Source organism: Chryseobacterium soldanellicola (assembly GCF_900100115.1).
In the GTDB taxonomy this organism is placed as follows: Bacteria; Bacteroidota; Bacteroidia; order Flavobacteriales; family Weeksellaceae; genus Chryseobacterium; species Chryseobacterium soldanellicola.
This window is the reverse complement of record NZ_FNKL01000003.1, coordinates 865,073-922,743: the sequence shown is the minus strand read 5'-3', so window position 1 is coordinate 922,743 and position 57,671 is coordinate 865,073. Positions and strand designations below refer to the sequence as shown.

Below are 57,671 nucleotides of genomic sequence, written 5' to 3'. Positions count from 1 at the left end.
ACAGAAAATTGAGGTAGATACTTATATTGAAGAAACTTCCAAGAAAACCGAGAGAGACAGAATGGCTGATGTGAAAAACGTTTCAGGTGCTTTTACGGGAAGTTATGCGATCAATCCTTTCAGCAATGAAAAGATGCCAATCTATATTTCAGATTACGTATTGATGGGGTACGGAACGGGAGCTGTCATGGCTGTTCCTGCACATGACGAGCGTGATCACAGATTTGCAAAGAAATTTAATTTAGAAATTAAAAAAGTTGTTGAAACTGACGAAGATGTTCAGGAAAAATCTTTTGATTCTAAGACCAGCGTTTGTGTCAACTCAGATTTCTTAAACGGATTAAATTACGACGAAGCAAAAGCATTAATAATTGATGCTATTGAAAAGAAAGGAATCGGCCACGGAACGACGAACTACAGACAGCGTGATGCGATTTTCTCAAGACAGCGATATTGGGGCGAGCCGGTTCCTATCTATTATAAGGAAGGAATGCCTTACACGTTGCCGACTTCTGCTTTGCCTTTGGAACTTCCTGAAGTTGAGAAATATTTACCGACAGAAGACGGAGATCCGCCATTAGGAAATTCAAAAACTTTTGCCTGGGATGAAGCGAACCAAAAAGTGGTTGCAACAGATTTAATTGATGATAAAACGGTATTTCCGTTAGAATTATCTACAATGCCGGGTTGGGCGGGAAGTTCGTGGTACTTCCTTAGATATATGGATCCAAATAATGGTGAGGTTTTTGCTAATAAAGAATTGTCGGATTATTGGGGGCAGGTAGATTTATACATTGGAGGTAGCGAGCACGCAACCGGTCACTTATTATATTCCCGTTTTTGGAATATGTTCTTAAAAGACAGAGAATATATTACTCATGATGAGCCTTTCCAAAAATTGATCAATCAAGGGATGATTTTGGGGATGAGTGCGTTTGTATATAGGTTATTTGGAAACTATAATCAAGAGCAAATTAACAATAAACCTGATTTTGAAAGTATTGTTTATCCGCAAAATATTTTTATTTCCTTACAGTATAAAAGAATGTTACAAAGCTATTTATCAGATATTTACGAATGTAAATTAAAGAATAAATCTACTTTAAATATTATTAAACCAACAGAAGTAGAATTTTTAGAGCGAGAATATTTAAAAAAACTTAAAGAATTAAATCCTCAATCTCAACAATTAGACTTAGGAACTTTAAATTTAGAAATTGGTTATCAGCAAATTCATATTGATGTATCTTTATTAAAAGGAACATCTGACGAATTGGATACGGAAGCTTTCAAAGCCTGGAGACCAGACTACGCTGATGCAGAATTTATTTTGGAAGACGGAAGATACATCACAGGTCGTGAAGTAGAAAAAATGTCCAAGTCAAAATACAATGTTGTAAATCCTGATGACATCTGCGAAGAATACGGAGCGGATGGGTTGAGATTGTATGAAATGTTCTTAGGACCGTTAGAACAATCCAAGCCTTGGAACACACAAGGTCTAAGTGGAGTATATGGCTTCCTGAAAAAATTCTGGAATTTATATTTTAACGAAGATCAATTTGAAGTTTCTGACGAAGAACCTACAAAAGCAGAATATAAAGTATTGCATACATTAATAAAGAAGGTCGTTTACGATATTGAGAACTTCTCTTTTAATACATCTGTATCATCATTTATGATCGCAGTAAACGAATTACAGAAAATAAAATGCAACAAACGCAATATTTTAGAACCTTTAGCCGTTATCATCTCTCCGTATGCCCCGCACATCTGTGAAGAGCTTTGGAGCCTGCTTGGTCACGATACTTCTATCGAGTTTGAGAAATTCCCTGTGCTGAACGAGGATTACTTAATAGAAGACGAGATTGAATATCCGGTAAGTGTAAACGGTAAAATGAAGTTCAAAATTTCACTTTCTGCACAGCTTTCTGCCAAAGAAGTTGAAGATTTAGTGATAAAGGACGATAGAATGCAGCAAATTTTGGAAGGTAAAACCCCGAAAAAAATCATTGTTGTGCATCACAGAATTGTGAATATAGTAATTTAAAAAAAAGTTAACATTGGCAAATTAAAAAAAATGAAGGCTTAATTTTTTTAATTTTTTAACGTATTTTTAAAAATTGAGGATTATTGCCAAAAAAAGAGAAAATAATTGTAATATCGAAATCGTATTAAAATTTCGTTGTCGAAAAAAACTGAAATGTTTATTTGAGACTATTGCATTTTAATTAATTTTGCCTTTAATTTACACCCTGTAAAATTTTTAAAACAATATAATTTAGTTAAATATGGAAATGAATGTTTCAAAAAATGATGAGCAAGTAGTTGCTAGAAAGAAAGGAGGGTTAAACCCGGGAGTTATCATCCCTATTTTATTCGTAATTGGTGTTGCGATCTATTTATTTGTTCTTGGTAACCCAGGAAACTTTAAACCAGATCCAAGAGTTTCAGGTGCTTCAGTTGCATTAGCTGACATCGAGGCTAAGGAACTTCACCCGGAATCTTTCATGGGAATCGTTTACATGGGAGGTCCTATCGTGCCAATTTTGATTACTTTCATGATTACTGTAATCGTTTTCTCTTTCGAGCGTTATTTCGTTCTTAAAAGAGCAGCTGGTTCAGGAAATCTTGATAACTTCGTAGTGAAAGTTAGAAGCCTTCTAAACCAAAACAGAGTTGATGAAGCTTTAGAGGAGTGCGACAGACAGCAAGGTTCTGTAGGTAATGTAGTGAAAGAAGGTCTTACAACTTACAAAGCATTAGCCAATGACACTACTTTAAATAAAGAGCAGAAAATGGTAGCTCTTAACAAAGCAATTGAAGAGGCTACGACTCTTGAAATGCCAATGTTGGAGAAAAACATGATGATCCTTTCTACTTTAGGTACTGTTGCAACGTTAGTAGCACTTTTAGGTACAGTAATCGGGATGATCAAGGCATTCTTCGCATTAGGTTCAGGTGGTGGTACTCCGGATGCTGCTGCACTTTCTACAGGTATCTCTGAAGCATTGATTAATACAGCTTTAGGTATTGGTACTTCAGCAATCGCGATCATCCTTTACAACTTCTTTACTTCTAAAATTGACGGATTAACTTACAAGATCGACGAGATCGCAATGAGTATCCAGCAATCTTTCGCAGAATTCAACTAAGAATTATTTTTAGCAAGAAATTTGCAGTAGTAAAAACGAAGTTTAATTAAAAGTAAATAATAATATGGCGAGAGTCAAACCTAAAAGACATGGAGTAGTTACGGATATGACGGCAATGTGTGACGTTGCATTCCTACTGCTTACATTCTTTATCTTGACCACTCAGTTTAAAAAACCTGACGTGGAACAAATAAAACCGCCATCTTCAATATCAGAAAAATTGCTTCCTGATGCAAGCTTAATGTCTGTAAATGTAACTCCTGGAGGAAAATTTTATTTCCAGCCTGTTGAAAACGGTACTGAAAGAATTCAGCTACTGGATAATATGGGACAAAAATATGGGGTAAGTTTTACAAATGCAGAAAAAGTGGCATTCACAAAAGTTCAGGCAATTGGTGTTCCGATGACTCAGTTAAAGAGTTATTTAGATCTACCTGAAGATGAGCAGAAAGCGTTTAAAGGAGCTCCTGGAATTCCTATGGACAGTACAAATAGACAATTAGTTGACTGGATTCAACAGAGTTTAGCAATAAACCCTCAGTATAAATTAGCCATCAAAGGCGATGTTAATACTGAATATCCTAAAGTTAAAAGTTTATTTGAAGGTTTAAGAGATATTGATTTTCTTAAATTTTGGTTGATTACATCACAAGAAGGTAACCCTAATAAATAATTAGAAGAAATGGCAGAAGTACAAGTACAGGAAAAGGGTGCCAAGGGCGGTAAGGTCCGCTCCAAGAAACAGAGCACCCGAGTAGATATGACTCCGATGGTGGACTTAGGGTTTCTTTTGATTACCTTCTTTATGTTCACAACTACGTTTAGTAAACCAAACGTTATGGATTTGGGTCTTCCTGCAAAACCAAAGGAAAACCAGAAACCACCAGATACAGAAATTAAACTTTCTAATTCTATTTCTTTATTATTAGGTAGAGACAATAAGATTTTTTGGCACCAACAAGATAATACATCTCTGACGGATCAGAATCTTAACGAAACTACTTTCGACAGAGAAGGAATAAGAAAAGTAATTGAGCAGGCAAAAGCCAGAGCAGCTGACAGATCTAAGTTTACTGTGATCATCAAGCCTACTGACGATGCTGTATATAAAAACTTTGTTGATATTCTTGACGAGATGGCAATTACCAAAAGTGAGCAGTACGGTGTTACCGATGTAAAGCCTTGGGAAAAAGCTATTTATGAAAAGAAAGTTGGTCCGGCTCCTGCCAAACCTGCTACAAAGTAATTAACCATAAATTTATAAAGATATGGCAGATGAAAATTCATACAATGATAATCTAACTTTAGATGAAATTGTATTTCAGAATAGAAATAAGGAGTACGGAGCATATGATTTAAGAAGTAACTATCCAAGATTACTGACAAGATCATTTCTTATCGGAACAGCATTTTTTGTTCTTGCAGTTGCTACGCCATTCATCGTGATGAAAATCAAACAGATGAATGCAAAAGAGGAAGTTAAGGTTGAGGCCAACCTTGTTGACGTATTGCAGGAAGATAAAATTATTGAGCAACCGGAAGATGCACCGCCTCCACCACCACCTCCACCAAAAGAAGAGGAGAAAATTGAAGTAATTCAAAACGTGGTACCGGAGCCTAAAAAAGCCCCGAAAATTGAAACTCCGCCGCCGCCAATTTCTAAGCAATTAGATACGCAAACGGGTCTTCAGAATCAGGAAGGAGTAAAAGCTCCGGCTTATACGCCACCGCCGCCGCCACCTTCTACAGGTACCAGAACTTCAACTGCTGAGGTTAAGCCTCAGGTAAGTGATACTCAGGTATATACGGAAGTAGAGCAAACGGCAGAATTCCCTGGAGGTATTAATGCTTTCAGAAATAAAGTTTCTAGTAACTTTGACGGTTCTGCGATGAACGGTGATGAAGGTACGGTAAAAGCTGAAGTTACTTTCGTAGTAGAAAGAGATGGAAGTATTACTGACGTTAAGGCTAGTGGTGGAAACGCAGATTTCAACTCTGAAGCTGTGAGAACGATCAAGTCAATTAAAAATAAATGGACTCCTGCTAAAATTAATGGACAATCTGTACGTTACAGATTCAGACTTCCATTAACAATGAATTTTGAAGGATAATTTATCTTTAAATAATAATTAAAAAAGAGAAGCTTATGCTTCTCTTTTTATTTTTTTTGGTATTTTTGTTATATGATGTTCAATTGGTTATCACTAGTCACAGGTTTGTTTTACATTGTTTTAGGAATTGTAATCATTACCTATAAATTCTTTTTTGTTATCCTCGAGCCTACAATTGCCTATCCTTTAGGTATTGTAATGATTATTTATGGCGCTTTCAGGATTTTCAGGGCAATTTCCAGACTCAAAAAAACAGACGATGAAAATTAAATTCTTACTCCTTTCGTTTATTTTTATCATCTTAGGATGTCATAAAGAGGATAAAAATGTTCCTACCTATAATAAAGGAAATCTTACAATTCTTACCGATGAATCTTTTAAAAGCGTTACAGAAGCTCTTTCTGAAGGGTATATGATTAATTATCCCGAGACCCATTTTAAAGTTCAAACCAAAAAGGAAGACTTGGGCTTCTTAGACTTATTAAACAATAAAGCGAGAATCGTTGTAATGTCAAGATCTCTTTCTAAAGGTGAAATAAAAGCTTATGAAGAGAAAGTAAATTTAAAATATTTACCGGCAAGATTTGCGGCAGATGCTGTAGTTTTTGTAGTTCCTAAAAGTTCTGCCAAAACTAAAATAACGATGGAGGAAATTACCAACGGATTAAATTCTGATGATAAAAACTTTATATTTGACGGTACAAACTCAAGTAATTTAAATTTTGTAGCTGAAAAATTAAAGAAACAACCCCGGGATCTTAAATTTTCAATTATTTCCGGAAATCAGAATATCATTGAACAATTAAATAAATATCCTGATAAAATTGGAGTTATCGGATTAAATACATTAAGCCGACCTTATGATAAAACTTCAGAAAAATTAAGAGAAATTGTTAAAATTCTTCCTGTTGAAAATAAAGGGAAAGCTTATTTTCCTGATTCTGAAGGCTTGAGAGAAATGAATTATCCGTTTACAAGAGTGTTGTATTTTTTAACAAGCGAAGGAAATTTCAGCATTGCCAACGGATTTATAAGGTTTTCTTGTACCCAATTAGGACAAATGATTGTTCAGAAGGAAGGTTTACAACCATACAATTTGTATAGAAGAGAAGTACAAATGCGTTAAAAAATATTAAATTAAGCTTTTACCCAAAATAAATACACTATTTTGGTCCAAAAATTGTGTAATACTTAAATCAATATAGAAAAATATAAAATGAAAGATATAATGAATATGAATGTAAAGAAGATTGCTTTTGGAGCTGCAGTGGTGTTTTTCACCCAATTTGCCTTCGCACAAACGGTACAGGATGGTATCAACAGTATGGATAGCGATAAATTTGCCCAAGCAAAAACTAATTTTACTAACATGATTGCTACGGCACCTACAGCTGAAAATTATTTCTACTTAGGAAATACATATTTAAAGCAAGGTGAGCCGGATTTTGCAGCTGCTACAGATAGTTTCAATAAAGGTCTTGCTGCTGACAGTAAAAGTTACCTTAACAAAATTGGTCTTGCTGCTGTAAAATTAGGAAAAGGAGATAAAAATGCAGTTGCCGAAATTCAGAAAATTGTAACAGATTCGAGAGAAAAAGACGCTGAAGTATTGTTCAGAGCTGCTGAAGCTTTAACATTATTTGAGAAAAATAACTCACCTGACTTAGCGATCCAGTACCTGAATAAAGCTATTGAAAGGGCTCAGAGAAAAGAGGTTCCTGCTCATTACTATTATACACTGGGAGATGCTTACAGATTAAAGAAAGTGCCTGGTGATGCGATGACAGCATACGATAAAGCGCTTCCTCTTGCTAAAAATAAAGCTTCCGTGTATACAAGAATCGGTACTTTATGGATGGCTGCACAACAATGGCAACAGGCAAAAACAAGTATTGATAAGGCAATTGCTACAGATCCTTCATATGCACCTGCTTACAAGGCATTGGCGGCCTATGATATCAGATATCAGCAAAATGCTAAGGCAACTCAGGATTTGATCAACTATACAAAATATGCTGACGAAGATCCATATACTCAATTAGAAATTGCTAAACTTTATTTTACCAATGAAGATTATGCAAACTCTAAGCAGGTTTTAGACAAGATCTTTGACAAAATTAATGATCCTATTAAGTTCAAATTAAGAGCTTATCAGCTATATGCAGACGGAAAATATGCCGAAGCTAAGCAAAACATGGATTCTTTTGTTTCTCAGGCAGATAAAACAAGAGTACAACCTGCTGACCAAGGTTTACAAGGTCTAATTGCTGCAGGTTTAGCAAAAACAGAAACTGATGCTGCTAAAAAATCTGCATTAATGTCTGAAGCTCAGCAAAAAATTGCTATTGCAAAAGCAGCAAAAGATGAAACGATGAAGTGGGATTTAGAGTTAGCTAATATTGCCGGAGGTGGTGGTGCTTCTCAGTCTGCTGCTGATTCAGGACCTACTAACCCGACTATTGAAGGATTAAAGCAAAAAGTAGCTGCAAACCCTCAGGATTCTGATTCTTTATTCAAATTAGCAACAGCTTATCAGGATGCTAAAAACTGGAACGGAGCAATTCTTACTTGGCAGAAAATGACTGCATTGCTTCCGGATTGGGCGCCTGCCTATTACAGCCAGGGATATTCTTATCAACAGGCTGGAAATAATGAAGCGGCTAAAATCGCTTACGAAAAATTCATCAGTACGGTAAAACCTGCTGATCAGGAAGCTAACAAGCAGACCTTAGCTTATGCTTACTTTGCGGTAGCATATATGGCTAAAGATAATGACTTGGCTAAAGCTAAAGATTATGTAGCAAAATCATTGCAGTTGGATCCAACGTATGAAGATGCTATTAATTTGAATAAGCAGATTAATAAGTAATTTAAAATTTAAATTATACATATATAAAACTTCCCATTCGTAATGTTTGGGGAGTTTTTATTTTTAATGCTATATTTGGAAATTATGAAAACGGCTTTGATTAAAGAATAAAGAATAAATGAAAACAGACATACTTGCTTTTGGAGCTCATCCCGACGATGTGGAATTAGGATGTGGGGGAACAATCGCTAAATTAATTTCTGAGGGAAAAACCTGTGTAATTGTTGATCTTACAAAAGGTGAATTGGGAACCCGCGGAACAGATGAAACGAGAAAAGTTGAAGCCGGAAACTCCATGAAAATCCTGGGAGTTTCTGCCAGGGAAAATTTAGGAATGAAAGATGGCTTTCTTAAGAATTCCGAAGAATATCAAATGAGGATCGTAAAAATGGTCCGTAAATACCGCCCGGAAATCGTTTTAGCGAATGCAATTGATGATAGACATCCAGACCATGCAAAAGGGGCGAAATTAGTATCGGATGCGTGCTTTTTAGCCGGCTTAAGAAAAATTGAAACAGTTTTAGATGGTGAAAATCAGGAAGTATGGAGACCGAAGCAAATTTTCCATTATATTCAATGGAAAAATATTGAGCCGGAATTTGTAATTGATATTTCGGAACATCTTGAAAAAAAAATCGAAGCCTGTATGGCATTTAAAACGCAGTTTTATGATCCGACTTCAAAAGAACCGGAAACTCCAATTACATCAAAAGATTTTTATGAAAGTCTGACGTACCGGGCCCAGGATTTGGGAAGATTATCGGGAGTTACTTATGCTGAGGGATTTACGTCTGAGAAGTTATTAGCGTTGAAAAATTTTGACGGAATTATTTTGTAATTAAAAAATCTTTCTTATATTTGCACCACCAAAACGGTGATTGTAGCTCAGTTGGTTAGAGCGCCGGATTGTGGTTCCGGAGGTCGGGGGTTCGAGACCCCTCATTCACCCACAGATAAACACATTTTCATATTGAGAATGTGTTTTTTATTATTATTTAATATGCTTTTAATTTTAAAAATTCATTAAAAATATAAGCATAAAAAAAGCATCCTTTTTCAGATGCTTGTGTTTTTAGATATTTTTGGCTTAAACTTCGTCGTCAGAATCGATCGTGAAAGATCTGCTTTTGAAGTCTTTGTCATGTTTTTCTGATATTACATCCTCACCTTTTTCGTTAATGATGAAATCTGTGGATTCATTAAACATCTCCTGAAAACTTTTAAAATCTTCTTTGTAAAGATAAATTTTGTGCTTTTCGAATGTAGCCTCTCCATTCTCTCCGAAGTTCTTTTTGCTTTCGGTAATCGTAAGATAATAATCTCCTGCTTTCGTCTCGCGCACATCAAAGAAATAAGTTCTTCTCCCTGCTTTTAACACCTTCGTGAAAATTTCATTTTCATGGCGTTCCTTGTATTCACTCATTGTTAGATATTTTTTAATCTTGTTAAGAACAAATATAAAAGTTTTCTTTTAATCACAAAATTTTTTTTATGATTTATTTAACATTTGTGAACAAATGCGCTATGCGGTTACAGAATTGGTAATTTCGGTAAGATTAATTATTTTATCAGCTCTTTGCGCGCTAGACTCTCTGTGAGTGATGATTATGGATGTTGCGTTATGAATTTTAGCATCAATATTTTCGAGGATATTTTGCTCAGTTTCGGTGTCTAAAGCCGATAAAGAATCATCAAAAATAATGATATTAGGGTCTTTAATTAAGGCTCTGGCAATACAAATCCTTTGTTTCTGACCTCCCGAAAGCATCACGCCGCGTTCACCCACCATTGTTTTATACTGATCTTTAAACTCAATGATATTTTTGTCGACATCGGCAATTTTTGCATATTCAACGACTTTTTCGTGAGACGGGCTGTCGATTGCAAAACCGATATTACGCTCAATAGAATCCGAAAAAAGATAACTTTCCTGGGGAATATAGCCGATGTAATTTCTATAATTATCAAGATTGTGATCTTTGAGATTTTTACCGTCAATTAAGATTTCACCTTCTGTAGGATCGATCAGGCGACAAAGAAGAAGAGCAATGGTAGATTTTCCGCTTCCGGTTTTTCCCATGATCGCTAAAGATTCTCCCGCATTTATTTTGAAGCTTAAATTATCTAATGCCTTAATTCCTGTATTTGGATAGACATAAGAAACATTTTTGAATTCAATATCACCTTTAATAGGATAAATGTCAAAGTTTTTGTTGATAACTTCAGATTTTTTATCCATAAACTCATTGATTCTCTGCATAGAAGCTTCTGCTCTCTGATTCACGGAAGTTACCCAGCCAACCATTGAGAAAGGAAAAATTAAGGTGTTGATATACATGAAAAAGTCGGCGATTTTACCGATGCTTAATTGTCCGTCGATATATTTTTGGCCACCAATTAAAATAATCGCCACATTCAGCAAACCGATTACGAATAAAATAATGGTAAAGAAATATGCTTCAGTTTTAGCTAAATCGAGCGCTTTGTTTTGATAATCGGTAACTTTTACGCCATAGTTTTTTTTAATATAACTTTCTCTTGCGAAAAATTTTACCACTCTGATCCCTGAAAAGCTGTCTTGAACAAAAGTTGAGATCGCAGACTGGCTTTTCTGCATGATCTTCGACTTTTTATTAATAACAGAACTTACCTTATATATTAAATAGGATAAAACAGGAAGAGGCAGCAATGTCCAAAGTGTCATCGAAGCATCGGTTTTCACCATATAAATAGCCGTGATAATGACAAGAACCAATAAATTGGCAACATACATGACGCCCGGGCCCAAATACATTCTTACGGCAACGACATCTTCACTCAATCGGTTCATTAAATCTCCGATGGTGGTTTGTTTATAATCTGTAAGAGATAATTCCTGATAATGTCTGTAAATTTTATTTTTCAGCTCGTATTCGATTCTTCTTGAGGCAACAATAATGGTCTGTCGCATCATAAAAGTGAAAAAACCAGTCAGTAACGAGCAGCCTACAATAATTCCGACATAAAAAAGAACCTGCTGATTAAAGCCCAAATGACCGCCTTTGGTGAGCTCATCTACTGATTTTCCTACAAACTGTACTTTATATGTATTGAAAAAATTACTGGCAATGATAAATAATAACCCCCAAAATAATAATATTTTGTGCTTCCAGAAGTAAGGGTTCAGAGTTTTTAAAGCTTTCATAAAGTTTTACAAAATTACAAAAAATACCATCAGACTACGAATTTCATAAATTTTAAATTTTGTATCTTTGCACCCATAAAAAGCTCTTTGAATGTTAGGAAGACGACAAATCCGTGAAAAAGTAGTAGAAAGTGTGTATTCTTACTACCAAAATCCAATAAAATTTGATGTTTTAGAGAAAAATATGTTCTCTGGAATAGAAAAAATCTATCATCTGTATATCTATGAACTGAATTTTTTGGTTGCATTAAAAGATCTTGCAGAGCATCAGATCGAAATTGGTAAGAATAAATACATTAAAACTGATGCTAATACCAATCCTAACCAGAAATTTATCAACAATCAAGTTCTTATTAAGCTGGAAGAAAATCCCGAAAGGCTGTTTTTTACCGGTCAGCATAAACAGCTGAAATGGGATCTGCATGATGATTTATTGGTTAAAACTTTTCAAAGGATTACCGCAGGAAAACGTTATCAAGATTTCATGAAAGAAGATGGATATTCTTTTGAGGAAGATCAGAAATTTATCGGTAAATTATTCTTGAGATATATTGCTGAAAACGAAGATTTCCATGATTATCTTGGTGATAAGGAACTGACTTGGTACGATGATATTCATATTGCCAATTCGATGGTTCAGAAAACAATCGGTTTCCTGAGAGAAAATGAAGAAAGCAGAACTTTAATTAAAATGATTAAAGATGAAGATGATGAGGCTTTTGCGGGGAAACTCTTGAGAGATACCCTTAATAATTGGGAAACCAACGAAAAAAAGATCGGAGAAAGGCTCGACAACTGGGACATGGAAAGAGTGGGATTAATGGATAAGGTGATTTTAACAACTGCTGTTTCTGAATTGGATAATTTTCCTTTCACGCCTTCAAGAGTAATTATTAATGAATATATTGAGATCGCAAAAGTGTTTGCAACAGACCGTTCAAATATTTTTATTAATGGAATTTTAGATAAATATTGTAAAGATTTAAATAGAATATAAAATATTTTAATATGAAAAAGACGTTATCAATTATCGCTTTGTCTATTATAGGCTTTGGTTTGGTTTCTTGTAAAAAAGAAAATAAAGAAGCCCAGAGTACAGCAACTGTAGCTGCAGATTCTTCTGCAACAGCAACACCTACAGCATCAACTGATTCTGCCTCTGCTACTGCAACGCCTGTTACAACTGCAGAAGCTGGAACACCGGCTCCGTCAAATCAGCCGTCAACGACAGTCGCTTTGTCTGAAAGTAATTTCGATTTCGGAAACGTTAAAAAAGGGGATAAAGTACAGCACATTTATGAGGTTACCAACACAGGAAAAAATCCTTTAGTGATTTCAGAGGTTAAGCCAGGATGCGGATGTACAGTGCCTGATTTCACAAAAGAGCCTATCATGCCGGGTAAAAAAGGAAAAATTACCTTACATTTCGATTCTTCAAACTTTGACGGAAATGTGAATAAATATGCGGATGTTTTTGCTAATGTAGAAAAAGCGCCAATTAAATTAACATTCACTGCGAATATTCAACCATAATATAATGAATTTATTATCAATATTTTTACAGGCACCCGCATCAGGAGGAAATTCTCCAATGATGCTTATCATGATGGGGGTGATGTTTGTAGGTTTTTATTTTTTAATGATAAGACCTCAGCAAAAAAAGGCAAAACAAGAGAAAAATTTTCAGGAAAATCTAAAAGTAGGAACTAGAGTAGTGCTTACTTCAGGTCTTCACGGAAGAATTGCCCAGGTTCAGGATGATGGATTTGTTATTGAAACCTTATCAGGAAAATTGAAGTTCGAAAAAGCAGCTATTTCCAGAGAATTTACAGAAAACCGTTTTGGAGATAAAGCCAAAACTGCTGAAAAAACTGTGGAAAAAGCAGACAAAAAAGAAATCGAAACTGAAAAGAATTAATTTTTAGTTTTAAAAATTTCGTTTCGGCGCGGTGAGCTTTGCTCACCGCGCCGAAACTTTTTATAATAATTAATTGTGTTATTCGTGAAAACAGTTGTGAAATTTGTGTTTAAATTTTAAAATAAAATATCTTTGCCCCATGAATCAAAACACAAACAAAACCGTTCTCATTCTAGGCGCGAATTCTGATGTTGCCAAGCAATGCATTAAACAATACATTCAGAAAGGATTTTCTGTAATTGCTGCTTCCAGAAATATAAAATCGTTGGAAGAATTTGTTCAGCAAAATAAATTCAGTTCGGAAGTCACGATTTTAAGTTTTGATTCGGCAGATTTTGATTCTCACAAAAAATTTTACAATGAACTATCTCTAAAACCTCATATTGTAGTATATGCAGCAGGTTTTTTAGTGGATAATGAAAAGGCTCTGAGAGATTTCAAAGGAACCAAACAAATGATGATGGTGAATTACATGGGAGCAGTTTCCATACTGAATATTATTGCAATGGATGAAAGCAATAAAAATTTAGAAAGAATCATTGGTTTATCTTCACTTTCGGGCGTTCGGGGAAGAAAAAGCAATTTCGTTTACGGAAGTACAAAAGCCGCTTTTACAACGTATTTAGCTGGCTTGAGACAGGAATTAGCTTCAAAAAATATTAAAGTCAATGCTTTAGTAATTGGTTATATCAGAACAAAAATTAATGAAGGTTTACAATTAAATGAATCTTTAATTATGGAGCCGAATTATGTCGCAAGATATATCGTTAATGCCGGAAATTCCTTCATTATTGTTCCAAATTTAAAATGGAAGATTATTTATTTGATTTTGAAAGTGTTGCCGGAGAGCTTGGTGGCGAAACTTCCTTAATTATATATTTTTAGTTAATCGATAGCCAGTTTTGTCATCCCCATAAGGGTCTAAGCATAGCATTAGAGAATTAATATGTAATAATTCGTGCTTAGATTCTTTCAGAATGACAAACATAGCGTAAAAACAAATGATATAATTTAAGAATATCAATTTATTCCTCCAACAATTCCAGCGCCTTCATCATATCAATTCCCTTTCCCAGAACAGGCTTAAACAGATCTCCTTTTGCTTTAATTCTTTCCAATGCATTATGAATGTTAAAATCGGTTGGTTTCAAACCTGGTTTCAATTCTTCCCACTCCAAAGGCATCGAAACGGAAGCGCCTTCTTTTGGTCTTAAGCTGTAGGCACTTGCTAATGTTTGTCCGGTTCTGTTTTGTAAATAATCGAGATATATTTTCTTGTCATCTCTTTTCTGCAAGCTTCTTTCTAAAGTAGTGATTTTGGGCAATTTTTCATTAACCTGTTTCATTAAAATATGAGCAAAATCTTTCACCTGGTCAAAATCATATTTTCCGCCCATCGGAATATAAACATGAATTCCCGTGCTTCCCGAAGTTTTACAATATCCTTTAACTTTAACTGAATTTAAAACTTCATTCACCTGTAAAGCTGTCTCAATCACATCATCATAAGTATTTTTCTTTGAAGGATCAAGGTCTAAAACCAGAAAATCAGGGTGTTCCAAATCCGGTAATGAAGAGTTCCAGGGATTAAGATCAATACAGCCTAAATTATTCAGATAAGCCAATGTAGCCTTGTCATTACAGTAAATATAATCGATGTATTTGTCATTTGATTCCGAATAAACCTGCGTCGTTTTTATCCAGTCGGGAATATTGTCACTCGCATCTTTCTGATAAAAGCTTTGCTCTTCAATTCCATTGGGGAATCGGTTTAAAGATAACGGGCGGTTTTTCAAATGGGGCAGAATGTATTCCGCAACAGACTGATAATATTCAATCACATCACCTTTTGTAATATCATCTTTCGGAAAATAGATTTTATCCTGATTGGTCAGTTTTACTTTATGCTTATTCAGGCTAATTTCCTTTTCTTTTTCAGAAGCTGCGGTTTTTTTTGATGGTGTTTTGGCTTTCATTTCTTTAGGTTTTTCATTAATATCTTCGGGATTTTTATCTTCACGTATTGCTACAAAAACAGGATGCCGGAAAATTCCGTCTTCTGTAATTTCAGAGAATTTTATCTCGCAGACAAGCTCAGGCTTCGTCCATGTTACAGGCATATTCGTTTTAGGAATCTTTTCAAACGGAGACGTTTTTATAATTAATTTTTTTAGCCGCTCATGCATTATGTTTAGCGATTCCTGGTTAAAGCCGGTGCCCGTATGCCCGGAATAAACCAGTTTTCCGTCAATATATTTTCCTAAAATTAATGCTCCGAAACCTTTTCTGGAACCTCTTGGCTCCGTAAATCCACAAATAATGACTTCTTCTGTATTGGTGAATTTTATTTTGAGCCAATCGCTGCTTCTGCTATTTTCAATATATAGGCTGCCTGCTTTTTTGGCAATCATTCCTTCCAACTGCATTTTTTTCATTTGATTAAAAAAATCGATGCCTTTTTCCGGAATATGGTCACAATATTTGATAACGTCTGTTTCAATTAATGCTTCTTTTAAAAGCTCTTTCCGTTGAATTAAAGGAATTTCCTCCGTAGAATGGCCATTAAGCCAAAGAATGTCAAAAACCTGATATGTTAAAGCCAGATTAGGATTATCTCCGATTTGCTGTAATAATTGGAAGTTGGGTTTTCCATTTTCGTCATAAGCTACAATTTCACCATCGAGGATCATTTTATGTTTTTGATTTTCGAAATCCTGTGAAACTTTATCAAATTTTGATAAAAAAGAAATGCCGTTTCTGGAATAGAAAAGAGGTTTTTCCTTGCTAAGATCGGCAACAGCACGATAACCATCCCATTTTATTTCGAAAATCCAATCTTCATCATCAAATGCTTTTTCAAAAGATTTGGCAAGCATCGGTTTAATAAAATTCTCTAGTTTTTTTTCATCAACTAAAGAATTAAATCGTTGAAATCTAGGCTTCGTTTCAGAAGTTATGACTTTTTTTTGCTGCTTTTTAGGCTTTTTTTTTCCTCTAAAAATTGGGTAACCTGAGAATTTTTCGCGGTATTTTCTTCAGCATCATAATGTTCTTCAGCAAATTCGTCTTTATGTTTAATCAAAAGCCAGGAATTATTTTCGGCATTTTTCATTTTAACTAAAGCAAATTCGCCTTTCAGTTTTTTGCCATGTAAAATGAATTTTAATGAACCCGCTTTTAATTCTTTCAACAATTCTTTTTCATTCGAAAGTTTGCTGGTTTGATCCAAAGGCTCATACGTTCCGCTGTCCCAAACTTCTACTTGTCCGGCTCCGTAATTTCCTTCAGGAATATTTCCTTCAAAATCTTTGTAATCATAAGGATGATCTTCCACCATCATGGCAAGACGTTTGTCTTTCGGATCCAATGACGGACCTTTCGGAACGGCCCAGCTTTTCAGAACGCCTTCCATTTCCAACCTGAAATCATAATGAAGACGTGACGCGGCATGCCTTTGAATCACAAAAATCAGCTTGTCTTTACTTTTTTTTGCTTTTCCTTTGGGTTCGGTTGTCTCGTCGAACTTCCGTTTTTCGTTATAATCTTTGAGAGCCATTACGATGCGTTTTTAGATTTTGGACTTTGTAAACTGGCTTTTAGCTGTGCCATCAAATCAATCACTTTACCTTCTTTTGCAGGCTCAGCTTTTTTAGCTTTTACATTCTTACCTTTCGCTTTTTGCTTGATAATTTTCATTAAAGATTCAGAATAAGTGTCTTTATACATTTCAGGATCAAATTTCTGCGAAAGTTGTTCGATAAGGCTTACCGCCATTTTAAGCTCGGCAGGTTTCGGAGCTTTTTTGGCAGGGATTTTTAAGTCTTTGTAATCTCTGATCTCCTGCGCAAATCTTAATCGGTTCAGAACCAGAACCTCATCATTATAAGGTCGAATCATTCCGATGGCTTCACTTTCACGGAGAACGAAAGTTCCAACGCCTACCATTTCTGTTTCAGCTAAAGCTTTTAATAAAAGCCTATAAGCGTTTTCCCCGTTTTTCTGTGGTTCAAGAAAATAAGGGTTTTCAAAATAAACGGAATCGACCTCAATTTCTTTTACAAACTGATCGATAGAAAGTATTTTGCTTTTTTCGGGGCTTGCGGCTTCGTAATCTTCATCTTCGAGAATGATGTATTTATCATCCATGAGATAACCTTTCACAATGTTTTCCCATTTTACTTCTTTGCCTGTATTTTCGTTGACTCTTTTGAATTTAATATTCGAAAAATCAGATTTGTCAAGCATATCCAAATCAAGCTTGCTGGTTTCTACCGCCGAATAAATCTTTACAGGAATATTGACTAATCCAAAGCCAATGGCACCGTTCCAAATTGCTTTCATTGTCTTACGTTTTAAAAGAAACTACAATGATTGTGCCGAGTGAAAAATATTTTATTGAATGTGGTATTTAAGGTAAAATTTTATTTTTAATTCAATTGAGGACTAAAAAAAACTTCATTATAATGAAAACATCTCGATTTGGACCTCTATAGGATGATATGAGTTGTGATGTTGAGAAACAAAAAAGCGGAGAAAAAATCTCCGCTTCTAATTTATGCTTTTAAATTTAATTTCAATTCCAATTCATCGAGTTGTTCATCAGCGATTGCAGCCGGCGCGTCGATCATCACATCACGTCCTGAGTTATTCTTAGGGAAAGCAATATAATCTCTGATCACTTCATTTCCGTCAAGAATTGCCACCAAACGGTCAAACCCAAAGGCTAAACCACCGTGAGGCGGAGCACCATATTTGAAGGCGTTCATTAAGAATCCGAACTGAGCTTCTGCTTCTTCTTTAGAGAATCCTAATAAGTCAAACATTCTTGACTGTAGATCTTTATCAAAAATTCTGATCGAACCACCACCGATTTCATTTCCGTTCAATACCATATCGTAAGCGTTGGCTCTTGCTTTTCCTGGATCAGTTTCTAATAGATGAATATCTTCTGGCTTTGGAGAGGTGAAAGGGTGATGCATGGCGTGGTAACGTCCGCTTTCCTCGTCAAATTCCAATAATGGAAAATCAACCACCCAAAGGGGTGCGAAAACGTCTCCTTTTCTTAATCCTAAACGGTTTCCAAGCTCCATTCTTAATGCTGAAAGCTGAGTTCTTACTTTGTGCTCGTTGCCTGAAAGAATTAACATTAAATCTCCTTCTTTTGCTCCGAATTTATCAATAATTTTCGCTAAATCTTCTTCGTTGTAGAATTTATTCACAGAAGAAGTTTTCACCCCGTCATTCTGGAATTTAGCCCAAACCATTCCTGAAGCTCCAATTTGAGGTCTTTTCACCCAATCCACAAGCTCGTCGATTTGCTTTCTTGTATAATCTGCACAACCTTCAACATTGATTCCGACAACCAATTCGGCGTCATCAAATATTTTGAAATCTTTTCCTTTTACTAATTCATTCAATTCCACGAATTCCATTCCGAAACGGATATCCGGTTTGTCGTTTCCGTATTTCTGCATCGCATCGGCGAACGTCATTCTTGGGAACGCTCCAAATTCCTGACCTGTAATGTCTTTGATCAAAGTTTTCGTCATTCCTTCAAAAACATTCATCACGTCTTCCTGCTCTACAAAAGCCATTTCGCAGTCGATTTGGGTAAATTCCGGCTGTCTGTCGGCTCTCAAATCCTCGTCACGGAAACATTTAACAATCTGGAAATATTTATCCATTCCACCGACCATTAATAATTGTTTGAAAGTCTGTGGAGACTGTGGCAATGCGTAAAACTGTCCCGGATTCATTCTGCTCGGAACAACGAAGTCTCTCGCTCCTTCCGGAGTAGATTTAATTAAAACCGGAGTTTCAACCTCGATAAATCCTTCGTCTGAAAGATAATTTCTGACTTTCTGTGCCATTTTGTGACGGAAAATCAGTTTATCTCTTACCGGAGCTCTTCTGATGTCCAGGTAACGGTATTTCATTCTTAATTCTTCACCACCATCCGTTTCGTCCTCAATCGTGAAAGGCGGAAGCTGAGATTCATTAAGAACGTGTAATTTTTCAACTAAAATTTCAATTTCTCCTGTTGGAATATTGGGGTTTTTGCTTACTCTTTCAATAACTTTTCCTGTAACCTGAATGACAAATTCACGGCCCAGTTTTTTTGCATTTTCCATCAATTCCGCTGTAGAACGGTCCTGATCGAAAACCAGCTGAGTAATTCCGTAACGATCCCGAAGATCTATCCAAATCATAAATCCTTTATCACGAATGGTCTGTACCCATCCTGAAAGTGTAACTTCTTCATTAAGATTTTTGAGAGATAATTCTCCGTTTGTGTGCGATCGAAACATAATTATTTGTTTAAAGTTCAATGTTTAAGGTTCAATATCTTGCCCCTTGAATTTCCGTTTGCAAAGATAAGATTTTTGAGGGTTTTAAAAACAAAAAAACTTCCAATAAGGAAGTTTTGATATATTTAATTTTTCAGGCTGATTAATTCTTTTTAGCTCCTTTTTTCACTAAAATTTTTGCCAGCTCAGGTTTTTTATACGTGTCGGCAGCCATTAATGGCGTCTGATTGGAACATGCTTTATTTACATCTGCGTTATTGCTGAGCAAATAATTAAAGATATTTTTTCTGTCGTGTATCACGCTGAATGTAAGTAAGCTGAATGAAGTTTCTTTAATGTCAAAACATTTATTGTAATCTTCTTTCGGGAAAAACTTTTTAAAAGTTTCAATATTATCTGTCTGAAAAGCTTTTCTCTGGTCTTTTGTCATTTGTTGAGCAAATAACATACTTGTAAATGCAAACATTCCGAAAACCAAGGTAGTAGAGATTATTTTTTTCATGAAAATTTTATTTTTATAAGAATATACAAATCTAAATTATTTTTTTGATACATTTTACAAACTTTCAATAAGATTTGCATTGCTGACTCTAAATCGATAAAGATTTTTTTGAAAATGTATATTTTTGATCAGTTTCATCTTTTATGATTAAATCAATATTTTCGTTTTTTTCATCTTAATTTAAATTTTTTGAAAAACTTTTCATATGCCAATTATTAATCATTTTTGAATCTATACTTTTGGGAAAGATAATTTGATTATGACAAAATATATAAACTTTTTAAAGAAAGCTTTAAGTGGTGAAGAAGTTGATTATACCAAAATCAGCATCAGAAATGCTGTACTTCTTCTGGCAATTCCTATGATGCTGGAAATGGCAATGGAATCTGTTTTTGCGCTTGTTGATCTGTATTTTGTCGGCCATCTTAAGGAAAGTGGTTATGCTATACAAACGGTCGGGCTTACGGAATCTGTACTTTCAATCATGTATTCCATTGCGATTGGGATGAGCATGGCGGCGACGGCTTTGGTAGCCAGAAGAATTGGGGAAAAGAACCAGGAGCAGGCCTCAAAAAGTGCAGCCCAGGTATTGCTCGTTTCCTTTGCCGTGACTTTTATTCTGAGCTTGTTTGGAGTGATTTATGCCCAAGAAATCCTGATTTTAATGGGTTCTAAGCCTGAAGCAGCAGCCTACGGAAAAGATTTTACCCGGATTATGATGGGAAGCAGCGTTATTATTATGCTTTTATTCTTAATTAACGGGATTTTCAGAGGGGCAGGAAATGCTGCAATTGCCATGAAAAGTCTTTGGATCGCGAATATTGCCAACATTATTCTTTGTCCGATTTTGATTAAAGGGTTCGGGCCGATCCCGGCGATGGGTTTAACGGGTGCAGCTTTGGCGACAACAATCGGCAGAAGTATCGGAGTTTTATACCAATTGTATCATTTGTTGATTGCAGATTCTCAGATTCGGATTAAGTCAAGTTTTTTCAAGCCGGATTTCAGAATGATAAAATCAATTGTGAAAATTGCCACACCGGGAATTTTTCAGTTTGTAATTGCTTCGTGCAGCTGGATCTTTTTGGCTCAATTGGTGGCAACAACAGGTGGGGAAAATGCTTCGGCTGGATATCAGACGGCACTTCGGTTAATGATGTTCTTTATGCTTCCGGCTTGGGGATTGAGTAATGCGGCATCAACATTGGTCGGGCAGAACATGGGCGCAAATGAAATGCTCCGGGCCGAGCAATCTGTTATGAAAACTGTGAAATATAATGTGATTTTTATGCTTGCCGTAAGTTTGATTTTTTTCTTTTTGGGAGATTTTCTGGTCAGTTTTTTCACAAAAGAAATTGAAATTAAAGATTTTGCTAAAAATGCACTGCATATTATGAGTATAGGCTTTATTTTCTACGGGATCGGGATGGTAATGATCAACGCCTTCAATGGGGCAGGAGATACCTGGACACCGACCTGGATCAATCTTTTCGGATTCTGGCTGTTTCAGATTCCGTTGGCGTATGTTCTTTCAAAACATTTCGGGTTAGGGCCAAAAGGTGTTTTTATTTCTATTCCGGGGGCCGAGGTTTTAATAACAATCGTATCCTTCATTTTGTTTAAAAAAGGAAAATGGAAAACAATTAAGGTTTAATTTATAATAATTTTAACAGCTTATTCTATTGAAATTCACTGCTTATTCGCTAAATTCGTAGCTATCAACAAATAATTATTACTATGGGAAAAGGAGATAAAAAATCAAAAAGAGGAAAGATTAATAATGGAAGCTATGGTAAAAGAAGACCTAGAAAAGATTCTAAAACAGTTGTAGCTTCAGAAGAAAAAGCTAAGAAATAGCAAAATAAAAAGACCAGAGAATTACTCCCTGGTCTTTTTGTTGATATACAAATTAAATTATTTTTTTATTTTCCACCGAAAAGACCTCCAAGAATATCGCCTAATCCGCCTCCGCTTTGTTGTTTCTGTTGATTTCCACCGCCTAAAACACTTCCTAAAATATCATTCAGAGGATTTCCTGAAGATTGTGATTGTCCGCCGCCAAGAACGCTTCCAAGAATATCATTCAGCGGGCTCGACTGTTGGTTTTGAGCCTGGTTTGAAGCATTTCCTAAAATTCCGCCCAATAAATCTCCCAAACCGCCTGCGCCAACATTATTCTGTTGTTTTTCTTTTCCGATATAGCCCATAATTACAGGCGCCAGCATAGCTAAAACAGGTCCGATTTTATCAATAGAAATCCCTGTATTTTGCGACAGCTGATTTTCTACATTTTGCTTGTCGCCTCCGAAAATGTGGCTGAGAATTGATCCGCCTTCCGCCTGTCTCGCTTCCAGTTGGGAAGAATCATTTAATATGCTTCCGTCGTGATCTTTATCTAAAGCATTATTCAACGCTTCAGCTTCTTTTGAATCCTGGGATTTGTTTCTAAGATACGAAATAACTAATGGCGCTGCTACAGCCAGCAAAGCAATAATCTGGTTTTTACTGATCCCGAATTTGTTCTCTGCCTGTTGGGCAACTTCGTTTCCCGTGTTCCCTGTAAGTAGGTCGATTAGACTCATGTTTGTGTTTGTTTTTTAATTGTTAAGTGAATCAAAGTTATCAAAAAATATTCCCTTACGATCTCTTTTAATCAAAAAATACTGTTAAAGTTTGCTGTTTCTTTAATTAATGTTAATCTTACAATTAAAAGCAGAATGAATCAGTTACACTTTAGCTTTAAATAAAAACTTCCCGTTAAATAAAATTAACGGGAAGTTTATAATAATAGTATTGAAATCTGATATCTGTTGAATTTCATCAATTTTTTAAAATTGGAACATTTGAGCACGCTTCCCCGAACATTAAGGACTTTACGATGGGCTGTAATTGCTCAACCAGCTCAATATAAGCGTTTTCCGGGATCTCTTTGTCTGAACACCCTTTTACCAACACTCTTTTTCCTCTCATTTCTTCGAAGTCATACGTCTGAATGGCATTGTGCATCAAAATAACTTCCAGATCGTCCTGATTTCCGAAAACTATCTTTTTAGTTACCGGTGTAAGTTTTGCCGTAATCAGAAAATAGGCCCAAAGCGGGACAATGGCATCCGCAGAATTGTAAATATATACATAGGTGTTCCGGTATTCTTCAATATCAATAGCTGCTACTTTTTCACGGAAATCTTTCTCTTTTAAAATCATTTCCATAAAAAGAAAATCTTTAAGATCAATCCCTTTTCTGGCTCCTTTTGGAACAAGATCGGTAAGGTCAAAATTGATCAAACCGCTTTCTGTAACTTTATTTCTTATTTCAAATTCTTCTGACATTTTTATCATTATCTTTGAACAAATTTACGAATTAAGATCGTAAATGGTTTAATTTGTTCTCTATTCCTTTCATAGAAACCTCCCATAATTCAAAATTGTTCTTATGGAATGAAAGTGAAAAGAAAGTTCTTGATGACATAAATAATAAGAGATTTCATAAAAATGAAGTATTACATCATCGCAGGTGAAGCTTCCGGAGATTTGCACGGGAGTAATTTAATGAAAGCTTTAAAGCAAAAAGATCCCAACGCAGAATTTCGTTTTTGGGGCGGTGATCTCATGACGGCACAGGGCGGAACTTTGGTAAAACATTACAAAGACTTGGCCTTCATGGGCTTTTTGGAAGTTGCGATGAATTTAAGAACCATTTTAAATAATATTAAAATCTGCAAAGAAGATATTAAAAATCATCAGCCCGATATTTTAATTTTAGTTGATTATCCGGGATTTAATTTAAGAATAGCAAAATTTGCCAAAGACTTAGGAATCAAGGTGGTATATTATATTTCGCCACAACTTTGGGCCTGGAAAGAAGGGAGAGTGGAGATTATCAAAAAATATGTTGATGAAATGATGGTAATTCTTCCATTTGAGGAAGATTTCTATAAAAAACATGGCGTTCATTCACATTTTGTGGGGCATCCGTTGTTAGATGCTATTTCAGGGCTGCAGGAAATTAATATTGAAAATTTTAAATCAGAAAACGGTTTAAACGAAAAAGAAATCATTGCACTTTTGCCGGGTTCCAGAAAGCAGGAAGTAGAAAAAATGTTGGAGATGATGCTTTCGGTAAGGCCTTACTTTAAAGAATATCAATTCGTTATTGCCGGTGCGCCAAGTCTTTCAAAAGATTTTTATCAGCAATATGTGGATGATAATGTGCATTTTGTATCCAATAAAACATATGATTTGTTGAGGTGTTCAAAGGCTGCTTTGGTAACTTCCGGAACAGCAACATTAGAGACTGCTTTATTGAATATTCCCGAAGTGGTCTGTTATAGAGGAAGTAAAATTTCTTACGCCATTGCAAAAAGACTAGTTAAAAATATTAAGTATATTTCTTTGGTAAATTTAATCATGGATCGTGAAGTTGTTAAAGAATTAATTCAAAATGATCTCAATACTAAAAACCTAGTTGAAGAATTGAAAAATATTCTGAATGGTGAAAAAAGAACTCAGCTGTTGCGGGAATACGAGCTCTTAAAGGAAAAGCTCGGCGGTAGCGGCGCAAGCAATAATGCGGCTGAGATTATTTTTAAGGTTTAAAATATTTAATTATTTATATCAATCGTAGGAAATTCTTCTACGATTTTTCTTTTATAAGACGAATGCTGCCTTGTTTTTGAAATTCTGAAAGGTTGACGTGTTATTTTTATTTCAAATAAATATTTTTGGGAACACAAATTTTGATTGAATAAACAGCCACTTTTAATTCTCGCTATCAGTTTTATCCTCGGGATTTTTTTTCAGGATAAATTTTCTTTGCATGAAAATGCAGTGGGTTTTCTTATTAGTATCTGCCTAATTATTTTAGCTTCCACATTTTCAAAAACATATTTTTTCTATAAATTAAGACCCTATTTTCTGATTCTGATGTTTTTCGGAATTGGAATTATTCTGCATTTTTTCAATACATTTTTGTCTGAAAAATTTTCTTTTTCTTCAAATGAAATAATTGTATTTAAAATTTCTAAAAAATTAAATTCAAACGAAAAAAATAAAAAATATGAAGCAGTCGCTCAAATTGGAGAAAATCATTTTAATACCGTTCTATATATTCCAAAAAACAATAAAGAGCTTGATTTTGAGCATTATTATAAAGCAAAAGCTTATGTTATAAAAACCAAATCTCCACAATATGATTTTCAGTTTGACTATTCAAAATATTTAAAAAGAAAAAGCATTGAATATCAATGTTATATTAATGAAGGGATTTTTTCGGCAAGAAGAAATGATGTACAATTTTTAGAAAATATTTCCCAGAAAAGACTCGAAGTTCTTCAGAATATTGATCGGTCTCAAATGTCTTCGCAAACAAAAGAGTTTTTAAAAGGAATTATTTTGGCAGACCGCACGGAAATAGATTCCAAAACCGCACAGGATTTTAACAGATCAGGATTGGTGCATTTTTTGGCAATTTCCGGGACACATATTGTTGTTATTTTTGGATTATTTTACTTCTTGCTAATTAAAATTCTTCCGTTAAAACTGAGAAAATTCGCAATTATTTTAAGTTTGATTTTTATCTGGCTGTTTGCCATATTCATTGGATTTGGAAATTCTGTTGTGCGATCCTGCATCATGTTAAGCGTATATTTTATATATGTATTGCTTCAAAGGAAGCCGGATTTGCTGCATTCTATGGCGTTATCGGCATTTCTCATTTTAATGATTGATACCCAGCAGATTTTTGATGTGGGATTTCAATTGAGTTTTCTTGCGGTTCTTGGGATTTTCTGGCTGAATCAGCCGATTTTAAAATATCTTCCCAAACAGGATAATGGGTTTAAAAAAATAATTTTCAATACCATTTCAATTTCTGTTTCGGCACAATTGGCAACGTTGCCTTTGGTTTTATATTATTTTCATCAGTTTTCATTTATTTCGATTATCGCTAATTTTTTCATCGTTCCGTTTTCAGAAATTATTATTGTCTTTTCGTTTGTAATGACATTTTTAATTGGTTTTAGAATTGATTTTGGTTTTATCGTTTTCATTTATGATTTTATTATTCAGGTACTTTTGAAAATAATTCATTGGTTTGCTGACTTTGAGGTATTATTTTTTGAAAATATTCCGATGAATCTTATTGAGGTTTTTTCTCTTTTTATAGTAATTTATTTATTAAGATTTGTGATTTCAAGATTTAATTTCAAAAATTCGATGAGGTTAATTATTGGTATTTTGGTTTTTTTTATTTTAAGATTCAGCTTTAATTTAATTGAATACCAGAAACAAGAAATTCTGGTTCACGATTTTTACAAGCATAAAGTGTTCTCAGTAAAAAAAGGCGATAAAGCCTGTTTTTGGATTGAGGAAAATTCAGATAAAAATAAAATTATCCAATATATTGTTAATCCGTATAATTCTTCAAGACGATTAAAACAAATTAAAATCAAGACTTTTCCCGGATCTGCCCGACAAGTTCTCTGCAATGGTAAAATCTACAATATAAATTAATTGTTAAGATTTTTGTTTTTCCCTTTATTGATAGTGTTTTAGCATCTTATTTAGAAAGATTACAAACTGGCTAATTGTGAGATTTCTCACTTTTCATTCTTGTTAACATTTCTTAATTTTGTGCAAATTCAAATTTAAACTTAATATGGCAGGTTTAACGAGTTCTACGATAGGTAGAAAATATGCTATGGCATTGTCGGCAATTTTTTTGCTGATATTTCTGGTGATGCACCTTTCTGTAAACCTCTTATCGGTTTTCGGTGAAGATGCTTACAACAATGCTTCGCAGTTTATGGGGTATAATCCTCTTATTCAATTTGTAATGCAGCCGATTCTGATGTTTGCTGTTGTTTTTCATTTTGTAATGGGCTTTGTTCTGGAAATTAAAAACCAAAAAGCACGTCCGATAAAATACGAGTCAAACAATCCTTCGAACAATTCTACATGGATGTCCAGAAATATGATTATTTCAGGAGCGGTGATTTTGGCATTTATCTTTCTTCATTTGTATGATTTCTGGCTTCATGAGATGAATTACAAATATGTAGACGGTCTGCCAATTGAAGAGACACGTTTCTGGGGAGATCTTCATGCAAAATTTGCGGATATCTGGAGAGTGGTTCTTTATGTTATTTCGTTTGTTTTATTAGGACTTCACTTAGGGCATGGCTTTCAGTCATCTTTCCAGTCAATTGGGGCAAGACATCCAAAATATACTCCGGTAATTATGGCTTTTGGGAAATGGTATTCTATACTTATTCCTGTAGGGTTTATTTTTATCGCAATTTTTCACTTTGTAACTCAATCATAATATCAGTATACTTATGAGTAAATTAGATTCAAAAATTCCAGCTGGTCCTTTAAAGGATAAATGGAAAAATCATAAAGACCATATGAACCTTGTTGCACCAAACAACAGAGATAAGATTGATATTATTGTTGTAGGTACAGGTTTGGCAGGTGGTTCTGCGGCAGCTACTTTAGCTGAGCAGGGATATAATGTAAAGGCATTCTGCTATCAGGATTCTCCCAGAAGAGCACACTCTATTGCAGCTCAAGGGGGAATTAATGCTGCTAAAAATTATCAGGGAGACGGTGACTCTACCTACAGATTATTCTATGATACCATCAAAGGTGGTGACTATAGAGCAAGAGAGGCAAACGTCTACAGATTAGCAGAAGTTTCTGCAAATATTATTGACCAGTGCGTTGCTCAGGGTGTTCCTTTCGGGCGTGAGTACGGGGGTCAGCTGGATAACCGTTCTTTTGGTGGAGTTCAGGTAAAAAGAACTTTCTATGCAAAAGGGCAGACAGGTCAGCAGTTATTATTGGGTGCCTATTCTGCAATGAGCCGCCAGATCGGTAAAGGTAGAATCAAAATGTATAACCGTCATGAAATGATGGATCTTGTGATTGTAGACGGAAAAGCAAGAGGAATCATCGCAAGAAATCTGGTAACAGGTGAGGTTGAAAGACATTCTGCTCACGCTGTGGTCATTGCTTCCGGAGGTTACGGAAACGTATATTTCCTTTCTACCAATGCAATGGGTTCAAACGTTTCTGCCGCTTGGAAAATCCACAAAAAAGGGGCGTATTTTGCAAACCCTTGTTATGTGCAGATTCACCCGACATGTATTCCTGTTCACGGAACACAGCAGTCTAAACTGACGTTGATGTCTGAATCATTAAGAAACTCAGGAAGAATCTGGGTCCCTAAGAAAATTGAAGATTCTGTAGCCATCAGAGAAGGTAAATTAAGACCTGAAAATATTAAAGAAGAAGATAGAGATTATTATTTGGAAAGAAGATATCCTGCATTCGGAAACCTGGTTCCTAGAGACGTTGCCTCCAGAGCCGGTAAAGAAAGATGTGATGCTGGTTTCGGGATCGAGAATAATGATACTAAAGAAGGTGTTTACTTAGATTTCTCTACAGAGATCATTAAAAAAGGTAAAGAAGCCGCTATCGAAAAACATATTCATAATCCTACAGATCAGCAGATCTATGATTTAGGAAAAGCTTGGATTGAGGAAAAATACGGTAACTTATTCGTAATGTACGAAAAGATTACTGCTGATGATCCTTACAAAACGCCAATGAAGATTTATCCTGCCGTTCACTATACAATGGGTGGTGTTTGGGTTGATTATAACCTACAGTCTACCATTCCCGGATGTTTCGTAATCGGTGAGGCTAACTTCTCAGATCACGGAGCCAACAGATTGGGAGCTTCTGCGTTGATGCAAGGTTTGGCAGACGGATATTTCGTTCTTCCTTACACGATTGCAGATTATCTTTCAGCAGATATCAGAACAGGAACAATTCCTACAACTTCTGGTGAATTTGATCAGGCTGAAAAAGAAATTAAAGATAAGATCAATTTCTTCTTAAATAATAAAGGAACGCATTCAGTAGATCATTTCCACAAAAAATTAGGACACATCATGTGGAATAAAGTAGGAATGGGAAGAACTCCTGAAGGCTTGAAAGAAGCTATTGCTGAAATTGCACAGGTGAAAAAAGAATTCTGGAGCGATGTAAAGGTTCCTGGCGATGCCGATGGAATGAATACTGAGCTTGAAAAAGCTTTCAGAGTTGCGGATTTCATTGAATTAGGACAATTAATGGCAATCGATGCACTACACAGAAATGAATCTTGTGGAGGACATTTCAGAGAAGATCATGCTACTCCTGAAGGGGAAGCAGAAAGAGATGATGTTAACTTCAAATATGTAGGCGCCTGGGAATATCAGACAGATGATATCACAACGGAAGTTCTGCATAAAGAAGATCTGATCTACGAAAACATTGAAGTTAAAGCAAGAAGTTACAAATAATCTCCAACCTATAAATAAATAATTATGAGTGCAAAAAAAGGCCTTCATCTTACCCTGAAAATTTGGAGACAAAAAAATAGCAAAACTAAAGGTCAGTTTGAGACCTATAAAATATCAGATGTTTCTACAGATTCTTCATTCTTAGAAATGTTAGACATTCTGAATGAAAACTTAATCAATGACGGAAAAGAGCCTATCGCTTTCGATCATGACTGTCGTGAAGGAATCTGCGGGATGTGTTCTCTATACATCAATGGTAGAGCGCACGGTCCTGATACGGGTATCACGACTTGCCAGCTTCACATGAGAATGTTCAAAGACGGTGAAACCATCGTTATAGAACCGTGGAGAAGTGCTGCTTTCCCTGTTATTAAAGATTTAATGGTAGACAGAAGCGCATTCGACAGAGTGATGGCTGCAGGTGGTTTCATTTCGGTGAACACTTCAGGTAATACCTTGGATGCCAATGCAATACCAGTTCCTAAAGAAGATGCAGACAAAGCGATGGATGCTGCGGCCTGTATCGGATGTGGAGCTTGTGTGGCTACTTGTAAAAACGGATCTGCAATGTTATTTGTCGGAGCTAAAGTTTCTCAGTTTGCATTACTTCCTCAAGGTAGAGTAGAGGCAAAACGTAGAGTTCTTAATATGGTAAAGGCAATGGACGAAGAAGGATTCGGAAACTGTTCAAACACAGGCGCTTGTGAAGTAGAATGCCCAAAAGGAATTTCTCTTGAAAACATCGCCAGAATGAACAGAGAATACATGGCAGCTCTTGCTGACAGAGGATAAAATTAATACAGATACCACAAAAAATCGTCTTCTTTATAGATGGCGATTTTTTTTAGTTAAATCTTTCATAAAAGTGCGATTTAGTTGCATTTAGTATATTGAAAAACTTATTTTTGCGTAATTATAAAATTCAAAATGAAAAAATATCTTTTATTGTTTATCATCGCGGTTTTTGCGATGTCTTGCTCTAAAAAAGTTGAAGTAAAAGGAAAAGTTACAGGAGGATCTCCGCTAGAAAGAATAGAATTCATCGAAGCTTCAGGTGTTGCTACATTACCACTGACAAACATTGGGGTAAACAACGACGGAAGTTTTTCAGGAAGTTTCGAGGCACCTAAAAACGGGATGTACGTGATTTCTTATGGAGGAAAACAAAATTTAGTGTATTTAAAAGGAGGTCAGACTCTTAATATTTCAGGTAATTCAATGACGTTCCCGAACGAATACGTGATTACCGGTGATGCGAAAAAGAATAATGATTTCTTCCTGGCAACTCAAAAATATCTTACAAATTATGCTCAGACCGTAAACATGAGAGAGCTGATGACGAAGGATGAAAAAACTTTCGTTCAGGGAATGGAGAAAGTGCAAAAGGATGTTGAGAAAAACATTGAAGAAAATGTGAAAAAATTCAGCCCGGATAATGAAGTTGTAAAATGGAAGAAAAACGATATCGCAAGTACAATTCTTTCTGTAATGAGCCAATATGAAATGATGAAGGGGCAAATGTCCGGTAACCCGTCTTTCAAAACTTCTAAAGTTTTCACTGATTTTGAAAACAAGCTGCAGGAAAATAAAGACGAAATGGTAAAAGAAAACCCTGCATACAGAAGCTATATTTTATCAAAAATGTCTCCTGATTTCCAAAAATATGCAGAAGGAAAAAGCAAAGGAAAAACTGATGTAACAACTTCTGAATTATTTACCCAATATTTAAAGGATAATAAAAAAGATCTGTCTCAGACAACCAAAGATTATCTTTTAGCTTTTGTGATGGCTCAATCTGATATTCATCCGGGAATGGATGCAAAAGTTTCTGATAAAATCAAAAAAATCATTGACGAAGATATCAAAGATGCAACCATTAAAAGTGATCTTGAGAAAATTCAGATTGCTGTAAACGGAATTAAAATCGGTGAAGCCGCTCCTGATGCATCTTTAATCAAACAAGACGGTAAAGCTTACAAGCTTTCTGAAAATAAAGGCAAACCCTATATGTTGTTTTTCTACGCATCATGGAATCCTTACATCTCTGAAGCTTCTGTTCCTGTATTAAAAGAAGTTGCTAATTTTTATAAATCAAAAATGAACTTTGTTTTCGTGAATGTTGACGATACTAAAGAACAGTTTATCAAAACCAGCAATTCTTTATTAAAAGGAATCCAGGCAACAAATGTTTACGGTGAAGGAGGCTTAAGCTCTGATATTGCTAAAAAATACGGAGTGTACGGATTTAAATTACCATGTTTCGTAATCATCGACAAAGATGGAAAAATCGCAAGCCGATCTTTCGTGAATCTTGGTGAGCCTGAATTGGTAACAATCTTAGACAAACTTACAGGGCTTTCTGCTCCAAAAGTAAATCCTAATGCACAGTTACAGCCACAAGCTGGTCTGCAAATGGATCCGTCTATGCAACAGGCACCACCGCCAGCTGCGGCAAATCCTCAACCGGCTCAGACAAAATAATAATTTACACAGGATAAAAAACCTTGTCTTCGGATAAGGTTTTTTTTATTGTATTTTTGCAAAATGAAATCGTAAGGTTTCAAACATTAGAAATAGAAAATTACAGATACAATCAGGAAGATTCCATTGTATCATATAGAAAATAGAAAGTTACGAATGAAAAAGAAGAAGAATCTCATTCTTGAAAATATCAGGCTTGTAAATGCAGGAGCAAAGGGCGTGGCAATCGGCAAAACTGAAGAAGGAAAAACGGTGCTCGTTTCAGGAGCAATTCCCGGAGATGTTGTGAATGTCAGAGTGAAGAAAGCAAAGTCTAAATATTATGAAGGAGAGGCTGCAGAAGTGTTGGTAAAATCACCTTTCAGAGTAGAGCCCAGATGCATTCATTTTGGGGTTTGCGGTGGTTGCAAATGGCAGAATATGAGCTATGAAAAGCAGCTTGATTTTAAGCAGGAAGAAGTGTATAATAATATTAAAAGAATCGGTGGAATTGATGATTTTGAGACCGTTCCGATTTTGGGTTCAGAAGAGCAGTATTTCTACAGAAATAAAATGGAATTCTCTTTTTCCAATGCTCGTTGGCTGACGCAATATGAGATCAGCTCTGAAGAAAATTTCGGCAGCAAAGATGCGCTTGGTTTCCATATTCCGGGAATGTGGAGCAAGATTTTAGATCTTAAAGAATGCTTCTTGCAAGAAGATCCGTCGAATGCTATTCGTTTGGCTGTGAAGAACTTCGGAGTAGAAAATGGCTTAGACTTTTTCGATGTCAGAAATCAGGAAGGTTTTTTGAGAACTTTAATGATGAGACAGAATTCCAAAGGGGAATGGATGGTTCTTTTCCAATTATACAGGGAGGAAAAAGAAAACAGAGAAAAGCTTTTCAATTATTTGCTGGAGAATTTCCCGCAAATTAAAACACTGGTTTATGCGATTAATCCCAAACCCAATGATTCCATCTATGATTTAGACGTTACTGTTTATTTCGGAGAAGGCTTTTTAATGGAAGAAATGGATGGTTTGAAATTTAAAATCGGTCCCAAATCATTTTTCCAGACCAATTATAAGCAAGCGTTGGAATTGTACAGAAAAACGCTTGAATTTGCTGATTTAAAAGGGGATGAAATAGTTTACGATTTATATACAGGAACCGGCACGATTGCCCAATATGTTGCCAGAAATGCAAAACACGTTATCGGGATAGAATCTGTACAGGAAGCCATCAATGCAGCTATAGAACATGCTGAGTTAAACGGACTTACCAATACGACATTCTATTGCGGGGATATGAAAAATGTCTTTAATGATGAATTTTTAGAAAATCATCCGAAAGCAGACGTTTTAATTACCGATCCGCCAAGAGATGGAATGCACCAGAAGGTTGTAGAGCAGATTCTGAAGCTTGCTCCCGAAAAAGTGGTGTATGTAAGCTGTAATTCTGCAACCCAGGCAAGAGATCTGGCGTTAATGAAGGATCATTATACATTAGTGAAAATTTTACCGGTAGATATGTTCCCGCAGACACATCACGTGGAAAATATCGCGTTACTGGTTAAAAAATAATTTATTTAAATTTGAATCATAAATCTAAATCCATCTGACCAAAATAAAAAACAAAAATATGCAGATGAAATATTTTAAATTTCTCTTATTCATCGGCTTTTTAGGAATGCTTTGCTCTTGTGGAAGCGATGATGATATGTGAAAATTTTACCGGTAGATATGTTCCCGCAGACACATCACGTGGAAAATATCGCGTTACTGGTTAAAAAATAATTTATTTAAATTTGAATCATAAATCTAAATCCATCTGACCAAAATAAAAAACAAAAATATGCAGATGAAATATTTTAAATTTCTCTTATTCATCGGCTTTTTAGGAATGCTTTGCTCTTGTGGAAGCGATGATGATATCTGTGAAAGCGGCGAAGGGACACCCAGAATGAAGATCAGATTTAAAACCTTTGATACTCAGAAGCTTAAAAAGGTCGATACTTTATATGTCTACGCAGATTATGGTTCCGGAAAGGTAGATCTCGGCAAAAAAATACAGGTAGATTCTGTTATTGTGCCCTTGCGTGTGGACGATTCTCCCTATACGGATCTGTATTTTAAAACCAGAATTAACGGAAATCTTTCGCAGGTAAGAGTAAATTATAGCACAACAGCAACTTACGTTTCTCCCGGATGCGGAATTAAAAAGACGTATCAAAATTTAAATTCAGTATTGGTAACAAATAACCCTGTTTTACAGCTGGAAGCAGGTCAAAATCAAATAGAGAATGAAGACAAGACTAATCTTTATCTTCTTTTTTAGTGTTTTAAGTATGTTGAGCTTTGCTCAGGAGAAAAAAACTGCAGAAAAGGAAGTAAAAAAAGAAAAATGGAAGTACGAGCCTAATTTCATGGTCGGTGTTGACGTTCTAAATGCAGGAGCTTCGTTTTTTGGAGACCGCAAACTGTATCAGGGATTTATTTCTTCCAGGATTAAAGGTGATATTCACGGAATAATAGAAGCAGGAGTTGAGAAAAATATTTATCAGAAAAACAGCTATGACGCCAAAGCCAGTGGCCCTTTTCTGAAGCTGGGAGCTATTTATATGCTTGCTAAAGACCGTGAAAACGATTTCAACGGTTTTTATGCCGGAGGAAAAGTTGCGGGGTCATTTTACACCCAGGAATATATGGCAATTCCGGTTCGTGGATTCGGAGGCAGCAATGCTTCTGTTGCTTATCCGTCGTCCTCGCAGTCTAGTTTTTGGCTGGAAGGAGCAATTGGGGGAAGGGTTCAGTTATTTGAGTCAAATTTTTACATTGATGTAAATCTTCAGCCTAAATATCTTATTTACACAACAAAACAGGAAAATATCCAGCCTATGATTGTTCCGGGTTTTGGAAGAAGCTCTTCAAAATTTGCAATGGGCTTTGCCTGGAATATTGCATATAAATTTTAGTTTTTGTTGTTGTTTTATTCAAAGTTAAACGATTTAAACATTCCGAATGTTAATTTTTTAAATATATAGCTCCTTATTGTAAGGAGTTTTTTTTATACTTAAAGAGTTTGATGAAGTTTAATTTTTTAATGCTAAATCGATAAAGAAGAAATATATTTTAAATTACTCTCTTTTATGGGATTTTTTTACGGTTCAAAGAGTCTATATTTTATTAATGTTTATCATTTTTGTGGCGGATTTTATTAGCCTATCCTTAGTGCGCTGTTGCTTTGCTGTTTCGTAGTATCTACTTTTATGAAATTAAAAAAGATGATATTTATGAAAAAAATTATTACTGTCTTTTTATGTAGTTTTGGGGTCTCGGCTTTTGCACAATGGACACCGGCTACATTTCAGAGAAAATCGACCGAGGAATTTACGCAGGTTCGAGGATATTATAAGCTGGATCTTAATAAAATCAGGGAACAGCTTAAAAATGCTCAGGAAACCGGGCCTAATTCTAAATCTGTAGAAATTTCTTTACCTACATTAAATGGTAAAATAGAAAAATTCGCAGTTTATAGCTTTCCGGTTGTTGTGAAAGAACTGGCGGATCAGTATCAATTGGGCTCGTATGTAGGAGTCGGGATTGACGACCCTACGAAATACCTTAGATTTTCTGTTGCTCCGAATGATTTTCAGTCAATGATTATTAAAGATGGAAGCTATGAATTTATAGAACCTCAGAATGCAGATAAAACTGTTTATGGAGTTCACCCAAGAACAAATAACCGCAAAGAAGGATTTGTGTGCTCAACAAAAGAAAACGCATTATCTAAAGCAGAAATTAAAAAGCTTTATGAGAATGGAAAATCATTTGTGAATCAACCGACAAATTTTGCAAAGTCCTCTGACAAAAAATACAGAACCATGCGGCTCGCGTTGTCTGTAACAGGCGAGTATACTGCTTTTCACGGAGGAACAGTTGCCGGAGCTTTAGCCGCAATGAATGCTACAATGACCAGGGTGAATGGTGTTTATGAAAAAGATTTTGCATTACATTTAAATATTCAAAATTTTCCGGGAATCATTTATACCAATGCGGCGACTGATCCGTATTCCGGAAATTTAAATCTAGAATTACAACAGAACCTTACAACAAATGTTGGTGATGCCAATTATGATATCGGGCACTTATTTAATGCTGCCGGAAACGACGGAAATGCCGGATGTATTGGCTGTATATGTACCAATCCGACTACAGCAGAGCCTGAAGGTAAAGGTTCCGGATTTACTCAAACGGGAGCTCCACAGGGTGATTATTTTGATATTGATTTTGTGTCGCATGAAATGGGACATCAGATAGGAGCAGAACATACTCATTCATTTAGATTGGAAGGAGGTACCATACAAATGGAGCCAGGTTCTGGATCTACAATTATGGGTTATGCAGGTATTACGGGCCCGAATACTGATGTTCAGCCACATTCTGATGCTTATTTCCATACAGCTAATATTGTACAGGTGCAGGCTAATTTGACAAGTACAACTTGTGATGTAGAAACGCCAATCACAAATAACCCACCTGTAATTACGGCTTTACCTACTTATAATATTCCTAAAGGAACGGCATTTGTTTTAACGGCTTCTGCAACAGATCCTGAAAATGACCCGATGACATATACCTGGGAAGAAGTAGATAATACAAGTGTTATTATTAATAAAAATAATTTAGGAACGACTGCAACCGGAGCTTCATTCAGATCTTTTACTCCTACTACCAACCCGACAAGATATTTTCCAATGCTTTCATCTGTGATGAATGGTGTGCTGAATAATAGCGGAAATACATGGGAATCTGTTTCAATGGTTCCAAGAACAACTAAATTTGCGGTAACAGTAAGAGATAACAACCCTACAGCCAATCAACAGCAGACTCAGTATGCTGAGCAAACAATTGTTGTGGGAAACAACGGACCTTTTAAAATTAACACGCAGTATGCAACTCACACAGTACCCACTATCATTGATTGGGATGCTGCGGGAACAACGGCTGCACCTTATAGTGTTGCTAACGTAAAAATTGATTATACAACAGATAACGGTACAACTTGGACCGTTGTTTCTGCTTCAACTGCAAATGACGGATCAGAAAATATTACGCTTCCTGCATCGTTAAACAATCAGACAATCAAATTAAGAATTTCTGCAATCGGAAACGTATTTTATGCGGTAAAATCTATTAGCATAAGTACTTTTGCGGTTTGTGACGGTACTGCTCCAACAGGAGTAGCTGTAACAGGTATTACTGCAACTGATGCTACTGTAAACTGGGCACCAATTTCTGGAGCTACTTATATTATTCGTTATAAAAAATTAACAGATACTACTTGGCAACAAACAACATCTACATCACCTACTGTAACATTGTCAGGGTTAACTGCCGCTACTGCTTACGAGGTACAGGTAGCAGCTGTTTGTTCAGGAACTCCTGGCACTTACTCGGCTTCAACGAATTTTACAACATTAGGTCTTACTTATTGTGCTGTTGCTTCTGCTAATGCAACTGATGACTATATCGCTAATGTTACACTAGCGAACATAAATAATTCATCATCTGCGAGTACTTACACCAGTTATGTAGCAAACTCAGCATTACAAATCAATTTGATTAAAGGTTCAGGTTATACATTAACAGTTACAAAAGGATGGCTAAGCGGAACAGGACCTTATCCTGAAGCAATATCAGCCTGGATAGACTTTAATAGAAACGGAACATTTGAAGATGCTGAAATAATTCTTACATCACCAGTTACTACCGCATCATCAACTCCTGCTACCGCAAACTTTACGGTTCCTGCAACTGCCGTTACAGATTTAGGTCTTAGAATGCGTGTAGGTATGTTATATGCAACTCAAACTGGGGTTGGTATTACAAATCCTTGTGGTACTTATAATACCTATGGTGAGTTTGAAGATTATAATGTAGTTGTTTCAGATGTTTTGGGTACGAATGATCTTAGTAGTGCTCAAGACGGTATCCAATTGTATCCAAACCCTGCATCAGATGTTTTAAATATTACTAAAGTTTCTGACAAAGCTTCTTATAAGATTTATAGCGCAGCTGGTCAGTTAGTAGGAAACGGAACTGTTTCCGGAGGTAAAATCAATGTTTCATCTTTAATTAAAGGGGTGTATATGATTACAATCGATGATAAAGGAAAAGCAACGTTTAATTCTAAATTCATTAAGAAGTAATAAAATACTTTAAAATATTCGAAAAATCCCCGGAAAATTAATTCCGGGGATTTTTTTATTTTAACTAAAAACCCTGAAATTCAATGATAATGAGAATTATTTTCTTCAATCTTTATAATAAAATGAAAATAGATGTATGATTTTCAAAACCTTTTCTATTGAAAAATGTTGTTTCTGATCTTAAATTTATACATATGTTTTAACATTGTTAATAATTATTTAAAATATAGCGAATATTTTTTGGGGGTTAGAAAATGTATGGCTATTTTTGGCAAGTTAAAAATAGTTATATTACATGAAAAAACTTATTACTGTTTTATTTTGTAGTTTGATAGGTGGTACTGCCTTTGCGCAGTGGACCCCGACTACAGTTAAAAAAGGGATGACAGATTTGCCATCTATTGCAGATAGTTATAGTTATTTCAAGTTGGATCTTAATAAAATTAAGGAACAACTTAGAAATGCTCAGGAAACTGGACCAAATGCTAAATCAGTAGAAATTTCTTTACCAACTTTAGATGGTAAAATAGAAAGATTTGCAGTTTATAGCTTTCCGGTAGTTGTGAAAGAATTGGCGGACCAATATCAATTGGGATCGTATGTGGGTGTTGGAATTGATGATCCTTCAAAAACTTTAAGATTCTCAGTGGCTCCTAACGATTTCCAGTCAATGATTATCAAAAACGGAAGCTATGAATTTATTGAGCCAACAGATAATACTAAGACCGTTTATAAAGTTCATGCTAAGTCCAAGCGTACAGAAGGTAAGAGCTTCCTTTGTAGCACGACAGAAAGTCCTGCTGCCGTAAATGATATTAATGATCTTTACAAGCAAGGAAGTACATTCTCTAACCAGACAAATAACTTCTCAAAAAATTCTGACAAAAAGTACAGAACAATGAGATTGGTAATGTCTGTTACGGGTGAATATACTGCTTTTCACGGAGGAACACTTGCAGGAGCACTAGCTGCGATCAATGCAACGCTTACAAGAGTAAATGGTGTATTTGAGAAAGATTTTGCTTTACATTTAAATTTACAAAACTATCCAGCTGTTATTTATCTAGATGCAGCTACTGACCCATATTCACCAGCGGCAACAGGTGCGGCAGGTGCTTGGAATCAACAGTTACAAACTACATTAACTGCAAACGTAGGTAACGAAAATTATGACATCGGTCACTTATTCGGTGCTTCAGGTGGTGGTGGTAATGCAGGATGTATCGGTTGTGTTTGTATCAACCCGACGACTGCGGTGCCTAAAGGTAAAGGTTCCGGATATACTTCTCCTGCTGACGGTATTCCTCAGGGAGATAATTTTGATATTGACTATGTAGCTCACGAAATGGGGCACCAGTTAGGTGGTAACCATACATTCTCTCACGCACTGGAAGGTTCAGGAGTAAATGTAGAGCCTGGTTCAGGTACAACAATTATGGGATATGCTGGTATTACTGGTCCTACAACTGATGTTCAGCCACACTCTGATGCTTATTTCCATATTGCAAGTATTAAGCAAATTCAGGCTAACCTAATTAGCAAAACTTGTGACGTAGAAACTAATATTACAAATAACCCGCCTGTAATTACAGCTTTACCTACTTATAATATTCCTAAAGGAACAGCGTTCGTTTTAACAGCTTCAGTTACTGATCCTGAAAACGATCCGATGACGTACACTTGGGAAGAAATGGATGATGCAAGTGTTCTTATCAATAGCTCAAATCTTGGTACAACTTCTACAGGTGCTTCGTTCAGATCAGTTGTTCCTACAACCAGCCCTACAAGATATTTTCCTAAATTATCTTCAGTTTTGGCAGGAGTTCTAAATAACTCAAACAACGGTTGGGAATCTGTTTCTATGGTTCCGAGAACAACTAAATTTACGATCACAGCAAGAGATAACAATCCGGCAGCCAATCAACAGCAGACTCAGTACGCTGATCAGACTATTGTTGTAGGAAATGAAGGACCATTTAAAGTTAATACACAATATGCTTCTCATACAGTACCTACTACCATTGAGTGGGATGCTGCGGGAACAACGGCTGCACCATATAATGTTGCTAACGTAAAAATTGATTATACAACAGATAACGGTACAACTTGGACGGTTGCTTCTGCTTCAACAGCAAATGACGGATCAGAAAGTATTACACTTCCTTCATCATTAAACAATCAGACGATTAAATTAAGAATTTCTGCAATCGGAAACGTATTTTATGCAGTAAAATCTATTAGCGTAAGTACTCTTGCAGTTTGTGACGGATCTGCACCTACAAACGTAACAGTAAGTAACATTACTGCGGGTGGGGCCACTATAAACTGGGCGCCTATCTCTGGAGCTACTTATATTATCCGTTATAAAAAATTAACAGATACTACTTGGCAACAAACTACATCTACTTCACCTACTGTAAATATAACAGGTTTAACTGACGGTACTGCTTACGAGGTACAGGTAGCGGCTGTTTGTTCAGGAACTCCTGGAACTTATTCAGCTTCAACAAACTTCTCAACTACGGCGGTAGCTTACTGTACAGCTGCAAGTACAAGTGGCCAGTTTAATTATATTTCTAATGTAACATTGGCTACTGTCAATAATACAACAGTAGGAACTACATATTCAGACTTTACTGCTAATCCGGCGTTGCAACCTCTATTGCTGGCCAATAGTGCAAACAATTCAATAAGTGTTTCTCTTACTACAACTGTTTCTGGTGCTTCAGTTAACGGAATGGCCGTATGGATAGATTATAACAAAAACGGAACATTTGAAGCTTCTGAAAGAGTTTTAAATATGCCTGTAACTGCTTTGCCGGTTGGAACTACACCTAAAACGGGAACATTTACAGTGCCTTCAACAGCGTTAACAAATACGCCGTTAAGAATGAGAGTAGTTACTGTTTTAATTAACCCGACAAACGTAGGTCTTTCTATTCCGGATTCTTTCGCATGTGGATCTTTCCCGAATGGTGAAGTTGAAGACTATAACGTAGTGGTGGTAACTAACTTAGGTACAAGTGATCTTGCTAATACTAAGGATGGTATCCAATTGTATCCAAACCCTGCAACAGACGTGTTGAATATTACTAAAGTTTCTGACAAAGCTTCTTATAAGATTTATAGCGCAGCTGGTCAGCTAGTAGGAAACGGAACTGTTTCTGGAGGTAAAATCAATGTTTCTTCTTTAATTAAAGGAGTATATATGATTACAATCGATGATAAAGGAAAACAAACATTCAATTCTAAATTCATCAAGAAGTAATAAAATACTTTAAAATATTCAAAGATCCCCGGAATTAATTTTCCGGGGATTTTTTTATTGTTTTAATTTTTAAATAGCTAGAGTAATAACAGTGAATAGCTTTAAAAGATAAAATTTAGCACGAAATAATCGTTTGGTTTAATTTATATGTGATGATAAGGTCTTTCATAGAATTTTTTTTTATTCTGAAATCTTAAAATGATTAATTATCAAATTTTCACAAAAATTTTGTTTCGAGTTACAAATTAATAACAAAAAATGATTAGATTTGTGTAATTAATATAATATATTGAGAAAGTTATGAAGAAAAAATTTACTTCTTTCTTTTTCCTCTTATTGTTTGCGATTACCAGTGCACAGTGGAGTCCTACGACATTCAGGGGAGAAAAAATCAGAGGAAGTTCTGAAATTAAGAACTATTACTCTCTAGACATTTCTTTACTAAAGTCTCAATTGGCAAAAGCACAGGAGACGGGCAAAAACGCAAAGCCCGTTACCATTTCATTGCCAACTTTGGAAGGGAAAATTGAAAGGTTTGCCGTTTACAGCTTTCCGGTTGTAGTAAAAGAGCTCGCGAACCAATACCAATTAGGATCTTATGTAGGGGTCGGGATCGATGATCCGGGCAAATACCTGAGATTTAGTTTAGCGCCTGATGATTTTCAGTCAATGATTATCAAAGACGGCAAATCCGAGTTCATAGAACCGGCAGACAAAATGAAAACGGTTTACGGCGTGCACCCGAAAACGGATAAGAGTAGTGAAGGTTTCTTATGCTCTATGAACGAAGACAGACTATCCAAACAAGAGATAGAAAATCTTTACACGACAGGAAAAGCATTTAATAATCAAACATTTAATTTCTCAAAGAATTCTGACAAAAAGTACAGAACAATGAGATTGGCGATGTCTGTAACAGGAGAATATACCCAATATTTTGGGGGAACTGTTGCGGGAGCTTTAACGGCTATTAATGCAACTCTTACAAGAGTAAACGGTGTATTTGAAAAAGATTTCGCATTACACTTAGATTTACAAAACTTTCCGAGTGTAATTTATACCAATGCGGCTACGGATCCTTACTCACCTGCAGCACAGATGAATAACTGGAATTCAGAGCTTCAGCAAACGCTTACTGCAAATGTCGGAAATGCCAATTATGATATTGGGCATTTATTCGGTGCTTCAGGAGGTGGAGGTAACGCCGGATGTATCGGTTGCGTTTGCGTAAACCCTACAACAGGTGTACCAAACGGTAAAGGTTCAGGATTTACTTCTCCTGCAGATGGTATTCCTCAGGGAGATAATTTTGATATCGACTATGTTGCTCACGAGATGGGTCACCAGTTAGGAGGTAATCACACGTTCTCACACGCTCTTGAAGGAGCTGGTGTCAACCAGGAACCGGGTTCAGGTTCTACTATTATGGGGTATGCAGGGATTACAGGCCCGAACACTGATGTTCAGCCTCACTCTGATCCTTATTTTCATATTGCCAGCATCAAGCAGGTTCAGGCTAATTTAATTAGCAAGACTTGTGATATTGAAACGCCAATCACAAATAACCCACCTGTAATTACGGCTTTACCTACTTATAATATTCCTAAAGGAACGGCATTCGTTTTAACGGCTTCTGCAACAGATCCTGAAAACGATCCGATGACGTATACCTGGGAAGAAGTAGATAATGCAAGTGTTACGATTAATAAAAATAACTTAGGAACAACTGCAACTGGAGCTTCATTCAGATCTTTTAATCCTACAACAAACCCAACAAGATATTTTCCAAAATTAGCTTCAGTTCTGGCTGGAGTTTTAAATAATTCAAATAACGGCTGGGAATCTGTTTCAACAGTTGCAAGAACGACCAAGTTCGCAGTAACAGTAAGAGACAACAATCCGGCAGCCAATCAGCAGCAAACTCAGTTTGCCGAGCAGACAATTATTGTCGGAAATGATGGTCCGTTTAAAGTAACGACAGCTACAGCTTATAATAATGGTCCGACGACTATTACCTGGGATGTGGTAAATACAACAGCTGCACCTTACAGTGTTGCCAATGTAAAAATCGATTATACAACAGATAACGGGGTAACGTGGACAGTTCTTTCCCCTTCTACAGCTAATGACGGTAGTGAATCTTTAACATTTGCAGCTTTAGGTGCAATTGGTTCTACGGTTAAAATCAGAGTGGCTGCTGTCGGTAACGTATTTTATGCTATCGGTAATGCAACGGTTGCAAGCTTAGCGTCTTGTACAAGTGCACCGCCAACAGGTGTTGTTGTTTCTGCAATTACTCAGACGGGAGCTACTGTTTCTTGGGCAGCTTCTGCAGGTGCTACTTATGTTATACAATATCGTCCTGTAGGAAGTACAACGTGGATTACGGTGACTTCAGCTACAAATACAATCAACCTTACAGGTTTAACAGATGGTATTCAGTATGAAGTACAGGTAGCTAATGTATGTTCCGGTACTCAGGGTACATTCTCTGCTTCTACGAACTTTACAACTCCGGGGCTTACTTACTGTACAATGACGTCCAGTAACTTTGCTTCAGAATATATTTCTAACGTTACGGTAACTCCTACCGGTGCTGCTGTAATGAGCAATAACTCTGTAGGATCTACTTATACGGATTATAGTACTACACCAAGTGCTTTAGTTAATTTGGTGATCGGTTCTGCAAACAATACAATTTCTGTTACTAAATTCTTCCCTGGCACTATTTGGAGCGAGGCAGTAGGAGTTTGGATTGACTTTAACAGAAACGGTGTATTTGAAGCTTCAGAACAGGTAATGAATACTCCAAGTAACACGACTACTCCTGTTACGGCTACATTCAACGTTCCTGCAACGGCTTACAACGGGCCTTCAACGACAAGAATGAGGGTTGCAATGAGATACAGCACTTCACCAGTGATGTGTCAAAGCTTTGGGGATGGTGAGGTAGAGGATTATGCTGTTAAATTAATTCAGCCGATCCCATGTACAAGTAACGCGCCATTAAATCTTAGTGTAACCAACATTACAGCAACTTCTGCTTATGTAATGTGGGATCCTGCAGTAGGGGCTACTTATATTTTACAATATAGAGAAGTAGGAAGCACAACCTGGATACCTGTTCCTTTAACATCGAATGCGTATACTATTACAGGTTTAACAGAATCTACTCAGTATGAAGTTCAGGTAGCTTATATTTGTTCAGGAACTACGGGTACATTTACTGCACCTTTCCAATTTACAACTCCTGCGGTAACATATTGTAATAATACTCCTACAACAAATACCAACGGATATATTTCTAATGTTACCATTGCACCTACCAACTCATATGTAATGAGTAATGATTCAGGAGCAAATACTTATACAAATTATTCTGCAGATCCTGCGAAGCTAATTACATTAGTTCGTACCTCTACAGGTAACTCTATTTCTGTAAGCAAATCTTGGCCGACAAGCACGCAAAATTCATTAGCTGTCGGAGCATGGATTGATTTTAACAGAAACGGTATCTTCGAAACAGCAGAAAGAGTAATCAGTACTACTGCAAGTACTACAACTCCTATTACAGCTACATTCACTGTTCCTGCTACGTCTTACAATGGTCCTTTAACGCTTAGAATGAGAGTGATTTTCTCTACTTCTACGATTACAGACCCTTGTGCTACTGTTGCTAATGGTGAAATTGAAGATTATGCAGTGAAAATTGTTGATCTTCAGGGATGTACTACTGCTGCGCCTACGCCGATCGTGGTTTCAAACGTTACGGCTTCTACAGCGTTAGTTTCTTGGTTAAATGCTACAGGTGCCACTTATACTTTAAGATATAAAGCAGTAGCTTCACCAACCTGGATTGTTGTAAACCCTGCAACAAATCCTTATACTATTACAAGTTTAAATGCAACAACTCAGTATGAGGTGCAGGTTGCTACAATTTGTGGTGGTACTACAGGTCCGTGGTCAAGTTCTATTACTTTTACGACACCTGCGATCACTTATTGTAACTCTGGTACTGCAACTGTAACTGATGCTTTCATCAATAACATTACAGTAACGGGTGCCAACACACCTATGATGTCGAATAACTCAGGTCCTAGTACTTATACAGATTATTCTACTGATTTAACTAAGACTGTGACATTGGCTCGTAGCTCTACGAACAATGTGCTTTCTGTAGGAAGAACAATCTTGTCAGGAACATATTCTACATATGCGTGGATAGATTTCAACGGTGATGGTATCTTTAATAATAACCCATCTACAGTTGCCGGGGGCGAAAGAATAATGAATTTAGGTTATTCTTCAACAACTCCGGTTACTGCAAACTTTAACGTTCCAGCAAACGCATATAACGGAACCAATAAAGTTAAAATGCGTGTTATCGTATATTTCTTAACTCCTGCTGATGCCTGCTCAGTATTGACAAGCAATGGTGAGGTTGAGGATTATTTAGTGAAATTTGTAGACGTTCAGCCTTGTACTACAGCTCCTCCAACGAATATTGTGGTAGGAAATATTGCTGCAACTACCGCTACAGTTTCTTGGCTTTCTTCTACAGGAGCTACTTATTTAGTAAGATGGAGAACCACTTCGCCGGTAGGTGTTTGGAATACCTCTCCAACGGTAACAGGAAACAGCTACAACATTACCGGACTTACTGAGCAAACTGCTTATGAAGTACAGGTAGCAACGATTTGTGGTGGCGTTACAGGCGCATGGTCTGCTTCTACACTATTCACAACAACACCTATTACCTATTGTAATATGACAGGTACGGGGACTACAGATTTTATTTCTAATGTTACCATTAATCCTGTAAACTTAGGTCTTCCTGTGATGAGCAATACATCAGTACAGACCAACTATATCAGCTATACAACACCTGCAACCCTTGTTAATTTAGACATTGGGTCAACAGGTAATAAAATCACTGTAGCTAAAGGATGGAGTGCTGCCACTCAAAGTGATGCCGTATCTGCATGGATTGACTTTAACAGAAACGGTGTATTTGAATCTACAGAACAGATTCTTGCTTCTGCATCAAGTACAACAACGCCTGTAAATGCATTATTCAACGTACCTTCAACTGCTTATAACGGGCCGTTGACAACGACAATGAGAGTTGTATTAAAACGTTCATCGGCTCCGGTAATGTGCCAGAATGCGGTAAACGGTGAGGTGGAAGATTATGCAGTAAGATTAAGACCTTGTGCTACCACAACACCAAATGCTCCTACATTTACTGCTGTTACGCATAACTCAGCTACGGTTAACTGGACGGCAGGAACCGGTAACTTAAGTTATTTGGTACAGTACAGAGTTCTTGGAACAACAACATGGACGGATGTATACGCATCAACGCTTCTAGGAAACGTTCCGCTTAACTTAACAGGCTTAATTCCTGCTACAACTTACGAAGTTCAGATTGCTGCCGTTTGTAGTAATACGCCAGGTACATTTACAGCAATTAAGACATTCACTACGAGATGTGATCCTACTCCTCCAAGTGTTGCAATCAGCAATATTACAACAAACTCGGCGGTAGTTACCTGGACACCTCTTGTACCTAGTGCAACGTATGTAATGAGATACAGAGAAGTGGGAACTGCAACCTGGATTCAGGTTAATTTACCTGCGCCTCCGGCTAATACTTATACTCTTCCAGGTTTAAATCCTTATACTACTTATGAAGTACAGGTTGCGAATATCTGTAACGGTGAGACTACAATTAACCCTTGGTCTAACCCTAAAGTATTTACTACGGAAAGAACGTGCGAATTACCTCCTCCGGGATTAACGATTACTAACCTTACGCCTACAACAGCAGTAGTGGTTTGGGATCCGTTCCCGGGAGCAACTTATATCCTGAGATATAGAAAAGTGGGTATTCCGAGCTGGACAACAATTCCGGTAGCGACAAATACTTTAACGTTAACAGGTTTAACCGAAATGACTAAGTATGAAATGCAGGTTGTAAATGTTTGTAACGGTACTCCGGGTACTTACACTCAGCCTTATTTCTTCACTACGCCAACAGTTATTTACTGTCAGCAGTCATCTGCGAGCTCAGCAAATGCTTCAATTTCTAAAGTAACTGTAAAACCAACAGGTAAACCAGTTATGGAAAATGCTTCAGGACCGTCAACTTATACGGATTTTACGGGTAATCCTGCAACATTTATTGAATTAGTTCAAGGTTCTACAGGAAACGAAATTTCTATTGAAAAACAATTGTCCGGTACTGCTGCCAATGCAGGTATCGCGGTATGGATCGATTTCAACAGAAACGGATACTTTGATATCAACGAAAGAGTATACTCTTCACCGCCAAACAGCACAACCCCTGTTTCAGGAACGTTCAGCGTACCGGCAGATGCTTTTGTAAGCATGACTGATTACAAATATGTTGTAATGAGAGTAGCTTTATCGAAAGACAATATTCCTGTAAACTGTACAAGTTTCCAAGATGGTGAAGTAGAAGATTATACGGTGAGAATTTCTAAACAGGCAGTTCAGAACCCAATTAATCAAACAGATATCTTGATTTATCCTAACCCTGTAAAATCAGTATTGTACGTGAAAAACATTAGCAAAAGAGCTAATCATAAGATCTACAATGCTGCAGGACAGCTTGTGTCTAGCGGGATTATCTTAAACAACAAGATTGATGTAAGCGCACTGATAAATGGAGTTTATGTAATAGACATCCAAGATGGTGAGGCAGTATCTATTCAGAAGAAATTCATCAAAGAATAATACGTAATCATTAACTTTTAAATAGAATAAGCTCTCAGAAATGAGAGCTTATTTTTTATTTTAATCTTACATCAAGCACAAAAAAACTCGCCGGAAAGTTCTGACGAGTTTTATTTTTATTCTATATCGAAGATGATTCGTTCGGTTTGTTCCTTTAAATCTTCCAGATTTGTATTGTTATAAATAATGCAGTCCGCAAGTTTGATCTTATCTTTTTCAGGCATCTGCTTTTCCATGACGGCTTCCACTTCGCGGTAGGTTTTCCCGTCCCGGTCCATGACTCTTTTAGTTCTGATATTATCTTCGGCAGTTACCAGAACAGATTTATAACAATCCTTATTGAGCTTTAATTCAAACAATAAGGCTGTTTCTTTAAAAATCAGATATTTGGTCTGCTGCTTTACCCAATTTTCAAAATCTATCCGTACAGCAGGATGGATGATTTCATTTAAGCTATGAAGTAAATCTTTATCGTTAAAAACCTTTTCAGCCACAAATTTTCTATTATAAAGACCTTTTTCATCATAAGATTCTTCACCCAGAAGTTCTTTGATTTTTAGCTTTACATCTTCATTATCATTAACGATCGTTTTTGCTCTGTCATCCGAATAATAAACCGGAAATCCGAATTCTTCAATAAATTTTGCAACCGTAGTTTTCCCTGAACCGATGCCTCCTGTTAAACCGATGATTTTTGAAGCATATGATGGCTCCGGCTCAGCTTTCAGTGTTTCTGAATGTAGTTCTTCCATAATTAAAATTAATATCCAAAAACATCATTAAAACTAAAAGTCTCATCAAGTCTCACTCCTTTTTCGGTCATTTTCAGACTGGCCAATTCGTGATGAGCATCATGTTCGAAAAACAATAAATAGTCATTATCAATACATTGCTTCAGAAATTTTGCTTTTTCCTCAACCGTTAAAAGAGGTCTTGTATCATATCCCATCACATAAACCGGATTGATATGTCCTGAGGTAGGAATCAAATCTGCTGCAAAAACAATTGTTTTTTCCTGGTATTGAATAACCGGCAACATTTGTTTTTCGGTATGCCCGTCAACAAAAATGACATCCATTTTTAAATCAGGTACAAAACCGTAATTTCCCGTTTTCGGAAGCGGTAAAAAGCTCAATTGGCCACTTTCCTGCATCGGAAGGATATTTTCTTTTAAAAAGCTTGCTTTTTCTCTCGGATTTGGTTCTGTCGCCCATTTCCAGTGATTTTCATTCGTCCAGAACTGGGCATTTTTGAAGGCCGGTCTGTAGCCTGTTTTGTCGTCGTTCCATTCAATAGCACCGCCGCAATGATCGAAATGAAGGTGAGTTAAGAAAACATCAGTGATATCTTCTTTCACAAAACCGTATTTTTTTAAGTTTTTATCTAAATTATCATCTCCCCAAAGCGAGTAGTGGCCGAAGAATTTATCATCCTGCTTGTTTCCAAGGCCGCAATCGATCAGGATTAATTTTTTTCCGTCTTCAATCAATAAAGAGCGGGTTCCCAGTTCAATTAAATTTCTTTCGTCTGCCGGGTTTGTTTTTTCCCACAGACTCTTTGGGACGACTCCAAACATTGCGCCGCCGTCCAGCTTAAATTTTCCACATTGTATAGGATATAATTTCATATATATTTTGATTATTTTTTAATTGATTTCATTTTTTCAGCGATTTTTCTTCCGTTATCATCCGAATTTTCAAGATTTGAAATGATATTCCGGAAATCTGCCTCTTTTCTGTTTTGTGAAAGCTTTTGTTTGATAAAAATCTCAGTCGGGGTTATTTTTAAGCCAAAAGCACCTTTCATTTCCTTTTCAACAAATTCTTTTCCCATATTTTCTACCATTACTGGACATTTTTGGGATTTCTCATATTTTGAAGTTAATTTTTCCAGATGATTGTAAAGCTCATCGTGATTCATTAACTCTACTTTTCCGTAGATCTGAACGGCTTCATAATTCCAGGTTGAAACATTGATATGGTCATACCAGCTGCTCGAAATATAAGTATGCGCTCCAAGGAAATCACAAAGAACTTCATCTCCGTTTTTCAATATTTTCGATTGCGGATTGGCTTTGGAAATATGAGTTTCAATATAAATATTTTCGGGATCATCTTCATTCAGGATCATCATTGAATGGGTTGCCCTTATTTTATCGACCGAAGAAATTAATAAAGCAAAAGCATTTTCTCTGATGATTTCTTTCATCAAATTATAGTCTTCGCTTTTATATAATTTAGGTATGAACATTAATTACAGTTGTTTTTCTGTGTACTCATCAATTTTTCATCATTATTTCCTAAGGAAATAGATTTTTCAAAATCTTTACAAGCTTCATTCTTTTTACTTATGGATAAATAAATTTTTCCTCTTTCAAAATAAGCATTGGGATCATCAACTTTACTCAAATAATAATTTAAATCATCTAATGCATCATTATTTTTATTTAATCTTACTTTTAACATTCCTCTATTAAAATAATTCTTATTAAAATTTTCATTGAGTAAAATTGCTTTATCCAAATCATTTAAAGCCAGATCATTTTTACCTTTTTGGCTATATGCAAAACCTCTTAATGTATATAATTTATCATCCTTATTTCCAAGGTTTTCAGAATTTATGAAATCTTTTATGGAATTGTCATAATCTTTCAACAAATTATAGCATAATCCTCTGGCAAAATATGATTCAGTGATATTCTCATTTTTATTGATTGATTCTGTGAAGATATCTATAGCTTTTTGTAAGTTTCCAATTCTCATTTCATTTTTACCTTTTTCTAAAAAAGTATTACTTTGAGCATTGCAGATTATGCTATTGAATATTATTATAAATAGTAAGATTAAATATTTTTTCATTTGATTAAAACAATTCTCCCGGCTTTCTAGGTATCGCAATATTTAAATGTTTATACGCTTTTTCAGTAACTTCCCGGCCTCTCGGAGTTCTGATAATAAATCCTTCCTGAATTAAAAACGGCTCATAAACTTCTTCCAGAGTTTCCGGATTTTCCGCAATTGATGTTGCCAACGCCGAAATTCCTACCGGTTTTCCTTTAAAATTTTCAATCATGACGCGCATGATTTTATTATCCATTTCATCCAAACCGAATTCATCGACATTTAATGAATTTAAGGCATATTTTGTAATGTTGATCTCAATTTCACCGTTTCCTTTTATTTCAGCAAAATCACGGACTCTTCTCAAAAGAGCATTTGCAATTCTGGGCGTTCCACGGCTTCTTCTTGCAATTTCAATGGCTGCATCTTCATAAATTTTCACACCCAAAACCCTTGCGCTTCTTTGAATAATCATTGATAAAAGCTCAATGGTATAATATTCCAGCCTGCTTTGAATCCCGAATCTTGCCAGCATCGGTTTTGTCAGCATTCCGCTTCGGGTTGTCGCGCCGACCAGTGTAAAAGGATTTAATGCGATCTGAACACTTCTCGCATTCGGACCGCTTTCCAGCATGATATCGATTTTATAGTCTTCCATCGCAGAATATAAATATTCTTCTACAATAGGCGATAAACGGTGAATTTCATCAATAAATAGCACATCGTTTTCTTCCAGATTGGTCAATAATCCGGCTAAGCTTCCGGGTTTGTCCAATACAGGCCCTGAAGTAATTTTACAATTAACTCCAAGCTCATTGGCAATAATGTTTGCTAAAGTTGTTTTACCCAAACCTGGCGGACCGTGCAGCAAAACATGGTCAAGAGCACCTCCGCGTTTCTTTGCAGCGGTCACAAAAACCTCAAGATTTTCAAGGGTTTTTCTTTGTCCAGCAAAATCTTTAAAGCTCTGAGGACGGATCTGGTCTTCCTGCATGAGCTCTTCATGGGAATAGTTTTCTCTGTCTGGATGTAAAAAATCTGGCATTAATTCTATTTCATTTACTTCAAAGATAAGGAAAATTGAGGTTAAGATTAAGGTTGAGATTGAGATTCTTTGAGGTTGAAATTTAAGTGAGTGCAAAGATTGAAAACGAGACTCTGTATGACTTAAATGATTGGGATATTTTAAGTATTTTTGAAAGAGAAAAAGTAATTAATAAATTGATAAAAGATTTTACTGAAATGCCTGTGTGGCAAAAGGCAATGGATATTGCTGAACGATGTTTCCACATATCTGATAATTTACCAAAAAAAGAAGATTACGCACTTACTTCTCAATTAAGAAGGTCTGCGCAAAGTATTTCCGCAAATATTGCTGAAGGTTTTGGGAGAAGAACGGCAAAGGATAAAAGTAGATTCTATGATATTTCCAGAGGTTCAGCTTTTGAAACAAAAAGCCATCTGATATATGGAAACAGAGTAAAATATTTTTCAGAACAAGAGTGTTTAGAAATACAAAAATTGATTGGAGAAGTAGTACATGATTTAAACAAAATAACAAATCGTCTTAATAGCGGTCAACCTTAATCTAAACCTTAGCCTAAACCTTAAAACTAATGAAATTAATTGGTCCTTTCAAGCAAGTCGTGACACTTGCCAACCTTCCGTTAAGAGGAAAATTATCAGACGAGCAACTTGAGATCATCGCAGATGCAGGAATTTTAATTGATAACGAAAAAATTCAAAAAGTTGGTAATTTCGAGATATTAAAATCTGAATATCAAAATATTGAAATTGAAACGGTCGAAGGCGAGCAGATCGTTCTTCCCGCTTTTGTAGATTCTCACACGCATATTTGTTTCGGTGGAAACCGTGCGAATGATTTTGCAATGAGAAATGCAGGTAAAACATATCTTGAAATTGCAGAAAATGGCGGTGGAATCTGGAGTTCCGTTCAACATACAAGAAATGCTTCAGAAGAAGAATTATTAAAAACTTTACTGAAAAGAATCGATTTCCTGATTTCTTTGGGAATCACAACGATTGAAGTGAAAAGCGGTTATGGTCTAGATGTAGAAAATGAGCTGAAAATGCTTAGAATGATTAAAAAAGCACAGGAACAGACAAAAGCTACTTTGGTTCCGACCTGTCTTTCTGCGCACTTGAAACCAAGAGATTTTGAAGGAAACAATCAGGAATATTTAAACTACATCATCACCGAAATTTTACCAAAAGTAAAAGAAGAAAACTTAGCAAAACGCGTTGATATTTTCATTGAAAAATCAGCTTTCCAGCCTGAAGAAAGTAAAGAGTTTTTGCTTAAAACTAAAGATTTAGGTTTTGAAATTACCGTTCATGCAGACCAATTCACGCCAGGAAGCTCAAGAATCGCTGTTGAAGTCGGTGCAAAATCTGCAGATCATTTAGAAGCTACAATTGATGAAGATATTGAGTTTTTAGCTGAGTCAAATACCGTTGCGACAGCTTTACCGGGAGCAAGTCTGGGGTTAGGAGAAAAATTTACTCCGGCTCGGAAACTATTAGATGCAGGAGCGATTTTAGCGATTGCGAGCGACTGGAATCCGGGGTCTGCGCCGATGGGAAATTTAATTACGCAGGCTTCAATTTTAGCAACATTTGAAAAATTAACGACAGCAGAAGTTTTGGCAGGAATGACTTTCCGTTCGGCTTTTGCGCTTGGTTTGCAAGATAGAGGAAAACTGGAAAATGGCTTGAAAGCAGACTTTGTGACCTTTAAAACAAATAATTTTCAGAATGTTTTATATAATCAGGGAAGCTTAAAGGCTGAGAATGTTTATATTGACGGGAATAAAATTTAATTGTAGTTTCAGTTTGACAATCGTTGATATTGTTACATCTTTGTCATGCTGAAAGCATCTAAACACAAATGATAAAGATAATGATTGAATTAAATGACGGGATTTATAAATTTTATGTCTACATTTTAACTAATAAAAGCAGAAGAGTTTTATATACGGGAGTTACAAATAATCTACATCTTAGATTAGCACAACATAAAAATAAGATTAATCCCAATAGTTTTACAGCAAAATATAATACTTGTTTTCTAATTTATTACGAAAGTTTTGGTTGGATACAAAAGGCTATTGAACGAGAAAAAGAAATAAAGCTTTTGAAACGGGACAACAAATTTAAATTAATAAGGAACTTTAATCCAAACTTAGAATTTTTAAATTATCTATTCCAATAAATTATCTAGTTGTTGCGGATTAGATGAATACAATTAATTGTTTAATAAAGTTGTTTAGATCCTTTCAGGATGACAAAGTGTGTGGTTTTTGCTGTGATTATTTAATAAATTTACACTTTTTATTATCCTGAAAGGATCTAAATAGTTGAAAGGCATCCTCTAAAAGAAATTTTCATATAAAGTATATTAATAATGAAAAACAATATCTGGCAAGGAAGATTAGATGGTGAAGAACTTCTTTATCATAGAATATTCCAGAGAGTTAAAGAAGAAAAAAATTACGATATTATTTCAACTAAAGATTTCGTTTTACACGGATTTGCGGTAGATGAGGGCGTAAGAAGAAATAAGGGAAGGCAAGGGGCAAAAGATGCTCCGGATGTTATCAGGAAAAATATGTCAAATTTTCCGGTAATATTTCCTGATTTCTCGTTACTTGATTTCGGAAATCTTACCTGTGAAGACCAAAATCTTGAAAATACCCAGAACGAGCTTGCAAAAAATGTTTCCAAAGTTCTTTTGAAAAACGGGAAATCTCTTGTCTTAGGAGGCGGACATGAAGTTACGTATGCCCATTATTTAGGAGTAAAAACTGCTTTTCCAGAACAGAAAATCGGAATTATTAATATTGATGCCCATTTCGATAACAGACAACCCGAAAATGGAGTAGAGTCAAGCTCAGGAACCGGTTTTTGGCAAATTGCTCAGGAAGGTGAAATTAATTCGTTACATATCGGAATTCAAAGAAATTCAAACACATTGAAATTATTTGATACCGCTCATCAATTCGGAATGAAATATATTCTTGCAGACGAATTATTCTTTGAAAATCTTCCCTCAATTTATGAAAGAATCGATGAATTATTTAATAGTGTAGATTATGTATATCTGACAATTTGCATGGATGTTTTCAACGCCTCTATTGCGCCGGGAGTTTCAGCAGCAGCCTACAACGGAATTTTTGCAGATTCGACTTTTATGCATTTTTACAGACATATTTTAAAGAACGAAAAACTCATCGCACTCGATGTGGCAGAGGTAAATCCTTCGTTTGATATTCAGGAGAGAACAGCTAGATTGGCCGCATGTCTTGTGAATGAGTGGTTTATGATTTAAATAGAAAATTATATTTTTCCGATAGAGAAAATCACTATTTTATTTAACCTAAAGGAATAAAATTTGTTGCTTTCATCATGCTTTTAAGAGAAAAGCATTTATAAATTCAACCTGTTTGAATTTAAACTAATTTTACAATATGGAACAATCAATTGAGAATAAACTCATTAAAGCTGATCAGGCTTTTTCTGAATGGAAAAAAGTACCATTTGAAGAAAGACAAATATTACTGAGAAAAGCGGCGGAAATTTTAAAGGCAAATTCTGAGAAATTTGGTAAAATAATTACCACAGAAATGAATAAACCCATTTCACAATCGATCGCTGAGGTCGAAAAATGTGCTTTAATGCTGAATTATTACGCTGATGCGGAAAATGTTTTAAAGCCAGAAACTGTAGATTCTGAATATAATTATTCTGAAATCCATTTTATCCCGAAAGGGGTAATTTTAGGAGTTATGCCCTGGAATTTTCCTTTCTGGCAAGTACTGAGATTTGCAGTTCCTGCGATTTTATCGGGAAATACCGTTGTTTTAAAGCACGCTTCAATCTGTTTCGGAAGTGGAAATGCCATTGAAGAAGTATTATTGGAAGCAGGTTTTCCAGTCGGTGTTTTCCAGAATCTGGAAATTGGTCATAAAGATGTAAAAGAAGTTTTAGAGCATAAAGCAATAAAAGGAGTAAGCTTAACCGGAAGTGAAAAAGCAGGTGCTGAAGTGGCTTCCATCGCTGGAAAAAACATCAAAAAATCTCTGCTTGAATTGGGTGGAAGTGATGCTTTTATCGTTTTAAATGATGCTGATTTAGATGAAGCTGCGAAAGTCGGGGCAAAAGCGAGACTTCAGAATTGTGGTCAAACCTGTGTTGCCGCGAAAAGATTTATCATTGAAGAACAAATTGAAGATGAATTTTTACCGAAATTCATAGAAGAATATAAAAAATTCATTCCAGCTGATCCGATGAATAAAGAAACGCAAATCAGTGGAATGGCAAGACCGGATTTAGCAGACGATCTTGAAAATCAATTTAAAAAAGCCCTAGAAAACGGTGCTGAAATTATCATTCCGTTAGAGAGAATTTCTGATACAGAATTTACTCCGGGTTTAATAAGAGTGAAGGAAGGGAATCCTATTTTGCAGGAAGAATTATTCGGACCTTTGGGAATGGTGATGATTGCAAAAGACGATGCAGAAGCTTTAAGATTTGCCAATGATATTCCTTTCGGACTTTCAAATTCTGTCTGGACTAAAGATAAGGACCGCCAACTATTTTTCATTGAAAACCTGGAATCAGGAACGGTAAATATCAATAGAATGACAAGCTCTGACCCACGTTTTCCGTTTGGAGGAACGAAAAGCTCAGGATACGGTACCGAACTTTCATTAATTGCATTAAAAGAATTTGTAACTCCAAAAACTATTGTAGGAAATTAATTTTCTTACGTTTAAACATAAAAAAACTCCCGATATTCTCGGGAGTTTTTATTTTATAATTGAGATTAAACTGTTGTTAATCTTAATGTATTTGTTTTGCCACCTTCGTATGATGGTGTAGCGTTGATATTGATGACGAAATCTCCGGTTTCAATATAACCATGATTGTGCGTCAACATATTTACCTGAATAATTGTTTCATCAGTAGGTTTTTTCATGTCATAATAATACGCATGAACGCCCCAAAGAAGATTCAACATCGTAATAACTCTCTTATTGCCACTGTAAACAATAATGTGAGAATTCGGTCTGTGAGCCGCAAGCTGGAAAGCTGTATATCCTGAATGCGTTAACGTAACAATCGCAGCAACGTTCGTTGTTTTTGCAATTCTTACCGCAGCAAGGCATACTCTGTTTGTGATAAATCTGTCATCAATACAGTTGTAATCTTTCTCAATCGGTTCATTTTTATGTTGATAAAAACTTGTTTTTTCGATATTTTGTACAATTTTAGCCATATTTTCGACTACCTGTACAGGATATCTGCCTACTGAGGTTTCTCCTGAAAGCATCACGGCATCAGCACCATCTAATACAGAGTTGGCAACGTCATTTACTTCCGCTCTTGTTGGCGTTAAGCTGTTGATCATTGTTTCCATCATCTGAGTGGCAATAATTACCGGCTTAGAATAGAATCTTGCTTTTTCAACCAATGTTTTCTGGATTGCAGGAACTTCTTCCATTGGAACTTCAACACCGAGATCTCCACGGGCAACCATTAATCCGTCGCATTCTAATAGGATTTCATCGATATTTTTTACCCCTTCAGGTTTTTCAATTTTCGCAATAATCGGAATCTTGAATTTACCGTTCGGATGTGTTTTAATAAGTTCTTTTAAGTCAATAATGTCCTGTGCGTGACGTACGAAAGAAAGCGCGATCCAGTCTACTTCCATGT

At 35.9% G+C, this 57,671-nt stretch carries 47 protein-coding genes and 1 tRNA gene (2 of these 48 running past the window's edge); 33 read left to right on the top strand and 15 right to left on the bottom strand.

Going from position 1 to position 57,671, the window contains the following annotated elements; all coding sequences use genetic code 11:
* The 10 genes from BLT04_RS13625 to BLT04_RS13580 form a co-directional block, all read left to right on the top strand.
* Positions 1-2,050 carry the 3' portion of a leucine--tRNA ligase gene (locus tag BLT04_RS13625; protein ID WP_089756322.1) on the top strand. The gene continues 989 nt to the left of window position 1, outside the view, so 2,050 of the gene's 3,039 nt are visible here — the last part of the coding sequence; its start codon lies off the left edge, out of view; its stop codon occupies positions 2,048-2,050.
* A 241-nt stretch (positions 2,051-2,291) separates the two neighbouring features.
* Positions 2,292-3,155: a MotA/TolQ/ExbB proton channel family protein gene (locus BLT04_RS13620; RefSeq protein ID WP_089756321.1), complete on the top strand. Its 864-nt coding sequence runs from the start codon at positions 2,292-2,294 to the stop codon at positions 3,153-3,155.
* A gap of 64 nt (positions 3,156-3,219) precedes the next feature.
* Complete coding sequence (locus BLT04_RS13615) at positions 3,220-3,828, top strand: ExbD/TolR family protein (protein WP_089756320.1); 609 nt, start codon at positions 3,220-3,222, stop codon at positions 3,826-3,828.
* A gap of 9 nt (positions 3,829-3,837) precedes the next feature.
* On the top strand, positions 3,838-4,401 hold the full coding sequence (locus BLT04_RS13610; RefSeq protein ID WP_089756319.1) for an ExbD/TolR family protein: 564 nt from the start codon (positions 3,838-3,840) through the stop codon (positions 4,399-4,401).
* Between the two features lie 22 nt (positions 4,402-4,423).
* Positions 4,424-5,266: an energy transducer TonB gene (locus BLT04_RS13605; protein WP_089756318.1), complete on the top strand. Its 843-nt coding sequence runs from the start codon at positions 4,424-4,426 to the stop codon at positions 5,264-5,266.
* 72 nt (positions 5,267-5,338) lie between these two features.
* Positions 5,339-5,536: a DUF308 domain-containing protein gene (locus BLT04_RS13600; protein WP_317040696.1), complete on the top strand. Its 198-nt coding sequence runs from the start codon at positions 5,339-5,341 to the stop codon at positions 5,534-5,536.
* On the top strand, positions 5,526-6,392 hold the full coding sequence (locus BLT04_RS13595; protein WP_089756317.1) for a PstS family phosphate ABC transporter substrate-binding protein: 867 nt from the start codon (positions 5,526-5,528) through the stop codon (positions 6,390-6,392). Before BLT04_RS13600 ends, BLT04_RS13595 begins: the two co-directional genes overlap by 11 nt.
* 90 nt (positions 6,393-6,482) lie before the next feature.
* Positions 6,483-8,135 carry a tetratricopeptide repeat protein gene (locus BLT04_RS13590; RefSeq protein WP_089756316.1) on the top strand — a complete coding sequence of 551 codons (1,653 nt, stop codon included), beginning with the start codon at positions 6,483-6,485 and terminating at the stop codon, positions 8,133-8,135.
* 118 nt (positions 8,136-8,253) lie between these two features.
* Complete coding sequence (gene bshB1, locus BLT04_RS13585) at positions 8,254-8,973, top strand: bacillithiol biosynthesis deacetylase BshB1 (protein WP_089756315.1); 720 nt, start codon at positions 8,254-8,256, stop codon at positions 8,971-8,973.
* Between the two features lie 35 nt (positions 8,974-9,008).
* Positions 9,009-9,084 (top strand) — tRNA-His (locus BLT04_RS13580).
* A 138-nt stretch (positions 9,085-9,222) separates the two neighbouring features.
* Here the strand turns inward: BLT04_RS13580 and BLT04_RS13575 are convergent.
* Together BLT04_RS13575 and BLT04_RS13570 are read right to left on the bottom strand one after the other, a co-directional pair.
* A complete protein-coding gene (locus BLT04_RS13575) occupies positions 9,223-9,558 on the bottom strand; it encodes a DUF3276 family protein (protein WP_027375472.1) in 336 nt (111 codons plus the stop codon).
* Positions 9,559-9,657: 99 nt separating this feature from the next.
* The gene (locus tag BLT04_RS13570) at positions 9,658-11,319 is read right to left on the bottom strand and encodes an ABC transporter ATP-binding protein (RefSeq protein WP_089756314.1); all 1,662 of its coding nucleotides are present in this window, start codon (positions 11,317-11,319) and stop codon (positions 9,658-9,660) included.
* 91 nt (positions 11,320-11,410) lie between these two features.
* Between BLT04_RS13570 and BLT04_RS13565 the strand changes: the two genes are divergently transcribed.
* The 4 genes from BLT04_RS13565 (at position 11,411) to BLT04_RS13550 (ending at position 14,108) form a co-directional block, all read left to right on the top strand.
* The gene (locus BLT04_RS13565) at positions 11,411-12,316 is read left to right on the top strand and encodes a transcription antitermination protein NusB (protein WP_089756313.1); all 906 of its coding nucleotides are present in this window, start codon (positions 11,411-11,413) and stop codon (positions 12,314-12,316) included.
* 11 nt (positions 12,317-12,327) lie between these two features.
* The gene (locus tag BLT04_RS13560) at positions 12,328-12,852 is read left to right on the top strand and encodes a DUF1573 domain-containing protein (RefSeq protein WP_170828478.1); all 525 of its coding nucleotides are present in this window, start codon (positions 12,328-12,330) and stop codon (positions 12,850-12,852) included.
* A gap of 4 nt (positions 12,853-12,856) precedes the next feature.
* Positions 12,857-13,237, top strand: coding sequence for a preprotein translocase subunit YajC (yajC, locus tag BLT04_RS13555; RefSeq protein ID WP_089756312.1), 381 nt, complete (start codon positions 12,857-12,859; stop codon positions 13,235-13,237).
* Positions 13,238-13,376: 139 nt separating this feature from the next.
* Entirely contained in the window at positions 13,377-14,108 is a 732-nt protein-coding gene (locus tag BLT04_RS13550) for an SDR family NAD(P)-dependent oxidoreductase (RefSeq protein WP_089756311.1), read from the top strand.
* Between the two features lie 154 nt (positions 14,109-14,262).
* Here BLT04_RS13550 and ligD read toward each other — a convergent pair whose 3' ends face one another.
* The 5 genes from ligD to BLT04_RS13525 form a co-directional block, all read right to left on the bottom strand.
* Complete coding sequence (gene ligD / locus BLT04_RS13545; protein WP_089756310.1) at positions 14,263-16,113, bottom strand: DNA ligase D; 1,851 nt, start codon at positions 16,111-16,113, stop codon at positions 14,263-14,265.
* A gap of 77 nt (positions 16,114-16,190) precedes the next feature.
* Complete coding sequence (locus tag BLT04_RS13540) at positions 16,191-16,793, bottom strand: DNA polymerase ligase N-terminal domain-containing protein (RefSeq protein WP_089756309.1); 603 nt, start codon at positions 16,791-16,793, stop codon at positions 16,191-16,193.
* Positions 16,793-17,578: a non-homologous end joining protein Ku gene (gene ku / locus BLT04_RS13535; protein ID WP_089756308.1), complete on the bottom strand. Its 786-nt coding sequence runs from the start codon at positions 17,576-17,578 to the stop codon at positions 16,793-16,795. The genes BLT04_RS13540 and ku overlap by 1 nt, the downstream gene beginning before the upstream one ends.
* Before the next feature lie 212 nt (positions 17,579-17,790).
* Entirely contained in the window at positions 17,791-19,545 is a 1,755-nt protein-coding gene (gene aspS / locus BLT04_RS13530; protein WP_089756307.1) for an aspartate--tRNA ligase, read from the bottom strand.
* 142 nt (positions 19,546-19,687) lie between these two features.
* Positions 19,688-20,047 (bottom strand): ankyrin repeat domain-containing protein, encoded by a 360-nt coding sequence (locus tag BLT04_RS13525; protein ID WP_089756306.1) that lies wholly within the window; start codon positions 20,045-20,047, stop codon positions 19,688-19,690.
* Between the two features lie 259 nt (positions 20,048-20,306).
* Between BLT04_RS13525 and BLT04_RS13520 the strand changes: the two genes are divergently transcribed.
* Together BLT04_RS13520 and BLT04_RS13515 are read left to right on the top strand one after the other, a co-directional pair.
* Entirely contained in the window at positions 20,307-21,701 is a 1,395-nt protein-coding gene (locus BLT04_RS13520) for an MATE family efflux transporter (RefSeq protein ID WP_089756305.1), read from the top strand.
* A gap of 83 nt (positions 21,702-21,784) precedes the next feature.
* A complete protein-coding gene (locus BLT04_RS13515; RefSeq protein ID WP_089756304.1) occupies positions 21,785-21,904 on the top strand; it encodes a 30S ribosomal protein THX in 120 nt (39 codons plus the stop codon).
* Between the two features lie 65 nt (positions 21,905-21,969).
* On the opposite strand, the gene BLT04_RS13510 is transcribed toward BLT04_RS13515, so the two are convergent.
* Entirely contained in the window at positions 21,970-22,629 is a 660-nt protein-coding gene (locus BLT04_RS13510) for a DUF937 domain-containing protein (RefSeq protein WP_089756303.1), read from the bottom strand.
* 238 nt (positions 22,630-22,867) lie between these two features.
* Positions 22,868-23,377, bottom strand: coding sequence for a DUF2480 family protein (locus tag BLT04_RS13505; protein ID WP_089756302.1), 510 nt, complete (start codon positions 23,375-23,377; stop codon positions 22,868-22,870).
* Positions 23,378-23,539: 162 nt separating this feature from the next.
* Between BLT04_RS13505 and lpxB the strand changes: the two genes are divergently transcribed.
* The 12 genes from lpxB (at position 23,540) to BLT04_RS13445 (ending at position 48,093) form a co-directional block, all read left to right on the top strand.
* Positions 23,540-24,643, top strand: coding sequence for a lipid-A-disaccharide synthase (gene lpxB / locus BLT04_RS13500; RefSeq protein WP_089756301.1), 1,104 nt, complete (start codon positions 23,540-23,542; stop codon positions 24,641-24,643).
* 144 nt (positions 24,644-24,787) lie between these two features.
* Complete coding sequence (locus BLT04_RS13495; RefSeq protein WP_089756300.1) at positions 24,788-26,557, top strand: ComEC/Rec2 family competence protein; 1,770 nt, start codon at positions 24,788-24,790, stop codon at positions 26,555-26,557.
* Positions 26,558-26,702: 145 nt separating this feature from the next.
* Positions 26,703-27,368: a succinate dehydrogenase cytochrome b subunit gene (locus BLT04_RS13490; RefSeq protein WP_089756299.1), complete on the top strand. Its 666-nt coding sequence runs from the start codon at positions 26,703-26,705 to the stop codon at positions 27,366-27,368.
* Positions 27,369-27,381: 13 nt separating this feature from the next.
* Entirely contained in the window at positions 27,382-29,394 is a 2,013-nt protein-coding gene (locus BLT04_RS13485; RefSeq protein ID WP_089756298.1) for a fumarate reductase/succinate dehydrogenase flavoprotein subunit, read from the top strand.
* A gap of 24 nt (positions 29,395-29,418) precedes the next feature.
* Complete coding sequence (locus BLT04_RS13480; RefSeq protein ID WP_089756297.1) at positions 29,419-30,186, top strand: succinate dehydrogenase/fumarate reductase iron-sulfur subunit; 768 nt, start codon at positions 29,419-29,421, stop codon at positions 30,184-30,186.
* A 135-nt stretch (positions 30,187-30,321) separates the two neighbouring features.
* Positions 30,322-31,875 carry a TlpA family protein disulfide reductase gene (locus tag BLT04_RS13475; RefSeq protein ID WP_089756296.1) on the top strand — a complete coding sequence of 518 codons (1,554 nt, stop codon included), beginning with the start codon at positions 30,322-30,324 and terminating at the stop codon, positions 31,873-31,875.
* A 156-nt stretch (positions 31,876-32,031) separates the two neighbouring features.
* Positions 32,032-33,438, top strand: coding sequence for a 23S rRNA (uracil(1939)-C(5))-methyltransferase RlmD (gene rlmD, locus BLT04_RS13470; protein WP_089756295.1), 1,407 nt, complete (start codon positions 32,032-32,034; stop codon positions 33,436-33,438).
* Between the two features lie 277 nt (positions 33,439-33,715).
* Positions 33,716-34,192, top strand: a complete 477-nt coding sequence (locus BLT04_RS13465) for a DUF6452 family protein (protein ID WP_089756445.1) — start codon at positions 33,716-33,718, stop codon at positions 34,190-34,192.
* Entirely contained in the window at positions 34,158-34,829 is a 672-nt protein-coding gene (locus BLT04_RS13460) for a DUF6048 family protein (RefSeq protein WP_089756294.1), read from the top strand. The genes BLT04_RS13465 and BLT04_RS13460 overlap by 35 nt, the downstream gene beginning before the upstream one ends.
* Positions 34,830-35,147: 318 nt before the next feature.
* The gene (locus BLT04_RS13455) at positions 35,148-38,066 is read left to right on the top strand and encodes a reprolysin-like metallopeptidase (protein WP_089756444.1); all 2,919 of its coding nucleotides are present in this window, start codon (positions 35,148-35,150) and stop codon (positions 38,064-38,066) included.
* A 295-nt stretch (positions 38,067-38,361) separates the two neighbouring features.
* Entirely contained in the window at positions 38,362-41,334 is a 2,973-nt protein-coding gene (locus tag BLT04_RS13450; protein ID WP_089756293.1) for a reprolysin-like metallopeptidase, read from the top strand.
* A 300-nt stretch (positions 41,335-41,634) separates the two neighbouring features.
* Positions 41,635-48,093: a GEVED domain-containing protein gene (locus tag BLT04_RS13445; protein WP_089756292.1), complete on the top strand. Its 6,459-nt coding sequence runs from the start codon at positions 41,635-41,637 to the stop codon at positions 48,091-48,093.
* Between the two features lie 116 nt (positions 48,094-48,209).
* Here BLT04_RS13445 and coaE read toward each other — a convergent pair whose 3' ends face one another.
* Genes coaE through ruvB form a run of 5 tightly spaced genes read right to left on the bottom strand, consistent with a single transcriptional unit; the run spans position 48,210 to position 51,978 of the window.
* Positions 48,210-48,845, bottom strand: a complete 636-nt coding sequence (gene coaE, locus BLT04_RS13440; RefSeq protein ID WP_089756291.1) for a dephospho-CoA kinase — start codon at positions 48,843-48,845, stop codon at positions 48,210-48,212.
* An 8-nt stretch (positions 48,846-48,853) separates the two neighbouring features.
* Positions 48,854-49,720: an MBL fold metallo-hydrolase gene (locus BLT04_RS13435; protein WP_089756290.1), complete on the bottom strand. Its 867-nt coding sequence runs from the start codon at positions 49,718-49,720 to the stop codon at positions 48,854-48,856.
* Positions 49,721-49,731: 11 nt separating this feature from the next.
* Positions 49,732-50,343 (bottom strand): FMN-binding negative transcriptional regulator, encoded by a 612-nt coding sequence (locus tag BLT04_RS13430; protein WP_089756289.1) that lies wholly within the window; start codon positions 50,341-50,343, stop codon positions 49,732-49,734.
* A complete protein-coding gene (locus BLT04_RS13425; protein ID WP_139166247.1) occupies positions 50,343-50,951 on the bottom strand; it encodes a tetratricopeptide repeat protein in 609 nt (202 codons plus the stop codon). Before BLT04_RS13425 ends, BLT04_RS13430 begins: the two co-directional genes overlap by 1 nt.
* A gap of 4 nt (positions 50,952-50,955) precedes the next feature.
* Entirely contained in the window at positions 50,956-51,978 is a 1,023-nt protein-coding gene (ruvB, locus tag BLT04_RS13420; protein WP_089756287.1) for a Holliday junction branch migration DNA helicase RuvB, read from the bottom strand.
* 86 nt (positions 51,979-52,064) lie between these two features.
* Here ruvB and BLT04_RS13415 point away from each other — a divergent pair, with 86 nt between their 5' ends.
* From BLT04_RS13415 to BLT04_RS13395, 5 genes are all read left to right on the top strand, one after another.
* Complete coding sequence (locus BLT04_RS13415) at positions 52,065-52,520, top strand: four helix bundle protein (protein WP_228421950.1); 456 nt, start codon at positions 52,065-52,067, stop codon at positions 52,518-52,520.
* A 29-nt stretch (positions 52,521-52,549) separates the two neighbouring features.
* On the top strand, positions 52,550-53,773 hold the full coding sequence (gene hutI, locus BLT04_RS13410; protein ID WP_089756286.1) for an imidazolonepropionase: 1,224 nt from the start codon (positions 52,550-52,552) through the stop codon (positions 53,771-53,773).
* Positions 53,774-53,841: 68 nt separating this feature from the next.
* Positions 53,842-54,165, top strand: coding sequence for a GIY-YIG nuclease family protein (locus tag BLT04_RS13405; protein ID WP_317040695.1), 324 nt, complete (start codon positions 53,842-53,844; stop codon positions 54,163-54,165).
* 192 nt (positions 54,166-54,357) lie between these two features.
* Entirely contained in the window at positions 54,358-55,281 is a 924-nt protein-coding gene (hutG, locus tag BLT04_RS13400; RefSeq protein ID WP_089756285.1) for a formimidoylglutamase, read from the top strand.
* 139 nt (positions 55,282-55,420) lie between these two features.
* Positions 55,421-56,713, top strand: a complete 1,293-nt coding sequence (locus BLT04_RS13395) for an NAD-dependent succinate-semialdehyde dehydrogenase (RefSeq protein ID WP_089756284.1) — start codon at positions 55,421-55,423, stop codon at positions 56,711-56,713.
* 65 nt (positions 56,714-56,778) lie between these two features.
* Here BLT04_RS13395 and pyk read toward each other — a convergent pair whose 3' ends face one another.
* Positions 56,779-57,671, bottom strand: partial view of a pyruvate kinase gene (pyk, locus tag BLT04_RS13390; protein ID WP_089756283.1) — the 3' portion only. It continues 553 nt past the right edge of the window; 893 of the gene's 1,446 nt are visible here — the last part of the coding sequence; the start codon falls outside the window, past its right edge — the gene reads right to left on this strand; the stop codon is at positions 56,779-56,781.

Bases quoted from the DNA above. Each gene is read 5' to 3' on its own strand.
- BLT04_RS13405 (WP_317040695.1), top strand. From the start codon at position 53,842: ATGATAAAGATAATGATTGAATTAAATGACGGGATTTATAAATTTTAT.
- bshB1 (WP_089756315.1), top strand. From the start codon at position 8,254: ATGAAAACAGACATACTTGCTTTTGGAGCTCATCCCGACGATGTGGAA.
- ligD (WP_089756310.1), bottom strand. From the start codon at position 16,113: ATGCTTGCCAAATCTTTTGAAAAAGCATTTGATGATGAAGATTGGATT.
- yajC (WP_089756312.1), top strand. From the start codon at position 12,857: ATGAATTTATTATCAATATTTTTACAGGCACCCGCATCAGGAGGAAAT.
- BLT04_RS13510 (WP_089756303.1), bottom strand. From the start codon at position 22,629: ATGAGTCTAATCGACCTACTTACAGGGAACACGGGAAACGAAGTTGCC.
- BLT04_RS13520 (WP_089756305.1), top strand. From the start codon at position 20,307: ATGACAAAATATATAAACTTTTTAAAGAAAGCTTTAAGTGGTGAAGAA.
- BLT04_RS13540 (WP_089756309.1), bottom strand. From the start codon at position 16,793: ATGGCTCTCAAAGATTATAACGAAAAACGGAAGTTCGACGAGACAACC.
- BLT04_RS13395 (WP_089756284.1), top strand. From the start codon at position 55,421: ATGGAACAATCAATTGAGAATAAACTCATTAAAGCTGATCAGGCTTTT.
- BLT04_RS13465 (WP_089756445.1), top strand. From the start codon at position 33,716: ATGAAATATTTTAAATTTCTCTTATTCATCGGCTTTTTAGGAATGCTT.
- BLT04_RS13595 (WP_089756317.1), top strand. From the start codon at position 5,526: ATGAAAATTAAATTCTTACTCCTTTCGTTTATTTTTATCATCTTAGGA.
- BLT04_RS13560 (WP_170828478.1), top strand. From the start codon at position 12,328: ATGAAAAAGACGTTATCAATTATCGCTTTGTCTATTATAGGCTTTGGT.
- BLT04_RS13620 (WP_089756321.1), top strand. From the start codon at position 2,292: ATGGAAATGAATGTTTCAAAAAATGATGAGCAAGTAGTTGCTAGAAAG.
- BLT04_RS13575 (WP_027375472.1), bottom strand. From the start codon at position 9,558: ATGAGTGAATACAAGGAACGCCATGAAAATGAAATTTTCACGAAGGTG.
- BLT04_RS13600 (WP_317040696.1), top strand. From the start codon at position 5,339: ATGATGTTCAATTGGTTATCACTAGTCACAGGTTTGTTTTACATTGTT.
- BLT04_RS13570 (WP_089756314.1), bottom strand. From the start codon at position 11,319: ATGAAAGCTTTAAAAACTCTGAACCCTTACTTCTGGAAGCACAAAATA.
- BLT04_RS13615 (WP_089756320.1), top strand. From the start codon at position 3,220: ATGGCGAGAGTCAAACCTAAAAGACATGGAGTAGTTACGGATATGACG.
- aspS (WP_089756307.1), bottom strand. From the start codon at position 19,545: ATGTTTCGATCGCACACAAACGGAGAATTATCTCTCAAAAATCTTAAT.
- BLT04_RS13550 (WP_089756311.1), top strand. From the start codon at position 13,377: ATGAATCAAAACACAAACAAAACCGTTCTCATTCTAGGCGCGAATTCT.
- BLT04_RS13450 (WP_089756293.1), top strand. From the start codon at position 38,362: ATGAAAAAACTTATTACTGTTTTATTTTGTAGTTTGATAGGTGGTACT.
- BLT04_RS13525 (WP_089756306.1), bottom strand. From the start codon at position 20,047: ATGAAAAAAATAATCTCTACTACCTTGGTTTTCGGAATGTTTGCATTT.
- hutI (WP_089756286.1), top strand. From the start codon at position 52,550: ATGAAATTAATTGGTCCTTTCAAGCAAGTCGTGACACTTGCCAACCTT.
- hutG (WP_089756285.1), top strand. From the start codon at position 54,358: ATGAAAAACAATATCTGGCAAGGAAGATTAGATGGTGAAGAACTTCTT.
- coaE (WP_089756291.1), bottom strand. From the start codon at position 48,845: ATGGAAGAACTACATTCAGAAACACTGAAAGCTGAGCCGGAGCCATCA.
- BLT04_RS13435 (WP_089756290.1), bottom strand. From the start codon at position 49,720: ATGAAATTATATCCTATACAATGTGGAAAATTTAAGCTGGACGGCGGC.
- BLT04_RS13445 (WP_089756292.1), top strand. From the start codon at position 41,635: ATGAAGAAAAAATTTACTTCTTTCTTTTTCCTCTTATTGTTTGCGATT.
- BLT04_RS13485 (WP_089756298.1), top strand. From the start codon at position 27,382: ATGAGTAAATTAGATTCAAAAATTCCAGCTGGTCCTTTAAAGGATAAA.
- BLT04_RS13590 (WP_089756316.1), top strand. From the start codon at position 6,483: ATGAAAGATATAATGAATATGAATGTAAAGAAGATTGCTTTTGGAGCT.
- BLT04_RS13480 (WP_089756297.1), top strand. From the start codon at position 29,419: ATGAGTGCAAAAAAAGGCCTTCATCTTACCCTGAAAATTTGGAGACAA.
- BLT04_RS13460 (WP_089756294.1), top strand. From the start codon at position 34,158: ATGAAGACAAGACTAATCTTTATCTTCTTTTTTAGTGTTTTAAGTATG.
- BLT04_RS13425 (WP_139166247.1), bottom strand. From the start codon at position 50,951: ATGAAAAAATATTTAATCTTACTATTTATAATAATATTCAATAGCATA.
- BLT04_RS13505 (WP_089756302.1), bottom strand. From the start codon at position 23,377: ATGTCAGAAGAATTTGAAATAAGAAATAAAGTTACAGAAAGCGGTTTG.
- ku (WP_089756308.1), bottom strand. From the start codon at position 17,578: ATGAAAGCAATTTGGAACGGTGCCATTGGCTTTGGATTAGTCAATATT.
- ruvB (WP_089756287.1), bottom strand. From the start codon at position 51,978: ATGCCAGATTTTTTACATCCAGACAGAGAAAACTATTCCCATGAAGAG.
- BLT04_RS13610 (WP_089756319.1), top strand. From the start codon at position 3,838: ATGGCAGAAGTACAAGTACAGGAAAAGGGTGCCAAGGGCGGTAAGGTC.
- lpxB (WP_089756301.1), top strand. From the start codon at position 23,540: ATGAAGTATTACATCATCGCAGGTGAAGCTTCCGGAGATTTGCACGGG.
- BLT04_RS13475 (WP_089756296.1), top strand. From the start codon at position 30,322: ATGAAAAAATATCTTTTATTGTTTATCATCGCGGTTTTTGCGATGTCT.
- BLT04_RS13565 (WP_089756313.1), top strand. From the start codon at position 11,411: ATGTTAGGAAGACGACAAATCCGTGAAAAAGTAGTAGAAAGTGTGTAT.
- BLT04_RS13515 (WP_089756304.1), top strand. From the start codon at position 21,785: ATGGGAAAAGGAGATAAAAAATCAAAAAGAGGAAAGATTAATAATGGA.
- BLT04_RS13455 (WP_089756444.1), top strand. From the start codon at position 35,148: ATGAAAAAAATTATTACTGTCTTTTTATGTAGTTTTGGGGTCTCGGCT.
- BLT04_RS13430 (WP_089756289.1), bottom strand. From the start codon at position 50,343: ATGTTCATACCTAAATTATATAAAAGCGAAGACTATAATTTGATGAAA.
- BLT04_RS13605 (WP_089756318.1), top strand. From the start codon at position 4,424: ATGGCAGATGAAAATTCATACAATGATAATCTAACTTTAGATGAAATT.
- BLT04_RS13490 (WP_089756299.1), top strand. From the start codon at position 26,703: ATGGCAGGTTTAACGAGTTCTACGATAGGTAGAAAATATGCTATGGCA.
- rlmD (WP_089756295.1), top strand. From the start codon at position 32,032: ATGAAAAAGAAGAAGAATCTCATTCTTGAAAATATCAGGCTTGTAAAT.